Raw genomic sequence first — 57,369 nt, forward strand, 5'->3', positions numbered from 1 at the left:
TGCTAAAACTCAACAAAACCTTGGGTTATTTTTATTTGCAATAGAAAAAGGAGCATCGCTCCATAACTTAATTAGTTATTTTGCGACGCCCCCTTGTTTTTTCTATTGTAGATTATTTAATAAAAATTTAAGTTTTTCTCTTAAGTCTGATACTTCATCTAAAGAAAGACCAGTACTACAGAACATTTTTTCAGGTATTTTTGAAGCTTTATCCTTCATTGAAATACCTTTATTTGTTAGCTTCACATATACATTTCTTTCATCTTGAGAAGCTCTTATTCTTTGTATTATACCCATGGACTCAAGTCTTTTTAATAGAGGTGTAAGGGTTCCAGAATCCAAAAAAAGTTTCTTGCCTAACTCTTTTACAGTTATATTATCCTCTTTCCAAAGGACTAAAAGAGTAATATATTGAGTGTAAGTAATGCCAAGCTCATCTAATAGTGGTTTATAGCTTTTTATTACAGCTTTTGAAGAAGCATATAAAGCAAAGCATAGTTGATTATCAATATCTAAGTGTTCATAACTCATATTAGAAACCTCAGTCCTATAAAATTTTTTCTATCTCTGGAATCATATCCATAGGATCTACAGGAGATTCAAATCTATTTACTATATTTCCATCTCTATCTATTAAGAATTTAGTGAAGTTCCACTTAATACTATTACCAATAATATACTCAGGGTATTTTTCTTTCAAGATGTTATCTAGTAGTCTTCCGCTAGGGGTATTTAAATCAAAACCCTTAAAAGGCATAGAATTACTTAAAAATTTAAATAGGGGATGAGCTGTTTGTCCCTTAACATCTACCTTTTCAAATAATGGGAAAGTAACACCATAGTTTAACTGACAAAATGCTTTTACATCATTGCTATTACCAGGTTCTTGTTCAGCAAATTGATTACATGGGAAGCCTAAAATTTCTAGCCCCATATCCTTATATTTTTTATAGATATTTTCTAAATCAGAATATTGAGGTGTAAATCCACATTTACTAGCTGTGTTTACAACCACTAGAACCTTACCTTTGTATTTTTCTAAAGTAGTTTCTTCTCCGTCTATAGTTTTAACTTTAAAATCATAAATATTCATATATATTTCTCCTTTCATGATGGGTATATAGTGTAATACAAAATAGCTAACAATTAAATTGTACGCAATAGATATCTTTAAGTTAATATTACAGTAGAATCTTAAGTATGTCAATATGAAAATAAAATTAATTTAGTAACTATTGCATAAAATTTATACTAAAAAACTATTATTATAGTAGTAATTTAAAAGAGGAATAATTATGTGTAATTTTCTAAGAAATAAAGAAGAATTGGCTATCTCCTATGCAAAAAGAGCTATTGAAGAAGTACAACAAGGGAAAAAAGGGAGAATCAATGCTATATGGCTAGAGATATCAGGGTGCTTTGGAGAAGTAATTTCTCTGTTAAATGGAGATGAACCAGATGTTTTATATATGCTAAAGGAATTTGTCAATATGATTTTCTTTGGTAGTATAAATGGAGATGAGGGACAGGAAAGCTATGAGAGAATATTTGAAATTTTGGATACTGAATATATATTTTTAGTTTGTGGGGCAGTACCATTAAGAGATAATGGTCTATTTACTACTGTTGCTACCTATAATGGAAGAAAAATAACAGCAATGGAGGCGGTAGAAACCATAGCTAAAAACGCTAAATATATTATTTCAGTGGGAACATGTGCTTGTTATGGAGGACCTACTGCAGCAAGACCTAATATATCTAATGGAGTTAGCATATCAGAGTTTTTAAAAAGAGATGACATCATTAGAATACCAGGTTGTCCTGCAAATCCTGTTTGGACTATGGGAACTTTGGGTTACATTACATCCTATGGTATGCCAGAAGTTGATAGTGATGGAAGACCAAAGGCTTATTATGGAGAGACAATTCATGACAATTGTCCAAGAAGAAGGTTTTTTGATAATGGGATATTTGCTAAGAAGTTTGGAGACCCAGAATGTTTATTTTCTTTAGGTTGCAGAGGTCCAATAACCTATGCATATTGTCCTGTAAGTCGATGGAACGGCACTGATAATTGGCCTATAGGGGATAATACTAATTGTATAGGCTGTGCAGGACCTAAATTTCCAGATGGAACAGAGCCTTTTGTAAAATATGGAGGAGCTTAATTATGACTAAGATAGTAATTGATCCATTGACTAGAGTAAGTGGACTTTTAAATATAGAAGTGAATGTAGTTAATAATAAGATTATAGATGCAAAAAGTAGTGGAAGTCAGTTTAGAGGATTTGAGGAGATGTTTACAGGTAGATATCCCTTAGATATTATAAGACTGGCTCCAAGGGTATGTGGAATTTGTTCTACTCATCATGCTGTAGCTGCTACTCTATGTTTAGAAGATGCAATGAAAGTTACACCTGATTTTAATGGAAAAGTAGTCAGAGATATTGCTAACGGATTTGAATTTTTGCAGAATTATTTAAGGCACATATATTTTTTCGTATTTCCAGATTATGTAGATATAGTTCATATAAATCCGTTGTATAAAACAGAAAGTGCTAAAGATGCTGATTACAGGTTATCTAGAGAGGATACAAAAAGAATAAATGAAGATTACTTAGGCGCAGTAAGGTATAGTAGAGAAGCCCATAGAGCTGTAGCTGAATTAGCTGGAAAAGTTCCTCATTGTCATGGAATTTTTGTAGGTGGAACAACTACCAATATTGATATACCTCAAATAGAAAACATTAAATATAGTATAAAAGTAATAAAAAGTTTTATTGTAGATAAGCTTATACCGGATGTATATACTATAGCAGCCACTTATGAGGATTATTTTAAAATTGGTGGTGGATATAAGAATTTTATGAGTTATGGATTATATGATAATTATTTATATCCAATTAAAATGGTATCAACTGGAGTAATGATAAATGGAATTAGAGAAGAATTTCAGTCTAACAATATAGCAGAAGATATTTCTAAAACTTGGGTAGAATCAGATTTGCAAACTTTAATACCAGGAGAAGACAATAAAATCACCTATAATCCTTATAAACCAGAAGCATATAGTTGGGTTAATGCACCTAGATATAAGGGGAATCCTATGGAGGTTGGAGCACTAGCTAGAATGACTTTAAGTGGTGACTATAGTGGAAGAGTATCTACTATGGATAGAATAATTGCTAAATCAATAGAGGCTAAGAGACTTTGTGAAGCTATAGAGGGATTAATAGATTTATTAAAGCTAAAAAAGGCTTATCAAGAGCAATGGGTAATACCTGAGGAATCAAGAGGCGTTGGATTAATAGAAGCAGAGAGAGGATCCCTAGGACATTGGTTGTCTATTAAAAATAAGTTAGTACACCACTATACTTTAATACCACCTTCATCTTGGAATTTATCACCTACTGACAATAGGGGAATAAAAGGGCCGGTGGAAGAAGCTTTGATAGGAACGGAAATAAAAGATATGGTCCATCCAGTGGAAATAGGACGTATAGTAAGAAGCTTTGATCCATGTTTAAACTGTGCCGCACATGTAACCAGTGATAAATATGAGCCTATAACAATAAATATACTATGATAAAGATTTTTGCCATAGGAAATATTATTTTGGGTGATGATGGTATAGGAGTAAAGGTAATGGAGTTCATAGGGGCCAAGCTGGAAAGCTATAGCAAAGAAGTTAAGGTATTAATAGTTGGAATTGATTATATATATTGTTTAAATGAAATTAATAAGGAAGATACTGTTATTCTGGTAGACAGTACCTACTTTGGAATTGAGCCTGGTAGGGTTTCAGTCTTAAATTTAAAGGAATGTGATAAATTTATTAGCCCTTGCAGAGATATGCATAGTGAAAATCTTTTGAGGGTTTTAAGAGAAGAATATAGAGAAATTCCTGGATATTTAGTTGGTATTGAAGTGGAAAAAGTGAATTATTCCTTAGAGTTATCTAAAACTTTAAAGGATAATTTTTCTGAAATTACTAAAAAAGTATTTAGGGAAATTAAAAGGATAATTGGTGATATAAATGCATGAAATTTCAATAATTAGTTACGTTATAGATATGGTAGAGGAACAGTGTATTAAAAATAATATAACTAAGGTAGCAAAGGTAATTTTACAAATAGGAGAATTTTCTTGTATAGATAATTCTTCCATTGATTTTATTTTTAAAGAAATGAGTTCAGGGAGTTGTTGTGAGGGTGCAAAACTTATTATAGAAAAGTTATTAAGTAAGGCATATTGTAATAATTGTCATAAGGAATTTCCTTTAAAGATTACAAATAGAAAGTGTCCTATTTGTAATCAGGTAAGTAGTGAAATAACTTCAGGTTATGAAATTTTGCTCTACAGAATAGAAGGAGAATAAAGTGATTAGAAAAGGAATTATAGTTAAAGGGACAGTTCAAGGCGTAGGATTTAGACCTTTTGTATATAGGATAGCTTTAGAAAATCAACTATCAGGTTGGGTTAATAATACAAGTAAGGGAGTGGTTATGGAAATTCAAGGAGCTGAAGTAGGTATAGAGAATTTTTTAACTAACCTTAAGGAAAGGGCACCTGAGTTAAGTAGTATTGAAGAAGTAGTAGTTGAGAATAAAGAAAGCCTAAAGGATTATAATGAGTTTCTTATAGTAGAAAGTACCGAGGAGAAGGGGAGGACTTTAATTTCTCCAGATATAGCTACATGTAAGGAGTGTGAAAAAGAGCTAAGGGATAGTAATAATCCAAGAAGATATTTATATCCTTTTATAAATTGTACAAATTGTGGTCCACGATTTTCCATAATAAAAGATACTCCCTATGATAGAAAATATACTTCTATGGATAATTTTATTATGTGTGACAAATGTAAGGAAGAATATGAAAATCCTAATGATAGAAGATTTCATGCAGAGCCTACCTGTTGTTCTTCCTGTGGTCCAAGAGTAATCCTCTTAGATAATAAGGGGAACCCTATAAAATCTAAGGATGAATTTGAAAGTGTGAGAAAGTATTTAAGGGAAGGTAAAATAATTGGAATTAAGGGAATAGGTGGTTTTAATCTTGTTTGTGATGGAAATAATGAATTAGCTATAGAAAAACTAAGGCTTAGAAAACATAGACCAGATAAGGCATTAGCCCTTATGATGAAAGATATAAATGTAGTAGAAAAATATTGTTATGTAAATAATGAAGAAAAAGAAATTTTAACAGGAAATAAGAAACCTATATTGCTTTTAAAGAAAAAGAACAATAAACTACCAACTAATATTTCTTTTAATAATAAAAGACTAGGAGTAGTATTACCCTATTCTCCCCTTCATTATTTAATATTTGATAACAACATAGATACTTTAGTTTTTACTAGCGGAAATTTAAGTACTATGCCAATAATATATGAGGATATAGAGGCTATAGACAACCTTAGTGAAATAGTAGATTATTTTTTTATTCATAATAGAGAAATTAATATGCCCGTCGATGATTCTGTAGTTCAAGTAATTGGTGGTTACGGTAGGGTTATAAGGGCTGGTAGAGGTTATGCTCCTTACTATAATAAGTATATATTCAAAGAAAATATCCTAGCCTTAGGATCTCAATTTAAAAATTCATTTTCCCTTGGAAGTGGAGATTGTATTTTTACAAGTCCTTATATTGGAGACATGGAGGGAGAAGAGAAGTATTTAAGATTTAATAGAGTGTTAAAGCACATGAAGAATATTTTTAAAGTTGAACCGAGTACAATTATTCATGATATGCATCCTAATTATTGGAGTAAGAATTATTTAGATAAAAACAAGGTGAAAACTTTAGGTGTTTATCATCATCATAGTCACATAGTGAGCTGCATGATAGAAAATAAAGAAAAGGATAAAGTTATAGGGATAGCCTTTGATGGAGTGGGATATGGAGAAGATGGAAACCTTTGGGGAGGAGAGTTTTTAATATGTGATAAAAAGAACTTTATTAGGGGAGCACACTTAAAATATATTCCTTTGCCTGGAAGGGATAGAGCAGTAAAATTTCCATGGAGAATTGGACTATCTCTTTTGTTTGGAGTTTTAAAGGAAGAGGAGATTGAAGAAGCTGCTTGTAAATATTTTTACGGTATGGAATCAAGGATAATTATTAATATGCTAAGAAAGAATTTTAATTGTCCACTAACTTCTAGTATGGGAAGACTATTTGATGGAATTGCCAGTCTTTTAGATTTTAACAAAGAAGTATCCTATGAAGGAGAGGCTGCTATGTATGTTGAGTCATTGGCAGAAGATTTCATTGATTCTTTAAAGGGTACTAATAATTATGATTATATAAAAAGGTGTGAGAATAGATATCAGTGGGAAATTAGTGGTAGCCTGCCTTATATTATAAATATAAATAATATAATTAGAGGCATTATAAAGGATTTAAATAATAACATTGATAAAGGGTGTATAGCTCTAAAATTTCATAATACTATAATAGACTTTTCAAATAAAATTTGTATTAAGTTAAGAGAAGAATATAGCATAAATAAGGTAGCTTTAAGTGGAGGTGTATTTCAAAACTCTATTTTATTAGAAGGAATTGAGACGTCGTTGAAGGAAAGTGGATTTCAAGTTATAACCCATAGATTAATACCTTGCAATGATGGGGGATTGTCTATAGGTCAGATAGTTATTGGAAATGAGTTATGTAAGGAGAATTAATATGTGTGTAGCCATTCCAGGAAAGGTATTAGAAATATGTGAAGGTAATTCCATAGTTGAATTTGGGAGTTTAAGAAAAAAAATTAATACTAGTCTAATAGAAAATTTAGTTGTTGGAGAATATGTTTTGGTTCATGTTGGTTGTGCCATTGAAAAAATAGAAGAAAAAGATGCTATGGAGACTTTAATAATATTTAAGGAGTTAATGGGAGACTTTTAGTATGTTTTATAGAGATGAAGGAAATTCAAGGGAAATTAATTTGGCAATTAAACTATTAAAAAACATAAAGGAAAGGTGTAAGGAAAACATAAATATAATGGAGGTTTGTGGTACACATACACGAAGTATTTATAATTCGGGTATTGATAAGCTGTTACCACCTAATATTAGGTTGTTATCAGGACCAGGATGTCCCGTTTGTGTAACAGATGAGAGCTATATAGATCATGCCATAGAGTTAAGTGAGAAAAAAGATGTAATAATAACTACCTTTGGCGACATGATTAAAGTTCCAGGGAGTTGTAGCTCATTAAGAGAACAGATGGCTAAAGGAAGAAAGGTAGAAGTTGTATATTCCCCATTAGATGCTTTGAAGATAGCAATAAATAATAAAGATAAGATTATAGTTTTTTTTGCTATAGGCTTTGAAACTACAGCACCTCTAATAGCTCTTACAATAAAAGAAGCACTAGAGAAAAATGTAAATAACTTTTTTATTTTAAATTCTCTAAAGACTATGCCTAAGGTTATGTCTACCCTAATTTTAGATGAAGAAGTTAAAATTCATGGATTTATATGTCCAGGACATGTAGCAACAATAATTGGTTGCAGACCCTTTGAGAGATTATCTAATGAGTATAAAACTCCTATGGCTATATGCGGCTTCAAGGCTATAGATATATTAGCTGGGATACTTTATATCATATATAAAAAAGACAGAGGTAATTACGGATGTGAAAATTTATATAAAGGTTTTGTTTATCCAGAAGGAAATAGAAAAGCACAAGAGATATTAAATCAGGTCTTTGAAACTTCATCTAGTTTTTGGAGGGGTTTTGGAGAAATAGACGGTACAGGATATAAACTAAGAGAGGAATATAGTTACTTTGATGCTAGAAATAAATTTTCTTTAAAAAGTAAAATTGTAAATAAAAATAATCAGTGTATTTGTGGAGATATATTAAGGGGAATAAAAAGTCCTATGGATTGTAATGCTTTTGGAAAGATGTGTACACCAAGGACTCCAATTGGTCCATGCATGGTATCTAAAGAAGGAAGTTGTGGCATTGTATACAGTACAAAAGAATTGTAGATTATAAGTTTAACATAGAATAAGGTAACAAGTTTAATTATATGCATATTTAAATTATTTTGAAGTTTAATATTAGGAGGAGCTATGGAAGTTATAACATTAGCCCATGGGAGTGGAGGAGAGGAAACGTATAAATTAATAAAGAATGTATTTCTAAGGTATTTTAATAATGATATATTAAAGGAACAAGGGGATTCAGCTATATTAGATATGATTAAGGGGAAAATAGCAGTAACTACAGATAGTTTTGTGGTAGATCCTCTGTTTTTTAAGGGTGGAGATATAGGGAAACTGAGTATTTGTGGTACTGTGAATGATTTGTGCGTAAGTGGTGCAACTCCCATATATATATCTGCTGGTTTTATTCTTGAAGAAGGATTAGAAATTAAAGATTTAGAGAAAATAGTAAAATCTATGGCTGATACTGCTAATAAAATAGGAGTTAAAATAGTAACAGGAGATACTAAGGTTGTACAAAGAGGAAAAGGTCATAAAATTTATATTAATACAACAGGAATAGGATATATAGAAAAAAATAATTATCAGTTAAACATAAAGGAGATAAAAGAAGGAGATGCAATAATTATAAGTGGTACTATTGGAGATCATGGCACATCTATTATAAATGAAAGAGAAAATTTAGATATAGAGTCAGGTTTAAAGAGTGATTGTGCTGCTCTTAATGAAGTAACAAAAGCTATAATGGATATTAGCAATGAAATTAGAGTAATGCGAGATCCAACTAGAGGAGGGTTAGCTAACACTTTAAAGGAGTTAGTGAGCACTAGTGGAAAGTCTATGGAAATATGGCAAAAGGATATACCTATAAGAGAGGATGTAAAGAGTTTTTGTGATCTTTTAGGATTTGATCCTCTTTATATGGCTAATGAAGGCAAGTTGATTTGTATTGTAAGTAATAAAGATGCTCATAGGGTTTTAAATGTAATTAAATCAAATCCTTTAGGAAGAGAAGGCGCTATTATTGGCAAGGTACTAGATGATGGCAAAGGTAAATTATATTTAAAAACTTACATTGGAGGAACTAAAGTCTTGGGAATGCTACAAGGAGAATTAATCCCAAGAATATGTTGATTGATTTAAGAAGTGAGAGAAATTTTGCTTCTTTTTTATTATTTTAAATACCTATTTTCAATAAATATTTAATTGAATTATTTATAAAGAAATATAAGATGTACTCGAGAATATAATAGTAAGTTTTATAATATATTTTGTAATTAAATTTAAAGAAAGGTTTAAAGAAGTATTTTTATAGATTAAATATTATAGATTTTTAAGTAATTTAATCATTATTAATAATAAGTATATAAATTACAAAAATATATAAATTAAAAAATTATACACTTAGGAGGAAAAAATATGAAACATAAGAAATTTAATAAGCTTAAGAAATTTAAATTACAGAGCATTAGAGTCAAACTTATAGTTATACTTTTACTAATTTGTTTAGTACCAGTTGCTGGAATGGGAATAACTATATACTCAGAATCAAAATCAATTTTAAGAGATAAGCTTGAAACTACAAGCAAACAAACAATTTTAGAGGTAAATAGGGGTATAGATAATTATTTTAAAGGTATGTCTAAATCTGTAGAGCTAATGTCTAATAATATAAATATTATAGAATCAGATGATAAAGAAGACTATTTTAACTTTGCTAAACTATTAATTTCAGATGTTAAAAATACGGATGAAGATATTTTAACTGCTTTTATAGGAACAGAAAAGGGGAAGTTTTATATTTATCCAGAAGCAAACACCGATGCTAACTACGATTATAAATCTAGACCATGGTATAAGCTAGCTATGGAAAATAAAGGACAAATCGTAATAACTCCACCATATAAAAGTGCAACCACTGGTGAAAATGTAGTAACTGTAACTAAAACTATAGAAAAAAATAGCAATGTAGTTGGAGTTGTAGGACTTAATGTAAGTTTAAAAAATCTTTCTGATGGATTATCTGAGATTAAGGTAGGAAATGAAGGGTACATGTATGTATCTGACGCGAGTGGTAATTTGGTAGCACATCCTAATAAAGAAATCATAGGTACTGATGAAGCTGCTAAGCTTTCTGTTTGGAGTGACATAAGCTCGAACAAAGAAGGATTTACTGGGTATGATTTTAATGGGGAAAAGAAGTTTGCAGTTTACACTACAAGTCAATTAACAGGCTGGAAAATAGTAGCGTCTTTGGATGACAAAGAACTATTAAAGGATACACAAAATATTCGAAATATAATTATACTAACATTAGGAGTAATAGCTATAATAGCTATAGCAGTATCTTTAATATTTAGTAATTCTATATCAAAGAATATTAATAGATTATTGACGGCTTTTAACAAAGTTAAAGATGGAGATTTAAGGGTTAATGTTAATATAAAGTCAAGAGATGAATTTAAAGACTTAGGTGAAAATTTCAATGGAATGATAGAAAACATATCATCCTTAATTAAAAGTGTTAACAAGTCTTCTAATATAGTTTTAGAAACTTCATCAAATTTATCTGCTATAGCCGAGGAAACCAGTGCTTCTATCAGTGAAGTAGCAAGAGCTATAGAAGATGTGTCTGGTGGAGCCATTGAACAAGCTAATAGTGCTCAAGACGGAGCCACAGCTATGATTGAATTATCAGAGAACTTAAAATTATTAAATGAAGCTACAGAAGCTATGGGTGCGGTATATGAAAATGCTAATTACCTAAGCAACAGAGGATTGACCATGGTAGATACATTGATAGAAAAGTCTAATGATACAAGGGTTTCCACTAATAAGGTTTCAGAGTTAGTTATAGATATGGATGAAAGTACAGGAAAAATAAATTCCGTATCAGATACTATTTCTCAGATTACAGAACAAACTAACTTACTTTCTCTTAATGCATCTATTGAAGCAGCTAGAGCTGGTGAAGCTGGTCGAGGGTTTGCAGTAGTAGCAGAAGAGATTAGAAAGCTAGCAGAGCAATCAAAGGATTCTACTATGGAAATTAAGAAGATAGTAGATGATATAAAAACTAAAACTAACATTGCTGTTGTGGCTATTAGGGATACTGAAAAAATTGTAGAGGAACAAGATGGTGTAGTAGACGAAGCAAAGGCTGTATTTAACGATATAATGGCAGGAGTGCAAGATTTAATAAGTAAAGTTACTGAAATTAGTGAATATATAGTAGTTATTAACAAAAAGAAGGATAATGTAGTAACTCAGATAGAAAATATATCATCTATATCACAAGAGACTGCGGCGTCTTCAGAAGAGGTTACTGCTTCAACAGAAGAGGTAACAGGAATTTCAGAGGAGCTTACGGGTCATGCTAATGAGTTACAACATATGTCTGAAAAACTAAAAGAAGTAATAAATACTTTCAAATTTGAATAAAGATTATAAGAGAAGGAATATGGAATAAGCTGTATTCCTTCTTATTTTATACAAAAGTTATTTAATAAAAGGATAAATTTTTTTCTCAATAATATGTAATAGAAACTTAGTATTATGTAAATGCATAATTAAATTTAAGGATCTAGGTCAATATCAAATAAAATATTTTAATTTGTTTATACTATATGTTAGAACTCAAAATATATTTAGTTTCGTGCAATATTGTGCATGTTAAAAGGAGAGATATTTATGGATATAAGAGAAATTCCCAAAAGCCAGTTACTTAAAAATGTTTCAATAGATCAAATTAATAAATGTTCAAAAGAACCTATGATATTAAATAATACTCAAGTTAGGGTAAGACAACAGGATAATGAGTATTTTGTCATAGAAGGTCTTGAAAAAATATTAAGTACTGATAAAAATAAAGATGGTGATGACTTAATAAAATGTTACGTAGTATAATTTTAGAGTGATATTTAATAAATTATTTAAAATAGAGCATAAACTTTATAAAAAATATTTTAATTAAAAACTCCATTAAAAACACATAAGTTATTGGTATAATCTAATAAATATTTATTATGGAGGGATAGTATGTTTACTAGAATAAAGAAATCGGTTAATAGCTTTTTAGATAAGATTGCAAAACAAAATGAGGAACTATATGGGAAGAGAAAAATGGATTGCTGTAATTTAAATAATCAAAATCAGAAGAAGTCTATAAGAAATAAGTAATAGATAAATGTTTTATATAGTATAAGAATTATAAGATATATTTATAGTATATACATTGAAATTATAGATAAGGTTTCACATATAACAAAATATAATAATTATATTTTAAATTTTTATTGACAAATTCAACAACTCCTAATAAAATTTACTCAGTGAATTTCATCTAAAGGAAAGGTGTATATAAAAGAATGGAGAATAAAATCAAATTATATGGCTTTAATAATCTTACTAAGACACTAAGTTTTAACATCTATGACATTTGCTATGCAAAGGGTGAAAGAGAACAAAAGGAGTATGTAGATTATATTGATGAGCAATACAATTCAGAAAGATTAACTAAAATATTATGCGATGTTACTGATATTATTGGTGCTCATGTGTTAAACATATCCAAGCAGGACTATGATCCTCAAGGTGCAAGTGTAACCATATTAATTTCTGAGGAACCTTTAGGGGATGGGGTAATAGATGAATCATGTAATAGTGGTAAATATATTTTAAAAACTAAGGAGACTGTTGTTGCACATTTGGATAAGAGTCATGTAACGGTACATACTTATCCTGAATATCATCCAGATAATTCTATAGCAACCTTTCGAGTAGATATAGACGTATCTACTTGTGGACAAATTTCTCCGCTAAATGCATTAGATTATCTAATTAGCAGTTTTGACTCTGATATAATTACCATTGATTACCGTGTTCGAGGATTCACTCGTGATATTAATGGTAAAAAGTGTTTTATAGATACACCAATTAAATCAATTCAAGATTATATTGATGATAAGACTTTGCAAAAGTATGATGCTATGGATATAAACATGTATCAAACAAATATATTTCATACTAAAATGCTTATAAAGGAAATTGATTTACAGAACTACCTATTTAAAAAAGATACTCATGAATTTTTACCAAGAGAAAGACTTAATATAAGTAATGCACTTAGAAAAGAAATGATAGAAATATTTAGTGGTAAGAATGTTTATAATGAATAATATTATATTAACTGGGAGGATGAAAAATGGAGTTATGGTATACTGAGAATCACTCAGAGACTGTTAGGTTTTCAATAAAGGTTGACAAGCAAATATATGCTGGAAAAAGTGATTTTCAAAGGATAGACGTATTTGAAACAAAGGAATTTGGAAGATTTTTCACTTTAGATGGAATAGTTATGATAACAGAAAAGGATGAATTTATTTATCATGATATGATAGTTCATGTTCCTATGGCTACAAATCCTAAGATTGAAAAAGTTTTAGTTATAGGAGCTGGAGATGGTGGAACAATCAGAGAGTTAACTAGATACAATACAATAAAAGAAATAGACATGGTTGAAATCGATAAAAAAGTAGTTGATGTATGTTTAGAGTATTTTCCTATAACATCAAGTAAACTAAAGGATGAAAGAGTAAACTTATACTTTGAAGATGGTATTAAATTTGTAAAAAATAAGAAAAATTACTATGATTTAATAATAGTAGATTCTACTGATCCAATAGGACCTGGAGAGGGCTTATTTACAAAAGAATTCTATAGAGATTGTTACGATGCATTAAATGAAGAAGGAATTTTAGTAAATCAACATGAAAGTCCTTATTATGAAATGTATGCTAGTTCTATGAAGAGAGCTCATAAGCGTATAAAAGAATCCTTCCCAATAGGGAAAGTGTATCAAGTTCATATTCCAACTTACTCATCAGGGCATTGGTTATTTGGATTCGCATCTAAAAAGTATGATCCAGTAAAAGATTTAAATGCTGAGGCATGGAACTCTTTAGGGTTAAAGACTAAGTATTATAATACAGACTTACATGTGGGATCTTTTGCTCTCCCTAACTATGTTTTAGATATGCTAGATCATGCTTGTGATGAAGAATAATATTCAATATACATAATAAAGGAAATTGAAGATATATTTTTCTATATAGATAAAATTAAAAATATTAATAAAAAACCTTTGACATATTAAAATTAATTTAACATGTTTTAAAGGTTTTTTATTTTTAAACATTTTGAATATATGGTAAAATGTATATTGAGTTTAGGAGGAATTAATATGAAGTGTAAAATATGTGGAATGAATATTAATGAGAAGAATTATGATTTTAATTCATTTGCTTTTATAAATAAAAATTCTATAAGTAACATAGTATACTGTCCGTTCTGTGGAGTAAGCAGTATTTATTTAAGTGGTGATGATGAAGTTATTGAAGTAGATAGTAAGAAGCTAGATATAAACACATTAAGAATTTTAGACCATGCCGTTAAGCTTGAAATATTTAATGGAGAGTTTTATAAAGAAGCAGCTAAAAAAGCAAAGAGTGAAGAAGTTTCTAAGGCTTTTCAGGCTTTATCGAAAATAGAAATTTTTCATTCAAAGGTTCATATGGGATTAGGAGGTTTTACTAAAACACCTGCTTTGACTAAAATAAACTATGACAAGTATGATAGTGACGAAGCACTTTTGAAATTGGCAAAGGAAAGAGAAGAGCATGCTGTTTACTATTATGAAAGATATAAGAATGAAGTATGCGATGAAAATGTAAAAAGAGTTTTCGAAGCTTTAATTGAAGTGGAAAAGGAACATATAGAGCTTACCTATGAGTATAATTTAATATAAATAAGCTTTATATAGCTTAAATACAAGAAAATTAGTTACTATATGAACAAATTGAGAAATCTATTCATATACATTAGGCTTAAAAAATGTTAAAATAGTATTTTAGGCACATATAGTATGGAAAAAATGAATTATAAAGGAGGAGAATATATGAAAGATTATGTTATTATTACAGATTCAACGGTAGATTTACCTCTTGATATTATAGAGAAAATAAATATAGGCATTATACCTATGGCCTTTGATATGGAAAATAAAACTTATACACACTATCCTGATGAGAGAGAAATGACAAGCCATGAGTTTTATGAGAGACTAAAAAATGGTGATACTTCTGTTACAACACAGATAAATTATTTTACTTATAGAGAGTGCTTTGAAAAGTTGTTGAAGGAAGGAAAGGATATTTTATATATAGCATTTTCTTCAGGGCTTAGTGGAACATATAATAACTCTCAATTAGTGATACAAGACCTTAAAGAGGAATACCCTGAAAGAAAAATTATATCAGTTGACTCTCTTTCAGCTTCAGTTGGGGAAGGGCTTCTAGTATATAATGCTGCAATGAAAAAAGAAGAAGGCTTAGCCATTGAGGAATTGGTGAAGTGGATAGAAGAACATAGAAATAATACTTGTCACTGGTTTACAGTTGAAGATTTACATCACTTAAAACGAGGTGGAAGGATTTCTTCAGTGGAAGCAATTATTGGGACAACCTTAAAGATAAAGCCTGTATTGAGTGTTGACTATGAGGGAAAGTTAGTGAATGTATCTAAAGTAAGAGGAGAAAAAAAATCCTTGGAGAAATTACTAGATAAGATGCTAGAAGATGGTATAAACCTGAAGGAACAAACTATTATCATAGGTCATGCAGATAGCTTAGAAAGAGCTGAGTATCTTGCTAATATTATTAGAGAAAAGGAACTCGTAAAAGATATTATTATTAGTACTATAGGTCCTATAATTGGAACTCACACTGGACAAGGAATGATAGGTCTAACATTTATGGGAAACAAAAACTTGAAATAAGAACTTATTAAGAATTATTATGGAATATTTATTTATAATATAGCAAAAGAAGCCTAGGTTAGTGGTAATTTTAATTTAACCTAGGCTTCTTTTATATATCTAGGGAGTCTAAGTATTCTTTTAAATTTATTCTCCTTGAGATGGATCTAATGCTACTCTCAAGATATCACCAAGAACATTAAAGCTTAATACAATTAATAGTATCATAAGACCTGGAAAAATTGCTAAATAAGTCTTATCACCAATTCTGGCTTGAGCAGTTTGAAGCATGCTTCCGAGAGAAGCCATTGGTTGTTGTACTCCTAGACCTAAAAAACTCAAAGAAGATTCCATAAGTATAGCATCGGCTATATTTATGCTAGCTGCAACAATTACTGTAGAAATAGCATTAGGTATTACATGTGTTTTTACTATTTTTATATTATTGCTACCTAAGGCTTTAGAACATAGAATATAATCCCTTTCTTTTATAGATAATGTTTCTGAACGGACTATTCTAGCGATACTCATCCATCCAAATATACCTATAATGATTATTATATTGGTTATACTTGGTCTTAAATAGGAATTTACTATTAGTAGTAAAAAGAATAGAGGTATACTCATTAACATGTCTATTATTCTCATTATAATAGCATCAACTTTGCCTCCTAATAGTCCGCTTATAGCACCAACTAGGGTGCCGATGAATATAGATACCATCATGGAGAGTACACCTACTATTAAGGAGATTCGTGCACCATATAAAGCTCTAGTAAAGTAATCTCTTCCGAGTTCATCTGTTCCAAATATATTTTTTAAATTTGGAGAAATAAATTGATTGCTCATATCAATAGTATCGGGATTATAAGGAGTCAAAAATGCAAAAACAGATAAAATAATTATTAAAGTTAAGCATATTAAAGCAAATATTCCTAATTTATTTTTTTTAAGCTCTCTTATAAAGTTTTCTTTAAATCTAACACTAAACATTTTCATCCCCCCTACGTATTCTAGGATCTACTAGTACATAACTAATATCAGCAAGTAGATTTCCTATAACAACCATTATTGAGGTAACTAAAGTCATAGCCATTATAACTGGATAATCTAAGGCTTTTATTGAGTTAATGCCAAGTCTCCCCATACCAGGCCATCCAAAGATAGTTTCAGTGATAAATGCACCAGAAACTAAAGATGGTAAGCTCATTCCAAGAATTGTTATCATTGGAAGAAGAGCATTTTTCATGATATGTTTAAATAGAATTCTATTCTTACTTGCACCTTTGGAAATTGCGGTAACAATATAATCTTGTTTTAGTTCTGTTATAGTACAAGAACGTACATATCTTGTAAGAACAGCTATATTAGAAAAACTGAGTACTATAGTAGGTAATATACCGTGTTTTATAACATCTAATGTTGAAGTTACACCTATAGTTCTCATACCAACACTAGGAAGCCACTTTAATTTTAAAGAAAATATTGAAAGTAATATCATTGCAAACCAAAAGCTAGGTATAGAGATTGCAATATAGTTTAATATATTTGTAAATCTGTCTAAGAATTTATTTCTATGCATGCCCGTATATAATCCTAGGGGAATTGATATTAAAATAGCTAGAAGTAGGGAAGAACCCATAAGTCCAAGGGTAGCAAAAAATCTTGAAGAAATTTCACTAGTTACAGCTTGTCTAGAAACTAAGGAGTAACCCAAATCACCACTTAATACATTTTTTAGCCATAAGAAATATCTAGTTAGCATAGGTTTATCCAGTCCAAGACTTACTCTTATTAAATCTGCTTGCTCCTTTGACATTTTAGGGGTTATATATCCTTGAGCTGGATCTCCTGGAGCCAGATTCATAAGTAAAAAAGATACAAAGGATATAAATAAAAGCATAGGAATAGCTTGTAAAATTCTCTTTGTAATTTTATTTTTCATAATACTATCCTTTCTATGTAAAAAACTTATGTAAAAATGGCTCAAGTACCCGGAAAGAGTAAATGAGCCATAGAAATATATTTTTATTGTTGAATCATATATATTTTTGATAAATCTTCAAACATATATATAGGTACTAATTTTGCATCTTCAATTCCACCAAATTTAGCATCAACTCCGATTAATGACTTTGAATAATATAATGGGTATACTACAGCATCATCAGCTATGGTCTTTTGAATTTTTTCATATAATTCTTTTCTCTTTGCATCATCTGATTGAGAAGCTCCATCCTTCCACAACTTGTCTAGTTCTTTGTTATTATAACATTGAGCATTAAAGCTACCACTAGACATATAAGCACTAGAATATCCATCTGGATCATTTCCCATTACATATCCATTTATAAGTATATCGTAATCTCTCTCTTGTTCTCCAAGAATTTTTGAGAAGTATACATTGTCATCTATTTGCTGAGCATCTACTTCTATGCCGATAGCAGAAAGTTGTTGTTTAACAACCATGGCAATTTTGCTATCTTTTGGAGTGTATTGAAAATTCAATTTTATATTACCTACACCAGACTTTTCCATAAGCTCTTTTGCTTTTTCTAAGTTTTGATCATATTTTTCTACATCATCAGTATAGAATTTTGTGTTTGGAGTTAAAATAGAGTAAGCTTTTTCAGTGTTTTCTAAATTAGTATAGGATGTTTTTAAAATCTCTTCTTTATTTAGGGCATAGGATATAGCTTGTCTAACTTCTTTTTTACTTAAGTTTTCATTTTTTTCATTAAGTATAATATAGTTTAGCATTCCTTCATCAAAAGAATGAGTTTTAAACCTATCATCTGATGAGAAAGTTTCAAACTTATCTTCAGCTAAGTATGCTGCAGAAACTTCTCCATTTTCAAAAGCAATTTTTGAAGTATTATCATCTGGAATTATTCTATAAACCACACTATCTAAATGAGGTTTTCCTAAATAGTAATCATCAAATCTTTCTAGGGTTACCATTTCACCCTTTTTCCATTCTTTAAATTTAAAAGGACCAGAACCTACTGGAGTATTATTTTTATCTGATTCTGCTAAATTGCTTTCACCTTCAAAGATATGTTTTGGAATTATTTTAAAATCTCCAATTGATATATAGAATGGTGCAAAGGTATTTGGAAGTTTAAATTCAACAGTTAAGTCATCAATTTTATTAGCTTGGACTTCTTTTTTATCAATAACAAAAGTTTGTCTAGCATCAATTCCCTGACTTTCATCTTTAGCTACATTTACACTATAAACAACATCATCTGCTGTTATTTTTGTACCATCATGCCATGTTAAATTATCTTTTAATTTTAATGTATATGTAAGTTTATCTTCAGAAGTTTCCATACTTTCTGCTAAGTAATATCTTACTTCATCTTTATCAACTACATATAGTGGATCAAATAAGGCATTGTTTATTGTATAAGTAACCCTGTTTTGTTGAAAAAAAGGATTTAGGCAACTTGGATCAGTTCTAGCAGAAAATATCATTGTTCCTCCATCCTTTATTTGTTGTTGAGCAGTTTCATTCTTTTTGGACTCAGTATTAGTAGAACTATTTTTTGAACTACATCCAATTAAGGACAAGGATAGTATTAAAGATAGTCCAATACTGAGGAATCTAGTCTTTTTCATTGTAATCCCCCTTATACACTGTAAAATCAATTCATGTTTATGAATGAATTTTATGATAGTTGTAGTTACGTGAAAATACGCAACAATTCCTTATATAGGATAACATAATAAATATTAGTATATAACTCTTATTATAAATTAAAATAAATAAAATCAGTCTATCAGAAAACGTTATAACTACAAAAACCAACAATTTATTACATAATAAATTAAAGGTTTTGCTAATAGTAACTAGCAGAAATAAGCCATATAATAATTTCTGAAATTCTTAACATTTCACAATAGTGAATTGTATTATAAAATGGTTTGTTAAGTATAAATATATTAAAAACAGGAAAATATATTATTAAATTCTATGGAGTAAGGAATATTAAAATTAGGAGGAAAATATGATGAATAATTATGTATTACCAGAAGACAATTTAGGAGAAGAATATAATTTTGAAAATGAAATTAGTTATTATGATGAAGGATATGAAGAATGTATACGATGTGGTAATAGGGAGTGTTTAGACAATAAAAGATTATGTAGTTACTGTAGTGAAACTTGGGAATAAAATTAAATGTTTTAATGATATAAACATAGTTCTTTGCTTTAGAGGGAGTTTTTCTCCCCCTGAAGCTTACTAACAGACTTCTAAGTATCAATTTATTTGATACTTAGAAGTCGTTGTCCTTTAGGGATTATTACAGTAATTTTTAGATGTTACATTTTAATTTTATAATATGCTAGACAAAAATTTAATTTATTCATATAGGATCATAATAAATATGATTATTGGCATTTGACAACAATTTAAAACAGCAGTAATATAAATTTAGTAAATACCAATAATAATGAGGAGATGATTTTATGTCAACATGTGATACATGTCCATCCAATGGTGGATGCAATAAAGATAAAGGAAGTTGTGGAGTTGAGAACAATCCTTTAAACAATGTTAAAAAAATTATTGGAGTTATGAGTGGAAAAGGTGGCGTTGGTAAATCATCCATGGCTACTTTAATAGCAAGACAATTAAAGGAAAAAGGATATAAAGTAGGGATTTTAGATGCAGATATTACAGGGCCAAGTATACCAAGACTTCTTGGAATTACAGGACAAAAAGCTATGGCGGATGGTAAAAATATATATCCTATTGAATCTCAAGAAGGAATAAAGGTTATGTCGTTAAATCTGCTAGTAGAGAATGAAGAAGATCCTGTAATTTGGAGAGGTCCTATGATTGGTGGAATGGTTAAGCAGTTTTGGACAGATGTAATTTGGGGAGAATTAGACTATTTAGTTGTTGATATGCCACCAGGAACAGGAGACGTAGCACTAACTGTAATGCAAGATATTCCGATAAATGGAATAGTAATGGTATCTGTTCCTCAAGATTTTGTATCTATGATAGTTGCAAAGGCAGTTAATATGACTAGAAAATTAAATATAAAAGTTTTAGGCGTTATTGAGAATATGAGTTATATTAAGTGTCCTGATTGTGATAAAAAAATTAAATTATTTAATGGAGAGGATACAGAAAAGTTCTTGAAAAATCTAGATTTAAATCTTTTAGGTGAATTACCAATGATAAGTAGTATAAGCAATTTATCAAAAGGTGAAGAGCATCAAGATGAATTTAAAAACATATTTAATAAAATTGTTGAAAACATAATTAATAATTTATAAGAGTAAGTATAATAGATAATTATTATAACTTTTTTATAAATTAGTGTATCATTATATCAGTTTATAACAGTATAAAAATTTATAATATAAAAACTATCTTAAGTCTTTGATTTGAGATAGTTTTTATATTTTTTGTTTTAAATCTAAGGATTAATCTACATTGTTATATAAGAGATAAAAATCTAAAAACTAAAATAAAAAATAATTATTATATAAATAAAAAAATATATAATAGAGAAACTATAAATAAACATATTTTTTAAAACATTAGTTTTATTAGTATTTATAGTGGATATTTGTTATTTATTAATGAATATAATAAACTTTAGGAGGAGTTCTATGTTTAATGATACATTGATTGAGTGGATAGGTTATTTAGCATCTATACTAATTACTATTTCTATGTTTATGAAGGAAATATTTAAGCTAAGATTTATTAATTTAATGGGATGTATATTATTTGTAATATACGGGCTGATTATTGGAGCATATCCCGTAGCTATAGCTAATGCAATAATAGTTTTTATAAATCTATATTACTTATACAAGTTATTTAGAGAAATGAATACTAAAAATAACATTTAAATTTTAATATAATAATAAAAGTTAAGCTATAGTGAAATAGAAAAATTACACTATAGCTTTAAATATAGAATTAAAAAGTTAATTTTCTATGTAAATTCATACTAAGTTTACATAGAATTAATTTACAGATAATTTAAAGTATAGTATATTTATCAGAGAGTTTATAATTATTATTTAAGGAGGATATTGGATGTTAAAGGATGAAGAAAATATAAAAAGTGATAATGAAAGTATAGAAGAGGAAAATGTAACTGAAGAAACTATAGCTGAAACACAAGAAAACATGGAAGCAACTTTAGAAAATGAAGAAGTATTAGAGCATATAGATGAAGCTGAAAAGGCAGAAGAGTGTTCTAATGAAAATGTTAAAAAGAAAGGTGGATTTTTAACCAAACTAGGTGCTAATATAATTGATCAGAGCATAAGTTTATTAGTAAGTTTTGCATTACTCTATTTATTTAATTTAATATTAATGCCTTTTGGATATAGATTTGGAGACAAAGTATTAGGAATTTTAGTAATATATGTAATTGTAAATATTTTATATGGTATTATAATGGAAGCTACTAAGCTAAAAACAACTATAGGAAAATCTATTTTTAAATTATAGTAGTGAAAACGTGTCTGTGTTTAGATGCGTTTTTTATTTATGGAGAAAAAGATAGATACCATGTTAAAGTATATATTATACAGAAGCAAATGATATAATTATAATAAGAAAAAATTAAATTAAGAAGTTATTGTTGAGAAAATTATTATTAATAATTAATGTTTTAAGCTGGAGGATTAAATATAAATGAATAGAATCACTACAACAAAGAATAAGAAAATTACAATCTTAGCAACTACAGATATACATGGAAACATTTTAGGATATAACTATGATAAGGGTGAAAGCTTCAATGATAGTGGAATGAATCGTATTTATTCTTATATAAAGCAAGTTAAGAGTGAAAATCTTAATACTTTGGTAGTGGATAATGGAGATATAATTCAAGGAAATACGTTAACAGATGAAATGTATAGTAATAAAAAGGATGAAAAACATCCTGTGATTTCTGCTATGAATTTTATGGGATATGATGCTATGGTATTGGGAAATCATGAATTTAACTTTGGACTTGATTTAATAAAATCTCTTGAAAAGCAAAGTAACTTTCCATTTCTTTCAGCAAATGTAGCCCATAGAGAAAGTGGTGAAGACTTTGTAAAGTCACATACAATTATAAATTGTGGTGGAGTGAGAGTTGGAATTATAGGGTTAACTACTCCCAATGTACCAAGATGGGTAGGAAATCTAGTGAAGGATCTGAATTTTCATGATCTTGGTGAAACTGCCTATAGGTATGTAAGTGAAATTAGGGATAAAGTAGATATTATAATGGTTATGGCTCATGCAAGCATGGTTTCAGAACATGATAAGAAGAATGAAAGAGATGCAGCTGAAAAAATATTGAGATTATGTCCGGAGATAGATGTACTAGTAGTTGGGCATTTTCATATAACAGTAAAAGAAAAAAGAGGAAAAACGCTCATTGGAGGGGCTACAGATAGTGGACAGGAAGTAATTCGTTTTGATTTAACCTTGGACAATAATAATCATGTTATAGATGGACAAGTGAAAGTTGTATCCATGAAGGCGTATTATCCTAGTGAAGAGTTAAGTGAATTACCAGTTATTAAGAAAGCACATGAAACAACTATGGATTTTGTCACAGAAGTAATAGGAGAAGCCACAGAAGATTTTCAACCAAAGGATGAGATAAACTTTATACCTGAAGGACGGCTTAGAGATACTCCACTTATAGAGTTGATAAATAAGGTTCAGCTTATAAATTCTGGTGCAGATGTTACATCAACTTCTTTAATTAGGGATGATAGTAATATAAAAAAAGGTGTTATTACATATGGACATATTTTCAATGTATATAAGTTTACTACTTTTCTTTATGTAGTAGAAGTTACTGGGAAAGAGTTAAAGAATTATATGGAATGGGCTGCTTCAGCTTACAATCAGTGGGAGCCAGGAGATATTTCTATAAGCTTTACCATGGATATTCCAGGATATCAACATGAATTTTTTGCTGGAGTAAATTATAAAGTAGATATTTCTAAACCAGTAGGTCATCGAATTGTAGATTTAATTTTCAAAGGTGATTTAGTGAAAGAAAATCAAAAATTAAAATTAGCAACCAGTGATTATTGCTATTTTGCAAATTTAAAAGGTAGGAAATTAGCAAAGAATAATTATATTTGGAAATCTTCTAATACAATTAGAGATATGATAGTAGAATATATTAAAAATCAAGGTATTATATCTCCACAAGTGGATAATAACTGGGAGATAACTGGAGTTAATTTGGAATCACCATATAAAGAGAAAATAATTAAATTAGTTAATGAAGGTAGTATTGAATTACCCTATAATAAAGCTTTAAATATAGATGAACTTAAAAAATTGGGTTTAATAGATGTGAAGTAGGAATATTTGTATTGACTATATATATTTATTATGGTAAATTATACTTGTAATTTTAAATTTAGGAAGGGGACAATGAGATGTTGATTAGAATCAATTGTTAGTTAAATTTTCGAGAAAAGAAAATATTTAAATTAAAAGAGGTTTTGTTTACGTTATAGGTCTATAGTACATCTATAGGATTTTTTGTGATACTTCTTTTTAAAACAATTGAAATGAAATCAATCTTATTGAGCTATTTCTAAATTTTACTTAATTATTATAATTAGCTTTGCTTAAGATGTGAATCTTAAGAAGGGTATTTTATAGGATTATTTTTAGTGAATTCCACAATTATTTATGTTTTAAATAATTTGTGATTTACAAGGTGTCCTAAGTTTATAATAATATTTGTTAATATATATTTTTAAATGTAAAGAAGTACTTAAAGTATGAGTAAATATGGTAACATATTTAATACTTTGCTGTGTCTTTGAATTTATAGGATATATAATAATATGAAACTTTATCTGTATATACTGGGTAAAGTAGATGATATATACTAAATTAGAGATTTAGTATATTAACTAAGTAAAATAAAAATGTTAGATTTGGCTGTAAGAGAGAGATTCTTTCTTACAGCTTTTTTGTTGCTCAATAAGGGGATTTCTAAAAAAGTAAAAAGATAAAGTAGAAAAAGGGGGATTTAATAGTGACTTATTATGAGGATAAGAAAATTAGGATAAGAGACATAGAAAAAGGAGATATCATTAATTTGTTTTCTTGTAGAATTGACAAGGAAATTAATAGGTATGATCCAAGACCTATACCAAGTAATAGTAGGGAATTAATTCAAGAATGTAAAATTTATTGTGATAACTTTGAAAGAAATGTAATCAATGAGAAATTAGAAGATCGAATGTATAGGTATTTTATAATCACCGATAATGATGAAAATTTTATAGGTTTTGTCAACTTCTTTAGTATAGATACAGTTGCAAAGCAGGGGGAAATGGGAGTTACCATAGGTGATAAAAGATATTGGAGGAAAAGCATAGCTTATGACTCTATAAAGATAGCCATGAGCTATATATTTAATACCATGGATATAAACAGAATATATGTGGAGATTGAAGAAAACAATGAGCCATCCTTAGCGCTATTTAATAAGCTAGGGTTTAAAAAATGTGATGAGTATATTGAGGATGAAGAATTTAAATTTATAGTAATGGATATTCAATCTCATAACGATTAAATTTTAAATAGTTTCATATACATAAATTTACATATGAAACTATTCAAATATAGAACTATACAACTAGTTAAATAGTTCTTCTGTTCATGAGGGTTTGTAGGATTTGGTTATTTAGTAATTCTATATACAAACATAAAGAAGTAACGTATTAAAATGGAAATTTAGCTAGTAGTAAATAGTTAAATTCAGTAAGTTTAGATAAAGAATAAATTAAAATATACTTAAATTGAAGGGGGGAAGCGATTGAGGTATCTATTAGATAACCTTATTGCTAAATTAATTATGAAGAATAAAAAAATATTAAGTCCGATGATATTAAAACTTGAAGAGGATACGAATTCTGGAAATGATAATGCTATAGATGTATTTTGGAAAAAGATCGAAAGAGAAGGGGCTCCTCTTATTGAAGACATAGAGGGAGATGAAGAAAATTCAATTGTAACTGTAATTTGGAGACAGGATAGAGAAATTGATAATATATTTGTTTTCAGTGAAATCTTTGGAGGATGGATGTTCGGAGAAGGCGATAAAAAAACTAATTTATATAGATTAGGCAATAGTGATTTATGGTATAGAAGTGCTATTTTATCTAAAAAAGCTCGTTGTTTATATACATTGATAGCAAATGTTAATGAAGAGTATGAGTGGAGGGATGAAGATGTAATCATAGATCCTCTTAATCCTAAAACTTATACACCTGTAAGAGATGAGGAAAATCCAGAAGATATAGCGCTTCTTGTACCTACCGAAAATATAATTGAGATGCCTGAGGCTAAAGAAAAAATATGGACAAAGGAAAGAACTGATAATAAGATAGGAAAAATTCATATGTCTAGATTTAAATTTAAGTCAGATAAAAAGGAAAGAAGAGTTTGGATATACACCCCTTATGGATATGAAGAAGATGGAAGTGATAACAATCTAATGGTGTTTACTGATGGATGGGAATATATAAACTTAGTAGAAGCTCCTAAAATACTAGATAATCTTATAGGTGATAGGCATATAAGTCCTACCTGTGCTGTATTTATTGAAAGCTCAGATAATAGAGCAAAAGAATTAATTTGTAATAATGAATATTTTGAATTTATTACAGAAGATATATTACCCTGGATTAGGGAAAACTATAAGGTGACAAAAAATCCTAAAAACACAATTATTACAGGATTAAGTTTAGGTGGACAATTTGCAGCTTATGCAGCACTTAATGGATCTGATGTATTCGGAAATGTTCTATCACAATCAGGAGCCTTTGCATGGTTTATTGATGATAAGGGAGAAATACAACTTGATTCTGAAGGAAATAGTAAACTAATAGAGGAATACAAGGATTCAGAGGTATTACCAATAGACTTCTATTTAAATATGGGAAGCCTAGAGGGATTTTCAAAAGGTCATGTAGAGGCAAACAACAGAATGATAGCTACATTAAAAAGTAAGGGATACAATGTAACTTCTGAAACGTTTATAGGTGCTCATCTTTATTATGATTGGCAAGATAATCTAGCAAATGGTGTAAAAGCTTTGTTAGTAGATAAAAAATAAAGAGGTTAATTAAATAAAATTATTAGATAATTTTCATTATTAAAATGATTTAAACAGATACTTAAGGGGGTATAGTATATGAAATTTCAAAAGTGGTCAAAGGAAATATTAAGTTATAAATTAAGGGATGGATATAGACTAGAAAGGGCTGATAATAAAGGGTTCACTGATTACTATACAGTTTACTCACAGATGAACATTGCTAATGGCTTCTTTAAGAAAAGTTATGACGTAATGAGAACTGTAGTTGATGATGAAGATGAATGCTTTTGGATTATTAAAGATGATAAAAAAATAGGTGGAGTGTTTATAGAACCTAATAATATATCAGAATTATTCATTATATCTCCCTATTCAAATGTAGATTTATTATTAGAAAGACTTAAAGAAATTCTAGTTTTTTGGTCAGATACTACAAAGGATATACTTGCGGATATAGTACAACCATCTTTAGTTGAAAATTATGAGAAAATAGGATTTAAGAAAATTGAAAGCGGTAGGTGGATGATAAGACCGACAGAAGAATTCAATATTATGTGGGGAGAAGGTTTTTATGCGAATTTACCTAAAAGAGAAAATCAAGGAGAAATAGGAAAGTTACTTTATGAGGCTTTTGAAAACAATGTGAATCTTCATAGTAGTTATACTCTAGATGAATATACAGGTTGGGTAAAAGAATACTTTGATGATTATTTAGACAGTGACATGCTAAATAGAGCTTCTACCCTTGTATATGATGGAAAGACTAATGAGCTAGTTGGAGTTTGTTATGTATCACTTTGGCAGGAATGGCCTTTAATATCTCAGATAGCTGTTAAGCCAAGCTATGAAGGCAGGGGGATTGGAACTAAGATGCTAAAAAAGGCACTTACTATTCTAAAGAAAGAGTATCCTGTAGTTAGGCTGTATGTTGATATAGGAAATGAAGCTGAGGAGGTTTATGAGAACTTAGGCTTTTTAAAGGGACTTGAGCTGACACAGATGAAGTTAGTTTAATCAGAAAGTAGGCAATAATATGAGTGAAAATTGTGAAATAGAAGAAATGGGGAGTTTTTTCAATTTAAGGGCTGAAGGATATGAAAAGCATATGGAAGACGCCTTAAATTCCTTTGAAGAATACTACAAGTTAGTTTCATCTACTGTGGAATATACAGAGGATTCTATTGAAATCCTTGATTTAGGATGTGGTACAGGCCTTGAGTTAGAAGAAATATTCAATAAGGCTCCTAATGCTAGAGTAACTTGTATAGACTTATCTAAAGAAATGCTAAAAATTCTTAAAGAAAAATATAAGAATAAATTGAACCAAATAAATATAATTATCGCATCTTACTTAGAGGAAGACTTTGGGATAAAGAAATATGATTATGTGGTTGGAATAATGACTATGCACCACTTCTTATATGATGAAAAGTTAGAACTTTATAAGAAAATAAAATTAGCATTGAAGGAAGAGGGAAGGTATATAGAAGGAGACTATGTGGTAAGTAAATACTATGAAAAAAAGTGGCTCAAACAAAGAGTTGACTTATTAAAAGAACAAGGTGATGAAAAAATTAAACTTTATCATATAGATATTCCTTTTGCATTAACTACGCAAAAAAGGCTATTGAAAGAAGCAGGATTTAAAAATCTTCATATGATTTTTCAAAAGGGTGAACACCTAATTTATGAGGTAAAGTAAAGATATTAATATAAATTAACATATGTAAGATAAAATGGAAAGAGGACGTTGGGTTTAAAAATATTGATTAACATCCGTAGTTTAATATTACGTAAAAAATTAGACTATAGATGTTAATCATAAAATAAGTTAATTGAAGAAATGGTTTCAACATAATCAATTGAAAGGGGTGATGACAATGAAGTTGCCAATAAAAGATTACTTTGGATTATTATATAAGTACTTAAAAAAGCAAAAAAATATGGTAATACTATTATTTTTTATATTAGTTATTAACTTAGTAATACAATTAGCGAATCCACAAATATTGAGATATTATATTGATGCTGTAACAGAGAATCTGGGCAGAGAAAATTTAGTAATAGCAGCTCTATTATTTATAGGTTTTGGAATTATAAGGCAAGTATTTAAAATTATATCAACTTATATAAGTGAAAAGGTTGGATGGAGAGCAACTAATGCATTAAGAGGAGATTTAATAGAGCACTGTATAAACTTAGATATGGATTTCCATAAAACACATCAATCAGGAGAGATGCTTGAAAGGGTTGATGGAGATGTAAATGCGCTATTTAGTTTCTTCTCCACTTTTGTATTGCAATTTATATCAAATTTAGGACTTTTAATAGGAATAATTTTATTGCTATATAAAGAAGATTGGAGGATTGGATTAACATTAACCATGATTGCAATTTTGGATATGGTTGTAATGAAATATATAGAAAAACATTCATCAAAGCATTGGGAAAAATCAAGGGAATATAGTGCACAGTTGTATGGTTTTTTAGGAGAACAGATTACTAGTGTGGAAGATATAAATACTTGTGGCAGTAAAAATTATACTATGAATAGTTTATATAAATTATTCAGAAAAATGCTGCCCGTTGAAATAAAAGCCAGTTTATGCCATTATTATATGTGGATAGCTAACATAATTGTCTTTGCATTAGGTAATGCTGCAGCATTAATACTTTCAGCCTATTTTTATGGGAATTCATTAATATCCTTTGGTACTGTATATTTAATATTTCACTATGTTGAGCTTATGGCTAATCCACTAGAAGAAATCAGATCACAGATGCAAAAACTTCAAAGAGCTGAAGCGAGTATTAAGCGTGTAAAAGAGCTTTTGCAAATTAAAAGCACAATAAAGTATGGCGCTAATGGTTTAAATAGTAAAGATTCTATTGATGTAGCTATAGATGGAGTTTCATTTAGTTATGAAGATGGAGAAGCTGTACTTAAAGATATAAATATTAATATAGAAAAAAATACTATTTTAGGAGTACTAGGTCATACTGGGAGTGGTAAAACTACCTTAGCGAGGTTAATTGTGAGGATATATGATGTATGTAGTGGAAATATTAGATTTAATGGAGAGGATTTAAAGAGCTTCACTAAAGAAAGTTTAATGGAGAATATTAGTTATGTTACTCAAGAAGTACAAATTTTTCATGCAACAGTTAGAGAAAATCTCACACTATTTAATCCTAGTATTAAAGATGAAACTATACTTAATATCATTGAAGATATTGGATTAATGCCATGGCTTAATAATTTACCCCAAGGACTAAATACTATTCTAGATAATGGTGGTAGTGGCTTATCTTCAGGAGAAGCTCAACTTCTCGCTTTTGTAAGAGTGTTTCTTAAAAATCCCAAATTAGTTATTTTAGATGAAGCTACTTCAAAACTTGATCCAATCACTGAAGGACTTATAGATAATGCACTAAATAAACTGTTGAAAAATAGGACTTGTATAATTATAGCTCATAGACTTGGAACAGTTGGGAGAGCAGATAGCATTTTGATTCTTGAAGAAGGAACAATTGTAGAGTACGGCAATAGAAATCAACTTTATAAAGATAATAATTCAAAATTTTATAATTTACTACAAAAGGGTATGGAGGAGGTGCTGGCATGATAAAAAGTAAAAAAGAGAAAATTCCAGTGCTTGAGTATATTGGTAAGATGATAATGTATAGACCGTGGTATTATTTACTCAACTGCTTTTTATGGATAACAATTCATATGTTTCCACTGATACCTGGTTTAATTACTAAGAGATTTTTTGAAGTCTTAGAGAAAAGTGGAGGGTTGAATAGTGAAATTCTAAGCCTTATGGCATTAATTTTAGTAGTAGCATTAACTAGATCAATTATTATAGCTATGGGCGGAAGAGTAGATGCTAACCATAGATTTTCTATGAGTGGATTACTTAGAAGAAATCTACTAGAGTGTATTATAAGTAATCCATTAATTGGAAATAAGACTTCTTTAGGTGAGTCTATGAACTGTTTTAGAGATGATATAGAAGAGATTGAGACGGTTATAAGCTTCACCTTAGATATAATTGGGGATGGATTATTTGCTTTAGGAGCACTAATTATTTTATTAACCATAAATGTAAAGGTAACTTTATTTATTTTTGCTCCTTTAGTTATAGTAATATTATTATCACAAAAGGCTATGAAGTATATTTCAAAATACAGGACTACTGCTAGGGAAGCAACTGGTGATGTATCAGGGGCTATCGGGGAAATATTTACTGGAATAGAAGCCATAAAGATATCTGAAAGTGAGAAGTATATAATTAACAATCTAAATAATCTTAATGAAAAAAGAATGAAATATATGGTGCGTGATAAGATTTTTGTAAATATCATGGATGCTATATATGAAAATGCTGTAACTATTGGTACTGGATTTATATTGCTATTAACAGGTAAATATATGCTGGAAGGGAGCTTTTCAGTAGGAGATTTTTCACTATTTCTATATTATCTTCCCTTTGTAGCTGATTTTGCAGGCTTCCTTGGAGAAATTTTTGCTAGGTATCAGCAAGGGGGAATTGCCTTTAAGAGGATGTTTAAACTCTTAGATGAAAATATGGAAAAAGAGTTATTAGCTCATAATTCATTATATCTAAAAGGTGAATTAGTTGAAGAGAAATGTAAACAGGAAGATATAGAATTTAAGAGTTTAGAGGTTAAGGAACTAACCTATAAGTATAATGAAACTAGTGGTATAGAAAATATTAACTTAAGAGTAAATAAGGGTGATTTCGTAGTAGTTACAGGAAGAATTGGAGCAGGGAAGACAACTCTTATAAAATCTATTTTAGGAATGTTACCTGTAGATAGTGGAAAAATCTATCTAAATAATGAAGAAGTTAAAAATAATAGTGAAAAGCTAACACCCCCAATAGTAGCTTATACATCTCAGAATTCTAACCTATTTAGTGATACTATTAAAAATAATGTTCTTTTAGGACTAAAGGATGAAAGAGAAAAATTGGAGCAAGCTATATATTCAGCAGTTTTAGATAGGGATATTAAGAATTTTAAGGATGGAATAGATACCTTGATAGGTTCTAAAGGAGTAAAACTTTCCGGAGGTCAAAGACAAAGAGTAGCTGTGGCAAGAATGTTTGCAAGAAAGGCTGATTTATATGTCTTTGATGATATATCTAGTGCCTTAGACATAGAAACAGAAATAAAGCTTTGGGATAGGATGTTTGAAAGGAAAAATATAACGGCCTTAGTGGTTTCTAATAGACATGTAGCATTAAAGAATGCAGATAAAATTTTAGTTATGAAGGATGGAAAAATTGAAGGACAGGGAAAACTTGAAGAACTTCTTAAAAACTGTGAAGAAATGAGGCAGATATGGGGCCTTGAAGCATAGAAGATAGCCTATATAGAAGAAGTTTCTGAACATCCAAAGTTAGAATTTATTTACCTATTGAATAGAAGGAAGTAGATTAATTACATGTTTAATTAATCTACTTCCTTTTAAGCATTTTATACTGAGTTAAATATAATATATTTTATAAGATATATTCCATATGATAATCAAAGGGCTCAAGATTATATAGCTTTTTATTTACTTCTTTAGTTAGTATACATCCCATACACCTATAAAAGGTTTGAGCATTTTCACAAGATGAGGCAGAGATATAAACTTTACTAGCCTTTAATTCTCTAGCTTTATCAATACACATGTTAAATAGTGTTTTTCCAATACCTTTATGGCGGTGGCTGTTTGTAATGTGAAGATTGGACAATTGAATATATTGTTTTTTACTCCCAAAGAATTCATTTTCTAGGGAAGCAAATCCTACTAATTTACTTTCATCAAAGGCTGCAAAAACTGAACCACCTTTTTCAAATGTAGATTTTAATTCATTACATATGCATAATAGCTCATTATTATCCCAATTCTCTTCATAATAGATATCTTTTAGATACTCACTTCCATCATCTCTTAGTCTCCAAGCTCTGTATATTTTCTCATGTCTATCAAAATCATTTAATAGTTCAGGAACTAAGTCAGTTATTTTTAATTCTTTATATATCATCATTTATTTCCTTTCATAACTTATATTAATAGATTATTTACTATCTAAGGTATCTAAATGAGATAATTTATTTGAATAAATTATTCTATGACAACAGCTAGTTATCTGCCAGTGGTGTATTCCAGTATCACCTGTAGATATAAAAAGTTGTGAATTTATAGGAAGCTCAAGAAAACTTCTAAAAAGCATATTTATAATGCCACCATGAGCAACAATGGCTATAGTAGAATCAGAGGAGTTTTCGCTAACTATCTTTGATAATATGGATTCAGCCCTAGCTCTGAATTCTATCATACTTTCCATTCCATACATAGATGTGTGAGGCCATCTTATAGCAGGTTCAGGATAGCGTTCATTTGCCTCTTCTCTAGATAACCCTGCTAATAGTCCATTATTAAATTCCATAAGTCCATTTTCATATATAATAGGAATGTTAGTAGCATTAGCTAATATTTTAGCAGTTTCACTAGCACGTTTTAACGGACTGGAATAAATTTTATCAATATTATAATTTATTGATAAAAAATTTGACATAGCTAAACCTTGCTTATACCCAAGTTCTGTTAATGGGAAATCTGCTCTTCCTTCATGAACATTTAATATGTCTGCTTTTGATTGACCATGTCTAATTACAATGATATCCAAATTTATAGTTCCCCCTCATAATTAATTTAAGGTTATAAAATAATTATATAATATAAATAAAATGAATTATATGAATTTTTAGTTAAATATAATTGCAATTAAGTGGCTATTCATAGGTGAAGAATAATAAATTTCTAAATAAATTAAAATTTATATATAGATTATATTCATTTATTAACCTGAAAAAGTGTAACAATTATAGCATTTGTATTATAGTTAGTAGAAAAATTTATAGAAGAGAGGAACGTTATTATAAGTAAATAATATGAAATTATTAATTATTATAGAATCATAGGAAGTGTTCTACTAATAAAAAATTCTATATTTTATGTTATAAATAAATAATAAGGGAATTAAAAGGAGTGATACTAATGAAGAGGAAACTTATTATATTAATTATATGTGGAGCATTAGCAGGCACTGCACTGGTAGGATTAACTTTACAAAATAATTCTAAGTACATTAATAATTCAGCTATTGAAAGTGTAGATGAAAAAGAAGACACAATAGGGGACAAGAGAAATGAAATTGCTTTATATGATGAAGTAAATGAAGAAGATAAAAACAGTAATGAAGAAATAAACCTTAGTAAAGATACTAGGTTATCTCGAGGTAGTGGACAAGCTGATAATTCACAAAATGATAAAAATGTAGTTAATAATGATGAAGGAAGGAATTTAGAGGAAAAAGAAAGTTCTAATACTACAGTTAATAATCAAGAAGAAATAACTGAAGGTAATTCTTATAGTAATACTGAAAAGTCATCAGTACCTTCTCAGGAAAAAGTGAATACACCATCTAAATCAACTACACCGACTACAACAGTTACAGGTGATTTTTCATCACAAATAGAACAGCTTATATTTACAAAAGTAAATGAAGAGAGGGCTAGAGCGGGTATGAGCACCCTAAGTTACAGTAGTCTTATGGAGAAATACGCAAGAATAAAATCAAAGGATATGGGAGATAAAAATTACTTTGACCATAAAAATCTAGAGGGTGAGCTTATAACAGCACAAATGGCTAGGGACGGTATTTCTTATAGATCTTGGGGAGAGAATATAGCTTATATAGGTGGAGTATCTGATATAAATGAACTTGCAAATCAATTTATGATAAATTGGATGAATTCACAAGGACATAGAGAAAACATACTATCCCCTAACTTTACAAGTATAGGTGTTGGTGTATATAAAGCTGGGAATAGATACTATGCTACACAGGAGTTCTATAAATAATAGTACAAGCATTAAAAGTTTCACTGTAAATATGTAATTAAGGATTAAATTAAAAAAGCACTAAGATAAAAGATATCTTTAGTGCTTTTATTTTACATAAAACATTTATTAAAAGTTATTATTCATTTGTTAATACTGTAAGTTTATTGTAATATATAATAAAGGTTAATCCGATGACTACCAGCTCTAATACTCCTTCTTTTTTAAAAGTGGGAGTTAAGAGCTGGTACGTCCCTGGATAACGATTTTCCCTAAAGGACAACGACTTCTAAGTATCAAATAAATTGACACTAAGAATTCTGTTAGTAACCTTCGGAGAAGCTAAGAACTCTGTTTATAGAGTAATCTTATATTGGTAAGGAGTGGAATAATGAAAGTTAATTTTTATAAATTTAGCGAAATAGATGATTATAAATTGAAATTTGCAGTAATAATGGCAAGATATATGAATCAATGGATATTTGTAAAGCATAAAGAAAGAGATACTTGGGAGATTCCAGGAGGACATAGAGAAGAGAATGAAAGTATAAAGGATACTGCAAATAGAGAATTGAGAGAAGAAACAGGAGCTATAAAATTTAAACTTAATCCTGTAAATATATACTCTGTTGTAAGGGAGAGTAATGACACTGATGAATATGATGAATCCTATGGGGCACTTTTCTTTGCCGATATTGAGGAGTTAGGTGAACTTCCTAACTTGGAAATTGGGGAAATTTGCTTATTCGATAATCAACCTAAAAATCTTACTTATCCATCAATACAGCCTCATTTATTTAATAAAGTTTGCAGAATATATACTTTAGATGATGGAGCAAGTATAAATAAACCTATAAGCATTAGGTAGGAGGGAGTTAAAAAATGGAAAAAAACTTTGAAGATGTGTTAAAATCAGATTATAAAAACAATGAAGGAAATGATTTAAACTCCATGGGACTTAAAAAACCCATTATGTTAATGGAAGGAGATAAAGTTGCAACTATAAGTCTATCTTGGGGCGGAGCAGGAGATGAAAATATTCTTTGGAGATATGAAGTTGGGAAAAAAAGACTCCAAGAAGATTTTGGGCTTCAAGTTATTGAAATGAAGACAACTCTTAAGGGTACAGAATATGTATACAATAATCCAGAAGAACGGGCAAAGGATTTGATGGAAGCTTTTAAAGATCCTTCGATTAAAGGTATTTTTTCTTGTATCGGGGGCGATGAAAGCATAAGAATTTTACCTTATATTGATTACGAAGTAATAAGAAATAATCCCAAAATCTTTATTGGTTATTCTGATAGTACAGTTACACATTTTATATGTATGAAAGCTGGAATTTGTAGCTTTTATGGACCTGCGGTACTTTCTGAATTTGCAGAAAATATAAAAATGTTTGACTATACTAAGTTTTATATAAATAGAGTATTATTTACTAATGATGTTATTGGTAATATTAGACCATCAGAAATTTGGACAAGTGAACATCTACCTTGGCAAATAGAGAATAAATTTATTCCAAGAAAAGTAAATAAAAATATGGAATATGAATTATTACAAGGAAGTGGAAAGGTTCAAGGACATTTAATAGGTGGTTGTATTGATGTATTAGAAATATTAAAAGGAACTGAAGTATGGCCAAGTAGTGACAAGTGGAAAGATGGAATATTGTTTTTGGAAACATCAGAAGATAAACCAGAACCTACTTATGTGGAATATTGGCTACGAAACTATGGAGCTCAAGGAATTTTACAAAATATAAATGGAATAGTTTTTGGAAAACCTTATGATAATGTTTATTATAATGAGTATAAGGAAGCTTTTATTAAGGTCATAAGAGATGAATTGAAACTAAAAGATTTACCAATACTATTTAATGTGAATTTTGGACACACAGCACCTATGATTACAATTCCTTATGGAGCAAAAGCTGAAATAGATTGTGAAGAGAAGGGTTTTTCAATAATAGAAAGTGGAGTTAGGAAGTGATAAAATGAGATACGTTATTGTTTCCGTTATAAAGGGAGAAGCAGGAGATTTTAACAATAACCTTAGAAAAGAAGTTTATGATAAGTTTAAGGCTAAGTCTTCAAAATTACCTGCACATTTTACTATAAAAGCCCCCTTTGAATATGATGGAGATATTAAAGAACTAGAGAAATCTATAGAAAATTATTGTATATCTCATAAAAGAGAGCCTTTAGAGATTAACGGTTATAATCACTTTGATGATAGAGTGATATATATGGATATGATAATGAGTGAAGAGGGAAAGGCTCTTCACGATGAATTAATTAGTAAAATGAGTAGGATTCCTTATATTGAATTTACTAATAAAGATGGTAAGGATAAAATATTTCATATTACCATAAGTTCAAAAAGAATAAAAACCATATATTATGATCTTTGGAATTATGTAAATAAGTATCCATGCAATTTTCATGGCTATTTTGATAATGTATGTATTTATAGGTGGGAGACTAATACTTGGGTATTACATAGAGAGTATCTTTTCCAAAAGTAAAATAATATAATAACTACTGAGTGATAATTTAATATCAATAGTTGTTATAGAAAATTAATATAGATATAGTTATATATATAATTAAAATTACAATAAATTTTTAGTTTAAGCTAGAATAAACTTTATATATTTATAATATATATCTGGATAGGAGTAGCTATGGGTAATGATATAAAAAGATGTATAATGATATTTCCAGAGTTTCAAAATATAAATACAATTAATGAAATAAGAGAAACTTATGATCCTTTTGTAAATAATGTGAGCCCTCATATAACGTTAGTCTTTCCTTTTGAAAGTAAAATTAAAGAGTACCAATTGAGGAATTGGATGAATGAAGCATTAAAGGGTGTAAAGCCCTTTAATGTGGAACTTGAAGGAATAATAAAAATTAGCAGTGATTCAAGTTTATATTTATGTTTAGAGGTAAAGAAAGGCAAAGAAGAAATAAGAGAAATTCACAGTAGATTATATGATGGAATACTTAAGGCGTATAAGCCACAGTGGTTAAGTCAGATTGAATTTATACCACATATGACTATTGGTAAATTTAGTTCTGAGGAAGAGCTAAATATTGCTTATAAAAAAATTGGAAACGTGAAAGAAAAGTTTTTTTCTAAGGTGGACAAGATATCTGCAGAAATTGTAGTTAAAAATGACAGATCGATTAGGGAAATAGAGATTAATTTACAAGAGTAGATTATATTAATAAGCATTATAAGGAGACGATATATAATGAAGAGAAGATTTGCTAATAAGCCAGATTGGAGTAGAGTATTAAGGAAAGAGTTTAAAATTGAATTCATAGATAATGAAGAGTTAAGAGGATATATATCAAGTATCCATATGAAAGAGATAACAGAACCCTTAATTATACAAACTAAGGGTGTGGATTATTGTATTGTGGATAAGGAATATTCTTGGATTCAGTATTTTCCAGAAAATAAAAACTATGTATTAACAGTTATGATTGATGAAAAACACAATATAATTCAATGGTATTTTGACATTTCAGAAAAATATGAACTTACTGAGGATGGAATACCTTTTTATGATGACTTATTTTTGGATATAGTAGTGTTAACTACAGGAGAAGTAATTTTATTAGACGAAGAGGAATTAGAAGAGGCTTTAAATAATAAGGAAATAACAGAAAAACAATATGGAGATGCAAAAGAACAGGCTGAGGAACTTATTGTATGGATAAATAAAAACTTTGAAAAATTATATGAACTTACTAAGAAATATTATAACCATTTACAAAATATTTCTTAGGAAATATATTACATATAAGAAATGTTTTGTATAAGGTACCTCTGAGCATGTTTCAAACAAAGTTGAAGATTTTATAAGGATTCGTGTAATATTTTTTAGTATAGGTATAATTTAAAAAATCCATAAAAGGAATTGTAAACCTAATCTGAATAAAAAGATTACAATTTTCGCAAAATCTATAGAAATGGATGTACACATATGTTAATATATGAGGGAATAAATATTTGAAATAAAATATAATAAGTATTAATATGGGAGGTACAACATTGAAAATTACAACTAAGAACATTATAATATGCGCTATTTTTGCTGCATTAACAGCTATTCTCTCACAAATATCAATACCACTGCCATTTACTCCTGTTCCTATAAATCTTGCCATGATATCAGTTTTTATTGCAGGTGGCTTGTTAGAAACTAAGATAAGTGCAATTAGTCAATTGGTATATGTAATAATTGGAGCTATTGGAGTTCCTGTTTATGCAAACTTTACAGGGGGGCTTGGAATTCTAGTTGGTCCTACAGGAGGATATATAGTAGGATATATTATAACTACAATTATAATTGGAGTTATAGTTAAAAGGTTAGGGAACAGTATATATTCTTATACAGTGGCTATGGTAGTAGGTATCTTAGGATGTTACTTCGTAGGAACAGTATGGTTTATGCATATAACTCAAAATGGGTTAACAGAGGCATTGCTTATGTGTGTAGTACCATTTTTAATTGGAGATATATTAAAAATTATTTTATCAGCTTTCTTAGTTAAAAAGTTAAAAAAATATGTATAGAGGATTAATAAAAGCACGGTAGATATTAACTACTGTGCTTTTTATAACTGATTTAGGATTAAAGTATATTTAGCATATATGACTTAGCTATGTTTTTATATCCATATTTAATTAATGCTTCTACTACAATACTTCTTACTTCATAACCAGTAGTTATTTCTCTAGATAAAGATATTAAGATTGACTCTACATCTGAAACAATTAGTTCTAGTTCTTTAGAGTTAAGTTGAATATCTACATCAGAGCCAGCATTTTCAACACTAGTTTTAATTTTTGATGGTTCAAAGGAAACAACATTTCCATTCTTCTTTATAAATTTCATTTAAACGCCTCCTTACTATAGTTATTATTCACACATAAGTTTATTTATAGTAATTATACACTTAAATATATAATAATAACATATATTTAAATAATAAAATTGTAGTACTAATAAAATTTTATTTAAAAGAGGAATAATGAAAAATTTGTAGAATTTAATAAGTATATGTTAAAAATCATATAGATTATTCATTATGAGAAATAAATTTTCTCATAATGAAAAAGGTTTAAATTGAAAGGGGATTATTATGACTAAGACTCAACTAAAAGCAAATATTTTACTTCTACTTACAGCTGCAATATGGGGGTTAGCATTTGTAGCTCAAAAGGTAGGAGCAGAACATGTAGGGGCTTTTACATATAATGGTATTAGATTTGCCCTTGGAAGTATTTCGTTGATACCGTTAATTTTATTTTTAAATAGGAAAAAGGGCGAGAATGAGGAAACCAAAAATAATGATAGAGATTCTTTAAAACTTACAATTAAAGCTGGGATAATTGCGGGTTGTGCCTTGTTTATAGCAACAAGTCTTCAGCAAATGGGAGTTATGGGTACAACTGCCGGAAAGGCTGGTTTCATTACTGGACTCTATATGGTTATAGTTCCTATATTAGGATTATTTTTAAAGCAAAAGGTTAATAAAAGTACTTGGATAGGAATAGTTATAGCCATTATTGGATTATATCTATTAAGCATTAATGAAGACTTTTCTATATCAAATGGTGATTTATTAGTACTAATAGGATCTGTAGGATGGGCTGTACATATTTTATTAATTGACAACTTTACTAAAAAAATAGATCCATTAAAGTTATCAAGTGTACAATTTGCTACATGTTCAATTTTAAGTTTAGTAATGGCTATTATATTTGAAGATATTAATATGGTAGGGATTTCTGGAGCTATGGTATCAATATTATATGGTGGGCTTTTATCTGTAGGAGTTGCCTATACTCTTCAAGTAGTAGCACAAAAAAATGCAAAACCGTCACATGCAGCTATACTTCTTAGCATGGAATCTGTGTTTGGTGCATTAGGAGGTGCTATGTTCTTAGGAGAAAGAATTGGTGCTAGAGGCTTAGTTGGATGTATACTTATATTTATAGCTATAATAATTTCTCAACTAAAGCCTTCAGAAAAAGGTTCAAAAGATATGGCAGAAAATATTTAATATTATATTAAAGCTTGTACTATAGCTACTGCAATTATGAATGTAGTAGATTATAATACAAGCTTTATTCATATTAGGTTATAGTAGAAAATAAATATAAATTTTATAAATATAATATGATAATGGTAGTAAATATAAAATCTTTAATATTTTATTAAAGATTTTTTCACCTATTGAATTAGTTTTAAGATTAAGGAAATTAATATTAATTTTTAGTGGAAATAATAATTCTACCCCTTGGTGAGTAAATAAATCTAGAAATATATGTGATGCATACCCAAACCAAAAGCCATAGCATAATATTTCTATTACAACATTCCAGTTACTTATGTAAATAAAAAAAATATAAACTATATATAATACTATTAAACACAATAAACTATGAGTAAAACCTCTGTGTTTAAATTTTTTACCTAAGGATTTTGAAATTAATGGATATCTTTTGCTTATATAAGAACTTTTAAGATCTATATCAGGAAAGAGTGCGCCAATATTTACTGCACGAAAATATAAAATTATCAATAGTAACTTATAAATTAATAAGTAATTGTTTAAGTTCTTTAGGATCATTGGGTAAATAGTTATAACTCCAATTAAAAATCCACCAGATTCATGTGTTTGTTTTGTCATTTTTTCACCTGTCATCTTTTGTTTTACTACTAATTATTAAAGCTATAATATCTGTTCAGTAGTTAAATACATTATATATTAATTATAGGGTTACGTACATATGTTTTTGTGATATGTATGATAAAATTTTGATAATGGAACTCTATATAAATCAAGTAAGTGAAATTTAAAAAGATATTTGTTTTATTGTTCTGCAAGGAGTAAAGCTGTACAATGATTAATTGGTTTAGCTTAAGAAAAAAATAGTGAAGTATGTTAATAAGGTATACTATAATAATTACAATGAAGTTAAAATATGGTATAATTATTTCAATATGTAATTGGAGGGGAGCGTCATGAAAAACATTCAACTAGAAGATTTTACAAAATATAATTTTTTATCATCTCTAAACTTTTCACCAAAGGGAGATACTGCTTGTTTTGTAGTGTCTAATTGTAATTTAGAGGATAACACATATGATTCTAATTTGTGGCTTTATGATTTAGCTTTGAATAAGTATCATCAATTGACTGCTTTTAATAAAGAAAGAAGTTATATATGGCTCCAAGATAATGAGACTATATTATTTCAAGGAGTAAGGGATAGTAAGGATAAAAAGAAACTTGAAGATGGTGATGAATTTACTCAATTCTACAAGTTAAATATCCGTGGTGGAGAAGCTGTTAAGGCTTTTAAAATCCCTATGTTAGTTGAAACTATAGTTGAGGTGGATGAAGATACATTCCTTTTCACAGGGATTCATAAAGTTGGGAGAAAAAGTTTAATTGGACTTTCTGACGCTGAAAAAGTTGAGGAATTAAAGTCTAGAAAAGAAGAGAAGGACTATGAAGTTTTAGATGAGATTCCATTTTGGAGCAATGGTGGTGGATTCACTAATAAAAAGAGAAGTGGATTATATAAATACGTAGTAAGTACAGAGGAGATAAACTTAATAACTGATGAGTATACTTCGGTTATGTCATTAGAATTAAGTGAAGATAAAAGTAAGGTAGTATTTGCTGCAAGCTCCTATAAAGATAAGGCAGAAATTAATGATGAGCTATATATTTATAATATTAAATTAGATGAGCTTTCTTTAATTAACGGAGAAGAAAAATTTTCTTATAGCTATGTAAATTTCATGGATGAAGAGAAATTAATAGTACTTGGAAGTGATATGCAAGAATATGGAATTAATGAAGATGGTAGATTCTACCTAATAGATATAAATACTAAGATTAAAACCTTAGTAACTCCAGATTTTGATAAAAGTACATGGAACTCTGTAGGTTCAGATTGTAGATATGGAGGAGGAAAATCTATTGTAAGAGATAGTAAATACTTATATTTTATAACTACAGAAATAGATAGTTCTTATATAAATAGAATCAATATAGATGGAAATATAGAAAAAATAAGTTTTAATAAAGGGTCTGTAGATTGTTTTGATGTTAAGAATGGTAGTATATTATTTATAGGCCTTAGAAATCAAAAATTACAAGAAATATATTCTTTAAAAGATGGTAGCGAGTGTGAAATTTCAAAATTTAATCAGTGGATTAACGATGAATTAAAAATCTCGAAACCAGAAAGAGTTGAGGTTGAAACAGAACCAGGTGTTGTAATAGAAGGATGGGTATTAAAACCTGTAGACTTTGAAGAAAATAAAAAATATCCTGCTATTTTAGATATTCATGGTGGACCTAAAACTGTATATGGTGAAGTTTTTTATCATGAGATGCAACTTTGGGCTAATATGGGGTACTTTGTATTCTTTTGTAACCCAAGGGGTAGTGACGGTCATGGGAGAGCTTATGCAGACATTAGAGGGAAATATGGAACTATTGATTACCATGATATAATGACTTTTACAGATATAGTTTTAGAGAAGTATAAAAATATTGATGTAAACAATGTAGGGGTAACTGGTGGATCTTATGGAGGATTTATGACTAACTGGATAATTGGTCATACTGATAGATTTAAAGCTGCAGCATCTCAAAGAAGTATATCTAACTGGATTTCTAAGTTTTGCACTACAGATATAGGGTTCTATTTTGTAGATGATCAAAATGGTGGGACTCCATGGAGTAATGTGGATAAGTTATGGTATCATTCACCGCTTAAATATGCAGATAAAGTTAAGACACCAACTTTATTTATACATTCAGAAGAAGACTATAGATGTTGGTTAGCTGAAGGTATACAGATGTTCACAGCTTTAAAATATCATGGAGTTGAAGCTAGACTTTGCATGTTTAGAGGAGAAAACCATGAGCTTAGCAGAAGTGGAAAACCAAAGCATAGAATAAGAAGAATTACAGAAATAACAAATTGGTTTGAAGAACATCTAAAATAATTGTATGAATTATAAATGAAAAAATTCAGAATAGGAGGAGTAATATGGCTATGACTTTTAAACTTATATCCTTGATTTTAATAATAATCTATGGTGGATTATCTATGTTTGCTTGTACTATGGCCATCAAAGAAAGTAGAGAAAGTATTTTCCCTAATTTATTGATGATTACAGGAAGCGTAGCTATTTTACTTGCTTCTATTACACAGTTTAAAAGTGGAAGTAATATGTTATATATACTTTTGTTAGGATTGATATCAATACATGTAGCTGCAATAATTCATGGATATAAATTATTTAATAAGCTGAATTTAAAACATCATATACTAAGGGGATGTATTTCTTTGATAATTTTAATATGCTATTATGTAGGTTATTTTTCTTAGTATTTTAGTAAGATACTAAAAACATAGGATGAAAAATATATAAAAATATGGTTTAATATACTTATGAAAGAATATGAAAGGGGTAACTTAAGATGGCAGTAAAGAAGATAGTTCAATATGGAGATGAACATTTAAAAAGGGTTAGTGATACTGTAGTTGAGATAAATGAAGAAATAAGAGATTTAATTCAAGATTTAAAGGATACATTATCAACGGTTGAAGGTATTGGACTTGCAGCTCCACAAATTGCTGTAAATAAAAGAGTTATATTAATTGACTTAACGCCTGATAATTCTTCGCCTTTAATACTGATTAATCCTAAAGCTATTAAAGTATCTAAAGAAACAGCTAGAGATTATGAGGGATGTCTTAGCTATGTGGGATATGAAGGATTGGTTGAAAGACCTACAAAAATGATAGTTGAAGCATTAAATGAAAATGGTAAACTTATAAAGTATGAAGTAGAAGATTTTATGGCAAGAGTTTTTTGTCATGAGATGGATCATTTAGAAGGAATTCTTTATATGGAAAAAGCTGATGAAATGTATGAATTAGTGGAAGGTAAAGAATAAAAGTTATTTATTGGTAATGTGAAAATAGATGGAACTGTTAAATGGTTATTTATAAATATAACCTTTTAACAGTTCTTGTTTATTTTGTGAATTTAAAGTTATTATAAATAACTTTAAATAGGCTATTTAAAAACTTTCATATAGATTTATACTAAAATTTAGATTATTATATAATAAAGGTAAAATTTAAGCTTTATTATATAATAAGTGAAAGTATATAATATAAAGAAATACATAAACAAATATTAATTTATAAATTTAGTGAATTAAAGAAATCTTGCATATAGAGACTTAGAAATGCAGAAATTAAGTAAATGTAGTAGAAATATAATAAATAAAAATAAAGGAGTACTATACTATGAATAAACAAGAAATTATAGAGATTTTAGAGGATAATGCTTTAGAAAATATTACAGAAGTAAAAAAGCATGATCACTGCTTCATAATTAAATTTTCTTACGAATTTGACGAGTTAGAAATTGAAGGAGCTAGACAATTTGCCAATGAAGATTGTGAGGAAAAAAGAGAAGGAGAACAATGGTATGAAGAGTATTTTCTACCTTATTTAAATGATACTGCAATAGATAATATTAATGACATAGTAGATGAAATTTCAGAGGAGTATGATTTAGATTATGAAATGTTGTCTTATGAGCTTTCAGAAGAGGATTATGGCTCAATGAATTTTTTAGTTGCATTTTATAGAGAAGTTTTACCTGTAGATATTGATGAATTAATTATGGAGTTATAATTAATTATGAAAAAAATAATTATAATAAATGGTTCTCCCAATAAAGAAGGTCACACAAATAAAATAGTAGATTCAATTTTGGAAGGTATTAATCCCAACGTGGAAATAAAGTATATTAATTGCTATGATATGAATATTAATCCATGTATTGATTGTAAATATTGTAGTAAAGTATTAGGGGAGTGCTCAATTAAAGATTCTATGACGGATATTTATAAACATATACAAGAATGTGATATAATCATTTTAGCATCTCCTATGTATTTTGGTATGTTTCCATCACCATTAAAATCATTGATAGATAGGTGTCAAGTGATCTGGAGTAAAAAGTTTATTTTTAAACAAAATACAAAAGAACGAAAACAGGGTATATTTATATTTAATGGGGGCAGTTCCTGGAATAATATGTTTAACTCTATGGAAACTATAGGTAAATATTTTTTTAATACCCTTAACTGTGATATTTCATTTAAACTATATATAGACAATACAGACATAAATTATAATTATATTAATAAACATTATGATGATATTTTAAAATGTAAAAACATGATAAATGTGGAAGTACATTAGGCTAATTTCTTATGTTTTTTATCATTATTAGAATTATTACTCATCTTTTGATATTCTACGATATATTCATCTAAATGTTGAGAGCATATTACAACAATATTATCTGTAGGTCTCTTAAATCTAAGCAGTACATGTAGTAGTAGTTTAAAAGATTTAATTTTTTGATTTAGGAATTTAAATTTTAATAACATACCATCACATCCTTAAACTTTATATTTTTATTTTAACAGAGATATAGCATAATGTTAATGATTATTAATAGTCAAATTCATATTAAGTTTTACAAAAATCACCATAAAAGCGATAAATATATCATAAAAAACTTATAAATAAATATATGCAGATGACTTAAAGCCATTTCTCAGATATCGAAGTAAATATAATAATACACTTTGCGACATGTAACAAACAAAAATTTAAAATAATTAAAAAATACCTATAAATAATTACTATAATTAACATCATAGTAATTATTTGGGGTAAATTACTATATAATCGTATAATAGACTATTAGGAGGAAAAATGAATAAAGAATATATAAATATTGATAATATGAAAATAGAAGAAGTTATTGAGGAAATAAACTTTTTATATAAAAAGAGCCAAGAATCTGGTTTAACAGAAGCTGAAAAAAATAGACAGCAAGTTTTGAGAAGAAGGTATATAGATAATGTTAAAAGAAATTTTAAGGCTCAGATTAGTGGATATAAACCTGTAAACCCAAAACATAATAATTAGTAAAATAGAATTTAAGTAAACAATAATTATAAATGCAAGATATGAGGTAGGGGAGGCGTAAGATGGGAGTACAAGTTTTAGATTTAGTTAACAACTATAATTTAGAGGTTTTAGTAGAAGGAGATTTAGAATCTAATATTGTGGTAAGTGAGATAAATAGGCCTGGATTACAATTTGCTGGTTTCTATGATTATTTCGATAATAAGAGAATTCAAGTTGTAGGTAAAACTGAGTGGAGTTATCTAAAGTGTCTTGATCCAGAAGTAAGGATACGTAGAATAAAAAAATACTTTTCTTTCCCAATACCTGGAGTAATAATTACAAGTGGATTAAAAGTACATGATGAATTTTTAGAAGAAGCAAGAAATAAAAATGTTACTGTTCTCAGAAGTATTGATAAGACTACAAAATTCATTAATAGGGTTAGTAATTTTTTAGACTCAGAGTTAGCTCCAGAAACTAGGCTCCATGGTGTTTTAGTAGATGTGTATGGAATTGGCATATTGATTATAGGAGAAAGTGGAATAGGAAAAAGTGAAGCAGCATTGGAGCTTATTAAAAGAGGTCATAGGCTTGGAGCTGATGATGCAGTAGATATTAAAGAAATAGATGGGAAGTTATATGGTTCTTGTCCTTATATAACTACAGGAATGCTTGAAGTTAGAGGTATGGGGATTATTGATTTATCAGCAATTTATGGTAGTAGCTGTATAGTTTCTCAAAAAAATATCAACTTAGTTATTTCTTTAGTTAACTGGGACGTAAATGATAAATATGAAAGACTTGGAGTAGATAAAGAGTATATGGAGATACTAGGGGTTGAGGTAGAAAAAATAGTATTACCTTTAAAGCCAGGTCGTAACATAGCAGTTATAATCGAAGCTGCAGCAGCTAATTTTAGATATAATGCCACATCAAATTGTACTGCGGTAGAAACAATTGAAAAGAGAATCATGGATAGTCAAAATACTTAAGAGTTTTAGTGCAAAAAATATAATTTAAAGAATAATTTTATAAAAATTTTAAGTTGTATTAGGCACTTACTTATAAAGTTTACTGTAATAAATTTAAATATAGTATACATTTGAAATTTTCATAAATTTAAATTGTAAATCAATTTGAGTTGAGTTAATATAAAAGTATAATTATATGACTATGATTTTATTGGGAGGGATTTTAGTGGAAGATTTAAAAAAATTAGAAAAGAAATATGAATTGGTCTGGGATAAATACGGCAAGGAAGACCTTGATAAGGCATTCGAATTATCAGATAGATATATAGATTTTATGTCAAAGTGTAAAACTGAAAGAGAATGTGTTGCTGAATTCATAGAAATGGCAGAAAAAGACGGATATTTAGATATAAATCAGTGCATAGCTGAAGGAAGAAAGCTTAAAGCTGGAGATAAAGTTTATGCAAATTGCATGGGAAAAACTCTTGCATTATTTTTAATAGGAACAGAACCTATAGAAAAAGGTTTTAAAATATTAGGCGCACATGTTGACTCACCAAGACTTGATCTAAAGCAAAATCCATTATATGAAGATTCAGATTTTGCAATGCTTAAAACTCATTACTATGGAGGAATTAAAAAATATCAGTGGGTTACTATACCTCTAGCAATTCATGGTGTTGTGATTAAAAAAGATGGAAGTGTAGTAAACATAGTTATAGGTGAAGATGATAGGGAGCCAGTAGTAGGAATATCAGATTTATTAGTTCACTTATCTGCAGATCAAATGGCTAAGACATTAGCTAAAGGAATCGAAGGCGAAAGTTTAAATGTATGTGTTGGATCTATACCAGTAGAAGATAAAGAAGCTAAAAATAGAGTTAAACTTAACATATTAAGACTTCTTAATGAAAAATACGGAATTACAGAGGAGGACTTTGTATCAGCAGAGCTAGAGGTTGTTCCAGCAGGAAGAGCTAGAAGTTATGGTTTAGATAGCTCAATGGTTATGGCCTATGGTCATGACGATAGAATATGTGCATATACTTCTTTTGAAGCAATGATGAAAATTAAGAATACAGATAAAACTTGTATCACATTACTTGTAGATAAAGAAGAGGTTGGAAGTCAAGGTGCTACAGGAATGCAGTCAAGATTCTTTGAAAACACTGTAGCAGAACTTGTAAACCTTGTTGAAGATTATAGTGAACTTAAAGTTAGAAGAGCACTTGCAAATTCTAAAATGCTTTCTTCAGACGTAAGTGCAGCTTTTGATCCAAATTATCCATCAGTAAGTGAAAAGCAAAATAACGCATTCTTCGGTAAGGGTGTGGTATTCAATAAATATACTGGAGCAAGAGGAAAAGGTGGATGTAATGATGCAAATCCAGAATTTATTGCTCAATTAAGAAGAGTAATGGATAAGCATAATGTTTATTGGCAAACATCAGAACTTGGAAAAGTTGACCAAGGCGGCGGTGGTACTATAGCATACATTCTTGCTGAATATGGAATGGAAGTTATAGATTCAGGTGTAGCTCTACACAATATGCACGCGCCATGGGAAATTGCAAGTAAAGCAGACATATATGAAACTTGCAGAGCTTATGAGGCATTTTTATTAGATATCTAATTTTAATTTTATATAAACAGAGTTCTTTGCTTCAGAGGAAGTTTTTACACTCCCTCTGAAGGTTACTAACAGAATTCTAAGTATCAGTATTTTCGATACTTAGAATTTGTTGTCCTTTAGGGGAAATCGTTATCCAGGGACGTAACAGCTCTTTACCACTACTTTGAAGAAGAGGGTAGTATTAGAGCTGGTAGTCATTGGATAAAATATAAAAGGTAGAAGAAATATTCTTCTGCCTTTTATATTTTCTTTTATTGCTAACTATTCTTCTGTAAAGTATTTACAAATACAATATAAGTTATAGGAAATTGGCACTTCAGTAATATTTAAGTAATCAACTTCATATTTACCATCCCAATCATAGATAGATATATATTTTTCATTAAATATAGTTATGCCATATTTTTTATTTGGGAATTCAATATATACTTTATATTTATAAGATTCAGGTAAATCATTAGGTTTTTTAATGAAATAGCTTTCATCTAAGGAATTTAAAAAACTAACAACATCTTTAGATTCTGTAGAAGGAAAATCAAATTCTTTAAAAAATTCTTTATAAAATACAGAAATACGTGTTGGCTCTGATTTATTAAGATTGGTTACTAGTTCTTGAGTATAATAATCAAGATATGTTTTTTCTTTATTTAGTGATGACTTTACATTTGTACAGCCAGTGGTTATTGTTATTATAATAATAAATAAAATTAAAAATTTCTTTTTCAAAATATCAACCCCTCTATTCCTTATAAATTATGAAAGTTAAGGTGTAATTATTACTACTAATAAGAAAAAATACTAGGTATAATATGTATAAATAAAAATGCAATATTTGTATTATAAATATTTATCATTTAATTATAAAGATTATGTTTATAATTAATAATAGTATAAAAGGAGGAAGGTTATGATAATTATTGATAGGTTTGAAGAAGAGTACGCTGTATGCGAAAAGGAAGATATGGAAATGGTAAATATACCAATTATGCATTTACCAAAGGGCATTAAAGAGGGAGATTGTATAGATTTAGTTAATGGTAAATATATTATTAATAATAAAGAGACGGAAAAACTTAAGAAACAAATTGAAAAACTTACATATAATATGTGGGTATAATAGTGTTAATTTATAGAATATATTTTAGCACTTAGCATTTGAGTCTTAGTTAGAATTGACAATTATACTATTCGGCTATACAATTGAGTTGTTAAAACTTTATCAAATTGATATTGTTAAATAGTTTACATTATTTATTTTATGATAGGGGATAGATTTTCCATGGGTATACTGAAATTTAAAAAAGCTAATTGTAAGAACTGTTATAAATGCATTAGAAATTGTCCTGTTAAAGCTATAGAGGTAAAAAATCATCAAGCCCAGATTATTGAAAGAGATTGCATTTTATGTGGTAATTGTATGGTTGTTTGCCCTCAGAATGCCAAAGAAGTTCGTAATGATGTATTAACTATAAAGAATTTGATCAGGGAGGGGAAACAGGTTATTGCTAGTATAGCGCCTTCTTATATTTCAAATTACAACGTTACTCAGTTTTCACAATTTGCTAATGTGCTAAGAAAGCTTGGATTTAGTAATGCTTTTGAAACGGCAGAAGGAGCATACATAGTCAAAAGTGAATATGAAAATTTGATTAAAAATCATTGGGAAAATATAATTATATCTTCATGTTGTCCTACGGTTGTTAAATTAGTTCAGAAGCATTATCCAGAAGCGGTAAAGTATTTAGCACCTGTAATTTCACCAGTGCAAGCTCATAGTAAGTTATTGAAAAGTAATATAAAGGATGCTATTGTTGTGTTTATTGGTCCATGCATATCTAAAAAAGAAGAATGTGGAAGTGGAGAAAAATGCAATGATATTACCATTACTTTTGAAGAATTAGATATTTGGATAAATGAAGAAGGATTAAAATTTGAAGATAATATAAACATAGATAAAAACACTTATGTTTCAAGATTATTCCCCATAACTGGAGGAATTTTGAATACAATGAATAAAAGTTCTGAGTATAGATATATTGCTATTGATGGTCTAGATAGTTGCATAGAAACCCTAAAAGAAATAATTAATAATAATCTAGATAATTGTTTTATTGAAATGAGTGCGTGTAGTGGTAGTTGTATAAATGGACCGGCATCATCTCATAACAAAGCCTTACGCATATCTTCAATGAATAAGGTAGAAAGTATAGCATTGAATGAATGTAATCATACTGATTTTGATTTGAAATATAGTATTGATACAAGTAGAAGAATTACAGATGAACAAGTAGTTGTTCAATCTCCTAGTGATAGGGAGATTAGCAGCATATTAAGAAAAATGGGGAAAAACAGTATTGAGGATGAATTGAACTGTGGAACTTGTGGGTATTCAACTTGTAGAGAAAAAGCAATAGCGGTAATTTTAGGAAAAGCAGAAATAAGTATGTGTTTACCCTATATGAAGGAAAAAGCAGAATCTTTTTCTGATAAGATTATAAGTGTTACGCCCAATGCTATTCTTACTGTAGATACTAATTTAAAAATTCAGCAGATTAATAAATCAGCTTGTGATATATTTGAAATTCAAAATTCCAGAGATATTATTGGTTTTTCAGTATCTCGAATTTTGGATGAATTTGATTTTATAAAGGTAATTAGCAAAGAAGAGAATGTAGTAAATGAAAATGTTTACTTACCTGAATACGGTAAGTTTGTTAAACAGAATTTTATATATGATAAAAATAGCGGAATTGTTATTTGTATAATGAAGGATATAACTAAACTAAAACTAAAAAGAGAGAAATTGATTAAAGAAAAGACACTTAGAGCAGAGATAACTGATAAAATTGTTGAAAAGCATATGTGTATTGTACATGAGATTGCATCATTACTTGGAGAAACAGCCGCTGAAACTCAAGTAGCACTTACAGACCTTAAAGAAGCAATACTTATGGAGGAAGAGGATTATGACTAATTTGTTTTTGGAAAGCGGATTTGCAAGCTTTAACAAACATGGTGAATCTATCTCTGGAGATTTTTATACTACAATAAAAGGTAAAGATAAGACCACATTTGTATTGTCTGATGGGTTGGGAAGTGGTATTAAGGCTAATATACTAGCAACTTTAACATCAAAGATATTAGGCACCATGATGGCTAGTAATATGTCTATAGAGGAAAGCGTATATACAATAGCTAAAAGCTTACCAGTTTGCAAGGTTAGAAATATGGCATATTCAACTTTTACTATACTTCAAATTTATCAACGAGGTGATGCATATTTAGCACAATTTGATAATCCGTCGGTAATTTTAATTAGAGAAGGGAAAAACGTTGTATATGATTCAATGTGCAAAGTTATATATGAAAAAGAAATATATGAAAGCAATATTAAGCTTTATATAGGAGATATGATAATACTTTTAACTGATGGAGTTACAAGTGCTGGTCTCGGAAGAACTACAAAAAATGGGTGGAGAAGAGAAAGTGTTATAGAATACGTTCAGAGATGGTACACTCCAGAAATGTCACCACAAAGGATGGCAGCAACCATAGCAAATGCATCTATGGATTTATATTTAAATTCCCCAGATGATGACATAACCGTTGCTGTGTTTAAAATTTGTGAGAGAAAAGTAGTAAATCTTATGATAGGTCCACCAGAGCATAAAGAAGATGATAATAAGGTATTAAAACTTTTTTTTTCAAGAAAAGGTAAGAAGATAATTTGTGGAGGAACTACGTCTAAGATAGCAAGTAGATATTTAAATAAACCTATTGTAATAAACAATAATACATGCAATGAGGAAATACCGTCAACTGCGTGTATTGAAGGAGTAGATTTAGTTACAGAAGGAGTTATAACTTTGGAAAAAGTTTTAAATATTGCTAAACAATATAGTGTTACATCAAATATATCCTTAGATTTAAGAAATAAAATAGACGGAGCTTCCATGATAGCAAAAATTTTATTTGAAGAATCAACTGATATAAATTTTTTTATAGGGAATGCAATAAATCCTGTTCATAATGATTCCAATAGTCATATTAGTTATACTATAAAATTAGGAATAATAAGAGAATTAGAAAAGATACTTAGTAATATGGGTAAAAATGTTAAAGTGAGTATGTGTTAAAAAAGAGTTTAAAAGAAGAAAAGTTACAAAACCCTAATCATAGTATGTTTTATGATTAGGGTTTTATCAGTATAGTTAAATCATATTTTGAAACATTTGAAGTATATTTAATAATCCATAGCCCCATTGAGGATTAGGATATATATCACCAAGACGTTGTACAGCGCCTCTTGCAATATAGGTTTTTATACTTTGAGAATACATGTAGGGATCATTAAGTCTAGTAAATCCCCATTCAAATAACATTGCACAAGCACCAGCAACAACAGCAGCAGCTACACAGGTGCCATTAACTGTTGCAATTTCGTTGTTAGGAGCTACGGCTATAGCATTTACACCACCAGCTGCTATATCAACATAATTGAATTTAAGGTCGTTAAAACCTGCTCCGGAGTAGTTTAGAAGATAATTATTATTTTGATTATAAGCTGCAACAGAGATTACATAAGGGGAATTGCTTGGATTAGTAGATGTTCCAAAGGGATCTGCATGGCTAAAGTGAGTACCACCAACAGTTAAGCCTTCTTCTGGAATCCAAGCATTAAAGTTACCTTTTAATACAGTATTTGTAATCAATCTAAGTTTCCATATGCCCGATTGTATGTCATAAAATCTAATTCGAATTAATTCATCACCAGTAATATCTTCAGGTAAATAGTAATTGACCTTAACTGAAGTCCTTTCGAATATATAATCATAATATTCTGTACTATTAATTACGGCCCCAATAACACCAGTGCTTTCACCAGAAGGAGATATAATTTCTACTGACATGATGTTAGGTGAATCTACCCAAATATCCATCCATAAACTATTTTGCGCTGGAGATACATCAACTTCTACTATATGAAGTTCTCCAGGTTCGGATAGTATTCCAGAAGTATGGCATCCTTTATCTCTTTGATTCCCAGTTGGAACAACCACTACAAGTCCACTATTTTGGCTTAGGTATTCAATATACTGCTCTAAGATTCCAGTTCCCTTATGATTACCTAAATTAGTACCAAGAGGAAAAAGAATGACCATTGGTTTAGTGGAAGTTAAAGAATATCTATATAAAAATTCTAGGGCTGCAAAAATAGTAGTTATATTATAAATTGGAACTTTAACATTAAATTGTGATTTATAGGAAAAATCTTCGATTAGTTTTACAATTACAAAATCGCAATTTGGGACTACACCCTTTAATTTAGGATTTTTACCAGTAGCCCCAATTATCCCAGCCATATTTGTACCATGACCGATTTCGTCTATGGTTGGTACTATATCATAGGGAGATTTACCTTCCCTAGCTGCTTGTATAGCAGACTGAATATCATCTTTTTCATATACAGTACCGTATGGAATAAACTCATCTAAAGTTTTCCCATTAGAAGGTATTGTTTGATCCCAAATACATTCTATTCTAGTTTCTCCATTATCCCTCATAAATTCTTCGCTTAAGTAATCTATACCTGTATCAAGAATTGCTACATTGACACCACTGCCATTTAAGGTTAAGGGGAGGTCCAACTGTAAGAAACCTACTTGAGAGGCCTCTGTAGGGGTAATCTGTTGAAGGGTATACATTTCAACTGGTTTTACATATACAATGGATGGATATTCAGAGTCACCAACAGATATTTCTAGGTTTTTAGGCAGAGATATGATTGCATATCTATCATTAATTATAGTTAAATAGTGACTAGGTTCTTGAGTGATGTCTTGTTGAATATTTCCTTGATACTGAACAATATAATGATCGTAATTTATATCATAAAAAATGTTATCTGGAACATCTAAATGTCGCTTCATATAAAATCACCTACAATACATTTTGGAATTCTTATAAACATATTATTAGTAGTATATACAATATAATCATGGGTTTTATTATATTCATCGCAAGTGTTCGCTCTGTTAAGAGATATATTTGTAGAATAGGATCTACTTATAAAGTTAAAAACACCTAATAGGTCTAAATATCCATATCCTAATTCCTGATTAGGAAAACGGTAATAACTGCTCCTAGCTGCACCATGCATTAGATAGCTTCTAATTTTTTGAGAATACATAGTTTGATCATTACCATTAATAATTCCCCATTCTAATAATATTGCACAGGCTCCTGCAACTATAGCAGTTGCACCAGAACTACCAGACATTGTGGTAGTGCCACCAGTAACTTTTGTAGTTAAAATATTTATTCCTAAAGTAGCTATATCAGGATTTATTAGGTTGTTAGTATTGAAACCTCTTCCAGAAGTGGAAATTAAAGCGTTATTTTCACCATAATAAGAAACAGTAACAATATTAACAGCTGTGGATGGTTCGGTTAGTGTGTTTAATGGGTTAGGTTGAAGAAATTCGGTACCGTCGGGTAAAGTACTATGGGGTTGTAGCCAAATATCATATCGCCCATCAATTAAATATTCTCCTATTAGTTTAAAGGTCCATATGCCAGGTTTTATGTCATAAAATTCTACATGGATAACTTCATGGCCAGTAAAATGTTCAGGATTAAAATATAGAACTCTTGATCTAGTGTTTAGAAATACAAATTTAGTATTCTGTTCATTAACATCCTTAGATTTTAATAGACTAGAGCTTTCACCAGTAGGAGATACTATGACCAAAGAAGCTCTGTTTGGCTTTTTAACCCATATGTTAAATGTGAAAAATTTCATTTCTTTTGTTATTCTAAGCTCTAGGGATGAGGGGTCAGTTTTATTTTTAATATAACCAGTAGCATGGGTTTGAGCAGCTCCTTCATTTCCCACGCCTGAGACTAAACATATTCCTCTAATAGTACCTATAGAGGATACATATCTAGAAATCAAGCTAGTTCCATCGTGACTACTTTCTGTAGAACCTAAGCCTAAATATATTACCATAGGTCTTTTAAGTTCAACAGCAACATTTTTTAAATATTCGACTCCAGATACGATTTCACTGGCATTATATACTGGGGTATATTCTACATCATTTTCTAATAAGGCTTTTCTAAAATTAGTAGATTCAAAGAGCTTTACGATTACAAAGTCACTGTCATTGGCTATACCTCTTACATTAGAGTTATTACCTCTGGCGCCTATAATCCCTGCAACCTGTGTACCATGTCCAATAGTATCTTTAGATGGCACGATTGCATAAGGATCTTCATTGTTCCTATAAGCTTTAATTGCTGCATTAATTTGTTCATTAGAATAAGTAGTACCCATATAGGTGCTAGAACTATTGTTTGAGATAGTTTGATCCCATAGGCTAACTATTCTTGAGGTATCATCTTCTCTAATAAATTCTTCATTAAGATAATCTATACCCGTATCTACAATACCTATTAGAACTCCTCTGCCAGTTAAATTCAAATAAGGATTTATTAATATGGAATTTATATTACCAACAGAAGGAGGGGAAGTAGATTTCGATGTTTCACCTAATACAAACATTTTTCTAAAGTCGAAAAAGATAATTTGGGGAACTTCTTTTAATAATCTATTCATTTCTAAATGGGACACTGCTACTACAGCTAGATTATCTGTAATTATATCACCACAAGCATAGGGTATTTTATCTATCTGTTCTTTAAACTCATCTTTATTTTTATATTGAACAAGAAAATTAGATACATTTTCATCGTAATACAAACTACAATCTCTCGAATTAATCATAGATACTCCCAATAATAATACTTTATAATATTATTATATTTCAGTTTAAATATTTCATGATATTATTTACTAAAATAAGTTTATAATATAAAAAAAGGGGCTGTATCAGAATG

58 protein-coding genes are annotated in these 57,369 nt (G+C 29.1%); 45 read left to right on the forward strand and 13 right to left on the reverse strand.

Annotated features, from left to right (window positions below):
• Positions 1 to 102 precede the first annotated feature (102 nt).
• Both B2694_RS02405 and B2694_RS02410 read right to left on the reverse strand, forming a co-directional pair.
• Complete coding sequence (locus tag B2694_RS02405; protein WP_346884421.1) at positions 103 to 531, reverse strand: MarR family transcriptional regulator; 429 nt, start codon at positions 529 to 531, stop codon at positions 103 to 105.
• A gap of 16 nt (positions 532 to 547) precedes the next feature.
• Complete coding sequence (locus tag B2694_RS02410) at positions 548 to 1,093, reverse strand: glutathione peroxidase (RefSeq protein WP_346884422.1); 546 nt, start codon at positions 1,091 to 1,093, stop codon at positions 548 to 550.
• Positions 1,094 to 1,295: 202 nt separating this feature from the next.
• Here B2694_RS02410 and B2694_RS02415 point away from each other — a divergent pair, with 202 nt between their 5' ends.
• The 15 genes from B2694_RS02415 to B2694_RS02485 all read left to right on the forward strand — a co-directional run bounded on the left by B2694_RS02415 (position 1,296) and on the right by B2694_RS02485 (position 15,788).
• The gene (locus B2694_RS02415; RefSeq protein ID WP_035134968.1) at positions 1,296 to 2,168 is read left to right on the forward strand and encodes a hydrogenase small subunit; all 873 of its coding nucleotides are present in this window, start codon (positions 1,296 to 1,298) and stop codon (positions 2,166 to 2,168) included.
• 2 nt (positions 2,169 to 2,170) lie between these two features.
• Complete coding sequence (locus B2694_RS02420; protein ID WP_346884423.1) at positions 2,171 to 3,586, forward strand: nickel-dependent hydrogenase large subunit; 1,416 nt, start codon at positions 2,171 to 2,173, stop codon at positions 3,584 to 3,586.
• Positions 3,583 to 4,044, forward strand: a complete 462-nt coding sequence (locus B2694_RS02425) for a hydrogenase maturation protease (protein WP_346884424.1) — start codon at positions 3,583 to 3,585, stop codon at positions 4,042 to 4,044. Before B2694_RS02420 ends, B2694_RS02425 begins: the two co-directional genes overlap by 4 nt.
• A complete protein-coding gene (gene hypA / locus B2694_RS02430) occupies positions 4,037 to 4,378 on the forward strand; it encodes a hydrogenase maturation nickel metallochaperone HypA (protein ID WP_346884425.1) in 342 nt (113 codons plus the stop codon). The genes B2694_RS02425 and hypA overlap by 8 nt, the downstream gene beginning before the upstream one ends.
• A 1-nt stretch (position 4,379) precedes the next feature.
• Entirely contained in the window at positions 4,380 to 6,683 is a 2,304-nt protein-coding gene (hypF, locus tag B2694_RS02435) for a carbamoyltransferase HypF (RefSeq protein WP_346884426.1), read from the forward strand.
• Position 6,684: 1 nt separating this feature from the next.
• Positions 6,685 to 6,903, forward strand: a complete 219-nt coding sequence (locus tag B2694_RS02440; protein WP_346884427.1) for a HypC/HybG/HupF family hydrogenase formation chaperone — start codon at positions 6,685 to 6,687, stop codon at positions 6,901 to 6,903.
• Position 6,904: 1 nt separating this feature from the next.
• Entirely contained in the window at positions 6,905 to 7,996 is a 1,092-nt protein-coding gene (gene hypD / locus B2694_RS02445) for a hydrogenase formation protein HypD (RefSeq protein WP_346884428.1), read from the forward strand.
• 84 nt (positions 7,997 to 8,080) lie between these two features.
• Entirely contained in the window at positions 8,081 to 9,088 is a 1,008-nt protein-coding gene (gene hypE, locus B2694_RS02450; RefSeq protein ID WP_346884429.1) for a hydrogenase expression/formation protein HypE, read from the forward strand.
• A gap of 285 nt (positions 9,089 to 9,373) precedes the next feature.
• Complete coding sequence (locus B2694_RS02455) at positions 9,374 to 11,395, forward strand: methyl-accepting chemotaxis protein (protein WP_346884430.1); 2,022 nt, start codon at positions 9,374 to 9,376, stop codon at positions 11,393 to 11,395.
• 249 nt (positions 11,396 to 11,644) lie between these two features.
• Complete coding sequence (locus tag B2694_RS02460; protein ID WP_346884431.1) at positions 11,645 to 11,860, forward strand: hypothetical protein; 216 nt, start codon at positions 11,645 to 11,647, stop codon at positions 11,858 to 11,860.
• 132 nt (positions 11,861 to 11,992) lie between these two features.
• Positions 11,993 to 12,133 (forward strand): LDCC motif putative metal-binding protein, encoded by a 141-nt coding sequence (locus tag B2694_RS02465; RefSeq protein WP_156964382.1) that lies wholly within the window; start codon positions 11,993 to 11,995, stop codon positions 12,131 to 12,133.
• Between the two features lie 188 nt (positions 12,134 to 12,321).
• Positions 12,322 to 13,131, forward strand: coding sequence for an adenosylmethionine decarboxylase (speD, locus tag B2694_RS02470; protein ID WP_035134951.1), 810 nt, complete (start codon positions 12,322 to 12,324; stop codon positions 13,129 to 13,131).
• Between the two features lie 26 nt (positions 13,132 to 13,157).
• The gene (speE, locus tag B2694_RS02475) at positions 13,158 to 14,018 is read left to right on the forward strand and encodes a polyamine aminopropyltransferase (protein ID WP_035134950.1); all 861 of its coding nucleotides are present in this window, start codon (positions 13,158 to 13,160) and stop codon (positions 14,016 to 14,018) included.
• Positions 14,019 to 14,195: 177 nt separating this feature from the next.
• The gene (locus tag B2694_RS02480; protein ID WP_035134948.1) at positions 14,196 to 14,759 is read left to right on the forward strand and encodes a ferritin family protein; all 564 of its coding nucleotides are present in this window, start codon (positions 14,196 to 14,198) and stop codon (positions 14,757 to 14,759) included.
• A 150-nt stretch (positions 14,760 to 14,909) separates the two neighbouring features.
• Complete coding sequence (locus B2694_RS02485; RefSeq protein WP_346884432.1) at positions 14,910 to 15,788, forward strand: DegV family protein; 879 nt, start codon at positions 14,910 to 14,912, stop codon at positions 15,786 to 15,788.
• A gap of 126 nt (positions 15,789 to 15,914) precedes the next feature.
• Here B2694_RS02485 and B2694_RS02490 read toward each other — a convergent pair whose 3' ends face one another.
• The 3 genes from B2694_RS02490 to B2694_RS02500 all read right to left on the reverse strand — a co-directional run bounded on the left by B2694_RS02490 (position 15,915) and on the right by B2694_RS02500 (position 19,388).
• Positions 15,915 to 16,760, reverse strand: coding sequence for an ABC transporter permease (locus B2694_RS02490; RefSeq protein ID WP_346884433.1), 846 nt, complete (start codon positions 16,758 to 16,760; stop codon positions 15,915 to 15,917).
• Positions 16,753 to 17,712 carry an ABC transporter permease gene (locus B2694_RS02495; RefSeq protein ID WP_346884434.1) on the reverse strand — a complete coding sequence of 320 codons (960 nt, stop codon included), beginning with the start codon at positions 17,710 to 17,712 and terminating at the stop codon, positions 16,753 to 16,755. The genes B2694_RS02490 and B2694_RS02495 overlap by 8 nt, the downstream gene beginning before the upstream one ends.
• An 83-nt stretch (positions 17,713 to 17,795) precedes the next feature.
• Positions 17,796 to 19,388, reverse strand: a complete 1,593-nt coding sequence (locus B2694_RS02500; RefSeq protein WP_346884435.1) for an ABC transporter substrate-binding protein — start codon at positions 19,386 to 19,388, stop codon at positions 17,796 to 17,798.
• A gap of 389 nt (positions 19,389 to 19,777) precedes the next feature.
• Between B2694_RS02500 and B2694_RS02505 the strand changes: the two genes are divergently transcribed.
• From B2694_RS02505 to B2694_RS02555, 11 genes are all read left to right on the forward strand, one after another.
• Positions 19,778 to 19,945: a hypothetical protein gene (locus tag B2694_RS02505; protein ID WP_346846500.1), complete on the forward strand. Its 168-nt coding sequence runs from the start codon at positions 19,778 to 19,780 to the stop codon at positions 19,943 to 19,945.
• A 296-nt stretch (positions 19,946 to 20,241) separates the two neighbouring features.
• Entirely contained in the window at positions 20,242 to 21,060 is an 819-nt protein-coding gene (locus B2694_RS02510; RefSeq protein ID WP_346884436.1) for an Mrp/NBP35 family ATP-binding protein, read from the forward strand.
• A gap of 309 nt (positions 21,061 to 21,369) precedes the next feature.
• Positions 21,370 to 21,645, forward strand: a complete 276-nt coding sequence (locus B2694_RS02515; RefSeq protein WP_084178204.1) for a YgjV family protein — start codon at positions 21,370 to 21,372, stop codon at positions 21,643 to 21,645.
• 190 nt (positions 21,646 to 21,835) lie between these two features.
• Positions 21,836 to 22,255 carry an RDD family protein gene (locus B2694_RS02520; protein WP_346884437.1) on the forward strand — a complete coding sequence of 140 codons (420 nt, stop codon included), beginning with the start codon at positions 21,836 to 21,838 and terminating at the stop codon, positions 22,253 to 22,255.
• Positions 22,256 to 22,441: 186 nt separating this feature from the next.
• Positions 22,442 to 24,127 carry a bifunctional metallophosphatase/5'-nucleotidase gene (locus B2694_RS02525; protein ID WP_346884438.1) on the forward strand — a complete coding sequence of 562 codons (1,686 nt, stop codon included), beginning with the start codon at positions 22,442 to 22,444 and terminating at the stop codon, positions 24,125 to 24,127.
• Positions 24,128 to 24,815: 688 nt separating this feature from the next.
• Positions 24,816 to 25,358, forward strand: a complete 543-nt coding sequence (locus B2694_RS02530) for a GNAT family N-acetyltransferase (protein WP_346884439.1) — start codon at positions 24,816 to 24,818, stop codon at positions 25,356 to 25,358.
• A gap of 243 nt (positions 25,359 to 25,601) precedes the next feature.
• A complete protein-coding gene (locus B2694_RS02535; RefSeq protein WP_346884440.1) occupies positions 25,602 to 26,903 on the forward strand; it encodes an alpha/beta hydrolase in 1,302 nt (433 codons plus the stop codon).
• Positions 26,904 to 26,981: 78 nt separating this feature from the next.
• Positions 26,982 to 27,899 (forward strand): GNAT family N-acetyltransferase, encoded by a 918-nt coding sequence (locus B2694_RS02540; protein WP_346884441.1) that lies wholly within the window; start codon positions 26,982 to 26,984, stop codon positions 27,897 to 27,899.
• Positions 27,900 to 27,918: 19 nt separating this feature from the next.
• Positions 27,919 to 28,587: a class I SAM-dependent methyltransferase gene (locus tag B2694_RS02545; protein ID WP_346884442.1), complete on the forward strand. Its 669-nt coding sequence runs from the start codon at positions 27,919 to 27,921 to the stop codon at positions 28,585 to 28,587.
• Between the two features lie 178 nt (positions 28,588 to 28,765).
• Positions 28,766 to 30,511 (forward strand): ABC transporter ATP-binding protein, encoded by a 1,746-nt coding sequence (locus B2694_RS02550; protein WP_346884443.1) that lies wholly within the window; start codon positions 28,766 to 28,768, stop codon positions 30,509 to 30,511.
• Positions 30,508 to 32,274 carry an ABC transporter ATP-binding protein gene (locus B2694_RS02555; protein ID WP_346884444.1) on the forward strand — a complete coding sequence of 589 codons (1,767 nt, stop codon included), beginning with the start codon at positions 30,508 to 30,510 and terminating at the stop codon, positions 32,272 to 32,274. Before B2694_RS02550 ends, B2694_RS02555 begins: the two co-directional genes overlap by 4 nt.
• Positions 32,275 to 32,416: 142 nt before the next feature.
• Here the strand turns inward: B2694_RS02555 and B2694_RS02560 are convergent, their stop codons facing one another.
• On the reverse strand, positions 32,417 to 32,947 hold the full coding sequence (locus tag B2694_RS02560) for a GNAT family N-acetyltransferase (RefSeq protein WP_051824190.1): 531 nt from the start codon (positions 32,945 to 32,947) through the stop codon (positions 32,417 to 32,419).
• Positions 32,948 to 32,980: 33 nt separating this feature from the next.
• Positions 32,981 to 33,592, reverse strand: a complete 612-nt coding sequence (locus B2694_RS02565; RefSeq protein WP_346884445.1) for a histidine phosphatase family protein — start codon at positions 33,590 to 33,592, stop codon at positions 32,981 to 32,983.
• A gap of 371 nt (positions 33,593 to 33,963) precedes the next feature.
• Between B2694_RS02565 and B2694_RS02570 the strand changes: the two genes are divergently transcribed.
• The 7 genes from B2694_RS02570 to B2694_RS02600 all read left to right on the forward strand — a co-directional run bounded on the left by B2694_RS02570 (position 33,964) and on the right by B2694_RS02600 (position 39,402).
• Positions 33,964 to 34,830: a CAP domain-containing protein gene (locus B2694_RS02570; protein WP_346884446.1), complete on the forward strand. Its 867-nt coding sequence runs from the start codon at positions 33,964 to 33,966 to the stop codon at positions 34,828 to 34,830.
• A 370-nt stretch (positions 34,831 to 35,200) separates the two neighbouring features.
• Positions 35,201 to 35,677 carry an NUDIX hydrolase gene (locus tag B2694_RS02575; RefSeq protein ID WP_346884447.1) on the forward strand — a complete coding sequence of 159 codons (477 nt, stop codon included), beginning with the start codon at positions 35,201 to 35,203 and terminating at the stop codon, positions 35,675 to 35,677.
• A gap of 83 nt (positions 35,678 to 35,760) precedes the next feature.
• Positions 35,761 to 36,801 (forward strand): S66 peptidase family protein, encoded by a 1,041-nt coding sequence (locus tag B2694_RS02580; protein WP_346884463.1) that lies wholly within the window; start codon positions 35,761 to 35,763, stop codon positions 36,799 to 36,801.
• A 4-nt stretch (positions 36,802 to 36,805) separates the two neighbouring features.
• The gene (locus B2694_RS02585; RefSeq protein ID WP_150842363.1) at positions 36,806 to 37,336 is read left to right on the forward strand and encodes a 2'-5' RNA ligase family protein; all 531 of its coding nucleotides are present in this window, start codon (positions 36,806 to 36,808) and stop codon (positions 37,334 to 37,336) included.
• Positions 37,337 to 37,495: 159 nt separating this feature from the next.
• Positions 37,496 to 38,035 carry a 2'-5' RNA ligase family protein gene (locus B2694_RS02590; protein WP_346876972.1) on the forward strand — a complete coding sequence of 180 codons (540 nt, stop codon included), beginning with the start codon at positions 37,496 to 37,498 and terminating at the stop codon, positions 38,033 to 38,035.
• Positions 38,036 to 38,071: 36 nt separating this feature from the next.
• Positions 38,072 to 38,611, forward strand: coding sequence for a DUF402 domain-containing protein (locus B2694_RS02595; protein ID WP_346884448.1), 540 nt, complete (start codon positions 38,072 to 38,074; stop codon positions 38,609 to 38,611).
• Positions 38,612 to 38,877: 266 nt separating this feature from the next.
• Positions 38,878 to 39,402: a biotin transporter BioY gene (locus tag B2694_RS02600; protein ID WP_346884449.1), complete on the forward strand. Its 525-nt coding sequence runs from the start codon at positions 38,878 to 38,880 to the stop codon at positions 39,400 to 39,402.
• Between the two features lie 58 nt (positions 39,403 to 39,460).
• Here the strand turns inward: B2694_RS02600 and B2694_RS02605 are convergent, their stop codons facing one another.
• Complete coding sequence (locus B2694_RS02605) at positions 39,461 to 39,724, reverse strand: ATP cone domain-containing protein (RefSeq protein WP_150842366.1); 264 nt, start codon at positions 39,722 to 39,724, stop codon at positions 39,461 to 39,463.
• A gap of 247 nt (positions 39,725 to 39,971) precedes the next feature.
• On the opposite strand from B2694_RS02605, the gene B2694_RS02610 reads away from it, so the two are divergent.
• Positions 39,972 to 40,895, forward strand: coding sequence for a DMT family transporter (locus B2694_RS02610; protein WP_346884450.1), 924 nt, complete (start codon positions 39,972 to 39,974; stop codon positions 40,893 to 40,895).
• A 78-nt stretch (positions 40,896 to 40,973) separates the two neighbouring features.
• Here the strand turns inward: B2694_RS02610 and B2694_RS17790 are convergent, their stop codons facing one another.
• Positions 40,974 to 41,540, reverse strand: coding sequence for a metal-dependent hydrolase (locus tag B2694_RS17790; RefSeq protein ID WP_414632704.1), 567 nt, complete (start codon positions 41,538 to 41,540; stop codon positions 40,974 to 40,976).
• A 320-nt stretch (positions 41,541 to 41,860) separates the two neighbouring features.
• On the opposite strand from B2694_RS17790, the gene B2694_RS02615 reads away from it, so the two are divergent.
• The 5 genes from B2694_RS02615 (at position 41,861) to B2694_RS02635 (ending at position 46,146) form a co-directional block, all read left to right on the forward strand.
• Positions 41,861 to 43,864, forward strand: a complete 2,004-nt coding sequence (locus tag B2694_RS02615; RefSeq protein ID WP_346884451.1) for a S9 family peptidase — start codon at positions 41,861 to 41,863, stop codon at positions 43,862 to 43,864.
• A 44-nt stretch (positions 43,865 to 43,908) separates the two neighbouring features.
• A complete protein-coding gene (locus tag B2694_RS02620; RefSeq protein ID WP_346884452.1) occupies positions 43,909 to 44,250 on the forward strand; it encodes a hypothetical protein in 342 nt (113 codons plus the stop codon).
• A 92-nt stretch (positions 44,251 to 44,342) separates the two neighbouring features.
• Positions 44,343 to 44,822, forward strand: coding sequence for a peptide deformylase (gene def / locus B2694_RS02625; RefSeq protein ID WP_035133709.1), 480 nt, complete (start codon positions 44,343 to 44,345; stop codon positions 44,820 to 44,822).
• Positions 44,823 to 45,180: 358 nt separating this feature from the next.
• Positions 45,181 to 45,573 carry a hypothetical protein gene (locus tag B2694_RS02630; RefSeq protein ID WP_346884453.1) on the forward strand — a complete coding sequence of 131 codons (393 nt, stop codon included), beginning with the start codon at positions 45,181 to 45,183 and terminating at the stop codon, positions 45,571 to 45,573.
• Positions 45,574 to 45,579: 6 nt separating this feature from the next.
• On the forward strand, positions 45,580 to 46,146 hold the full coding sequence (locus tag B2694_RS02635; protein ID WP_346884454.1) for a flavodoxin family protein: 567 nt from the start codon (positions 45,580 to 45,582) through the stop codon (positions 46,144 to 46,146).
• Here the strand turns inward: B2694_RS02635 and B2694_RS02640 are convergent.
• A complete protein-coding gene (locus tag B2694_RS02640) occupies positions 46,143 to 46,337 on the reverse strand; it encodes an aspartyl-phosphate phosphatase Spo0E family protein (protein WP_035133703.1) in 195 nt (64 codons plus the stop codon). The two genes, B2694_RS02635 and B2694_RS02640, sit on opposite strands and share 4 nt — an antisense overlap.
• 331 nt (positions 46,338 to 46,668) lie before the next feature.
• On the opposite strand from B2694_RS02640, the gene B2694_RS02645 reads away from it, so the two are divergent.
• The 3 genes from B2694_RS02645 (at position 46,669) to B2694_RS02655 (ending at position 49,470) form a co-directional block, all read left to right on the forward strand.
• The gene (locus B2694_RS02645; protein ID WP_414632705.1) at positions 46,669 to 46,884 is read left to right on the forward strand and encodes a DUF896 domain-containing protein; all 216 of its coding nucleotides are present in this window, start codon (positions 46,669 to 46,671) and stop codon (positions 46,882 to 46,884) included.
• Positions 46,885 to 46,946: 62 nt separating this feature from the next.
• Positions 46,947 to 47,858 (forward strand): HPr(Ser) kinase/phosphatase, encoded by a 912-nt coding sequence (gene hprK, locus B2694_RS02650; protein WP_346884455.1) that lies wholly within the window; start codon positions 46,947 to 46,949, stop codon positions 47,856 to 47,858.
• A gap of 175 nt (positions 47,859 to 48,033) precedes the next feature.
• On the forward strand, positions 48,034 to 49,470 hold the full coding sequence (locus B2694_RS02655) for an aminopeptidase (protein WP_414632706.1): 1,437 nt from the start codon (positions 48,034 to 48,036) through the stop codon (positions 49,468 to 49,470).
• Between the two features lie 261 nt (positions 49,471 to 49,731).
• Here the strand turns inward: B2694_RS02655 and B2694_RS02660 are convergent, their stop codons facing one another.
• Positions 49,732 to 50,196, reverse strand: coding sequence for a DUF4883 family protein (locus B2694_RS02660; RefSeq protein WP_346884457.1), 465 nt, complete (start codon positions 50,194 to 50,196; stop codon positions 49,732 to 49,734).
• A 181-nt stretch (positions 50,197 to 50,377) separates the two neighbouring features.
• Here B2694_RS02660 and B2694_RS02665 point away from each other — a divergent pair, with 181 nt between their 5' ends.
• From B2694_RS02665 to B2694_RS02675, 3 genes are all read left to right on the forward strand, one after another.
• Entirely contained in the window at positions 50,378 to 50,587 is a 210-nt protein-coding gene (locus B2694_RS02665; protein WP_346884458.1) for a DUF3006 domain-containing protein, read from the forward strand.
• A 162-nt stretch (positions 50,588 to 50,749) separates the two neighbouring features.
• On the forward strand, positions 50,750 to 52,444 hold the full coding sequence (locus tag B2694_RS02670; protein WP_346884459.1) for a [Fe-Fe] hydrogenase large subunit C-terminal domain-containing protein: 1,695 nt from the start codon (positions 50,750 to 50,752) through the stop codon (positions 52,442 to 52,444).
• Positions 52,437 to 53,606, forward strand: coding sequence for a SpoIIE family protein phosphatase (locus B2694_RS02675; protein WP_346884460.1), 1,170 nt, complete (start codon positions 52,437 to 52,439; stop codon positions 53,604 to 53,606). The genes B2694_RS02670 and B2694_RS02675 overlap by 8 nt, the downstream gene beginning before the upstream one ends.
• A 75-nt stretch (positions 53,607 to 53,681) precedes the next feature.
• On the opposite strand, the gene B2694_RS02680 is transcribed toward B2694_RS02675, so the two are convergent.
• Positions 53,682 to 55,400, reverse strand: a complete 1,719-nt coding sequence (locus B2694_RS02680) for a S8 family peptidase (protein WP_346884461.1) — start codon at positions 55,398 to 55,400, stop codon at positions 53,682 to 53,684.
• A complete protein-coding gene (locus tag B2694_RS02685) occupies positions 55,397 to 57,256 on the reverse strand; it encodes a S8 family peptidase (protein WP_346884462.1) in 1,860 nt (619 codons plus the stop codon). The genes B2694_RS02680 and B2694_RS02685 overlap by 4 nt, the downstream gene beginning before the upstream one ends.
• Between the last annotated feature and the right edge of the window lie 113 nt (positions 57,257 to 57,369).

The organism is Clostridium sp. UBA4395, from assembly GCF_002390995.1.
GTDB classification, from domain to species: Bacteria; Bacillota; Clostridia; order Clostridiales; family Clostridiaceae; genus Clostridium_J; species Clostridium_J sulfidigenes.

Coding starts and splice junctions, on each gene's coding strand:
- B2694_RS02405 (WP_346884421.1), bottom strand. CDS start 531: ATGAGTTATGAACACTTAGATATTGATAATCAACTATGCTTTGCTTTA.
- B2694_RS02410 (WP_346884422.1), bottom strand. CDS start 1,093: ATGAATATTTATGATTTTAAAGTTAAAACTATAGACGGAGAAGAAACT.
- B2694_RS02415 (WP_035134968.1), top strand. CDS start 1,296: ATGTGTAATTTTCTAAGAAATAAAGAAGAATTGGCTATCTCCTATGCA.
- B2694_RS02420 (WP_346884423.1), top strand. CDS start 2,171: ATGACTAAGATAGTAATTGATCCATTGACTAGAGTAAGTGGACTTTTA.
- B2694_RS02425 (WP_346884424.1), top strand. CDS start 3,583: ATGATAAAGATTTTTGCCATAGGAAATATTATTTTGGGTGATGATGGT.
- hypA (WP_346884425.1), top strand. CDS start 4,037: ATGCATGAAATTTCAATAATTAGTTACGTTATAGATATGGTAGAGGAA.
- B2694_RS02440 (WP_346884427.1), top strand. CDS start 6,685: ATGTGTGTAGCCATTCCAGGAAAGGTATTAGAAATATGTGAAGGTAAT.
- hypD (WP_346884428.1), top strand. CDS start 6,905: ATGTTTTATAGAGATGAAGGAAATTCAAGGGAAATTAATTTGGCAATT.
- hypE (WP_346884429.1), top strand. CDS start 8,081: ATGGAAGTTATAACATTAGCCCATGGGAGTGGAGGAGAGGAAACGTAT.
- B2694_RS02455 (WP_346884430.1), top strand. CDS start 9,374: ATGAAACATAAGAAATTTAATAAGCTTAAGAAATTTAAATTACAGAGC.
- B2694_RS02460 (WP_346884431.1), top strand. CDS start 11,645: ATGGATATAAGAGAAATTCCCAAAAGCCAGTTACTTAAAAATGTTTCA.
- B2694_RS02465 (WP_156964382.1), top strand. CDS start 11,993: ATGTTTACTAGAATAAAGAAATCGGTTAATAGCTTTTTAGATAAGATT.
- speD (WP_035134951.1), top strand. CDS start 12,322: ATGGAGAATAAAATCAAATTATATGGCTTTAATAATCTTACTAAGACA.
- speE (WP_035134950.1), top strand. CDS start 13,158: ATGGAGTTATGGTATACTGAGAATCACTCAGAGACTGTTAGGTTTTCA.
- B2694_RS02480 (WP_035134948.1), top strand. CDS start 14,196: ATGAAGTGTAAAATATGTGGAATGAATATTAATGAGAAGAATTATGAT.
- B2694_RS02485 (WP_346884432.1), top strand. CDS start 14,910: ATGAAAGATTATGTTATTATTACAGATTCAACGGTAGATTTACCTCTT.
- B2694_RS02490 (WP_346884433.1), bottom strand. CDS start 16,760: ATGTTTAGTGTTAGATTTAAAGAAAACTTTATAAGAGAGCTTAAAAAA.
- B2694_RS02495 (WP_346884434.1), bottom strand. CDS start 17,712: ATGAAAAATAAAATTACAAAGAGAATTTTACAAGCTATTCCTATGCTT.
- B2694_RS02500 (WP_346884435.1), bottom strand. CDS start 19,388: ATGAAAAAGACTAGATTCCTCAGTATTGGACTATCTTTAATACTATCC.
- B2694_RS02505 (WP_346846500.1), top strand. CDS start 19,778: ATGATGAATAATTATGTATTACCAGAAGACAATTTAGGAGAAGAATAT.
- B2694_RS02510 (WP_346884436.1), top strand. CDS start 20,242: ATGTCAACATGTGATACATGTCCATCCAATGGTGGATGCAATAAAGAT.
- B2694_RS02515 (WP_084178204.1), top strand. CDS start 21,370: ATGAATATAATAAACTTTAGGAGGAGTTCTATGTTTAATGATACATTG.
- B2694_RS02520 (WP_346884437.1), top strand. CDS start 21,836: ATGTTAAAGGATGAAGAAAATATAAAAAGTGATAATGAAAGTATAGAA.
- B2694_RS02525 (WP_346884438.1), top strand. CDS start 22,442: ATGAATAGAATCACTACAACAAAGAATAAGAAAATTACAATCTTAGCA.
- B2694_RS02540 (WP_346884441.1), top strand. CDS start 26,982: ATGAAATTTCAAAAGTGGTCAAAGGAAATATTAAGTTATAAATTAAGG.
- B2694_RS02545 (WP_346884442.1), top strand. CDS start 27,919: ATGAGTGAAAATTGTGAAATAGAAGAAATGGGGAGTTTTTTCAATTTA.
- B2694_RS02550 (WP_346884443.1), top strand. CDS start 28,766: ATGAAGTTGCCAATAAAAGATTACTTTGGATTATTATATAAGTACTTA.
- B2694_RS02555 (WP_346884444.1), top strand. CDS start 30,508: ATGATAAAAAGTAAAAAAGAGAAAATTCCAGTGCTTGAGTATATTGGT.
- B2694_RS02560 (WP_051824190.1), bottom strand. CDS start 32,947: ATGATATATAAAGAATTAAAAATAACTGACTTAGTTCCTGAACTATTA.
- B2694_RS02570 (WP_346884446.1), top strand. CDS start 33,964: ATGAAGAGGAAACTTATTATATTAATTATATGTGGAGCATTAGCAGGC.
- B2694_RS02575 (WP_346884447.1), top strand. CDS start 35,201: ATGAAAGTTAATTTTTATAAATTTAGCGAAATAGATGATTATAAATTG.
- B2694_RS02580 (WP_346884463.1), top strand. CDS start 35,761: ATGGGACTTAAAAAACCCATTATGTTAATGGAAGGAGATAAAGTTGCA.
- B2694_RS02585 (WP_150842363.1), top strand. CDS start 36,806: ATGAGATACGTTATTGTTTCCGTTATAAAGGGAGAAGCAGGAGATTTT.
- B2694_RS02590 (WP_346876972.1), top strand. CDS start 37,496: ATGGGTAATGATATAAAAAGATGTATAATGATATTTCCAGAGTTTCAA.
- B2694_RS02595 (WP_346884448.1), top strand. CDS start 38,072: ATGAAGAGAAGATTTGCTAATAAGCCAGATTGGAGTAGAGTATTAAGG.
- B2694_RS02605 (WP_150842366.1), bottom strand. CDS start 39,724: ATGAAATTTATAAAGAAGAATGGAAATGTTGTTTCCTTTGAACCATCA.
- B2694_RS02610 (WP_346884450.1), top strand. CDS start 39,972: ATGACTAAGACTCAACTAAAAGCAAATATTTTACTTCTACTTACAGCT.
- B2694_RS17790 (WP_414632704.1), bottom strand. CDS start 41,540: ATGACAGGTGAAAAAATGACAAAACAAACACATGAATCTGGTGGATTT.
- B2694_RS02615 (WP_346884451.1), top strand. CDS start 41,861: ATGAAAAACATTCAACTAGAAGATTTTACAAAATATAATTTTTTATCA.
- B2694_RS02620 (WP_346884452.1), top strand. CDS start 43,909: ATGGCTATGACTTTTAAACTTATATCCTTGATTTTAATAATAATCTAT.
- def (WP_035133709.1), top strand. CDS start 44,343: ATGGCAGTAAAGAAGATAGTTCAATATGGAGATGAACATTTAAAAAGG.
- B2694_RS02630 (WP_346884453.1), top strand. CDS start 45,181: ATGAATAAACAAGAAATTATAGAGATTTTAGAGGATAATGCTTTAGAA.
- B2694_RS02635 (WP_346884454.1), top strand. CDS start 45,580: ATGAAAAAAATAATTATAATAAATGGTTCTCCCAATAAAGAAGGTCAC.
- B2694_RS02640 (WP_035133703.1), bottom strand. CDS start 46,337: ATGTTATTAAAATTTAAATTCCTAAATCAAAAAATTAAATCTTTTAAA.
- B2694_RS02645 (WP_414632705.1), top strand. CDS start 46,669: ATGAATAAAGAATATATAAATATTGATAATATGAAAATAGAAGAAGTT.
- hprK (WP_346884455.1), top strand. CDS start 46,947: ATGGGAGTACAAGTTTTAGATTTAGTTAACAACTATAATTTAGAGGTT.
- B2694_RS02655 (WP_414632706.1), top strand. CDS start 48,034: ATGACTATGATTTTATTGGGAGGGATTTTAGTGGAAGATTTAAAAAAA.
- B2694_RS02665 (WP_346884458.1), top strand. CDS start 50,378: ATGATAATTATTGATAGGTTTGAAGAAGAGTACGCTGTATGCGAAAAG.
- B2694_RS02670 (WP_346884459.1), top strand. CDS start 50,750: ATGGGTATACTGAAATTTAAAAAAGCTAATTGTAAGAACTGTTATAAA.
- B2694_RS02675 (WP_346884460.1), top strand. CDS start 52,437: ATGACTAATTTGTTTTTGGAAAGCGGATTTGCAAGCTTTAACAAACAT.
- B2694_RS02680 (WP_346884461.1), bottom strand. CDS start 55,400: ATGAAGCGACATTTAGATGTTCCAGATAACATTTTTTATGATATAAAT.
- B2694_RS02685 (WP_346884462.1), bottom strand. CDS start 57,256: ATGATTAATTCGAGAGATTGTAGTTTGTATTACGATGAAAATGTATCT.